The sequence below is a fragment of the Aequorivita sp. CRS11 genome (assembly GCF_059693805.1).
Map to the genome: position 1 here is coordinate 1 of NZ_JCATIG010000004.1, position 57671 is coordinate 57671.

General features: G+C 39.6%; 59 protein-coding genes (1 of these 59 running past the window's edge). 9 read left to right on the forward strand and 50 right to left on the reverse strand.

Annotated elements, in window-relative coordinates:
* The 5 genes from AC58DT_RS08575 to AC58DT_RS08595 all read right to left on the reverse strand — a co-directional run.
* Window positions 1-1736 (reverse strand): GEVED domain-containing protein (locus AC58DT_RS08575; protein ID WP_497216461.1); only part of this gene is annotated, 1736 nt, incomplete at its 3' end.
* Between the two features lie 302 nt (window positions 1737-2038).
* Window positions 2039-2698, reverse strand: coding sequence for a uracil-DNA glycosylase family protein (locus AC58DT_RS08580; RefSeq protein ID WP_497216462.1), 660 nt, complete (start codon window positions 2696-2698; stop codon window positions 2039-2041).
* A 62-nt stretch (window positions 2699-2760) separates the two neighbouring features.
* Window positions 2761-3522 (reverse strand): peroxide stress protein YaaA, encoded by a 762-nt coding sequence (gene yaaA / locus AC58DT_RS08585; protein WP_497216463.1) that lies wholly within the window; start codon window positions 3520-3522, stop codon window positions 2761-2763.
* A 147-nt stretch (window positions 3523-3669) separates the two neighbouring features.
* Entirely contained in the window at window positions 3670-4209 is a 540-nt protein-coding gene (locus tag AC58DT_RS08590; protein ID WP_497216464.1) for a DUF3124 domain-containing protein, read from the reverse strand.
* A 20-nt stretch (window positions 4210-4229) separates the two neighbouring features.
* Window positions 4230-5471, reverse strand: coding sequence for an alpha/beta hydrolase-fold protein (locus AC58DT_RS08595; RefSeq protein WP_497216465.1), 1242 nt, complete (start codon window positions 5469-5471; stop codon window positions 4230-4232).
* 130 nt (window positions 5472-5601) lie between these two features.
* Here AC58DT_RS08595 and AC58DT_RS08600 point away from each other — a divergent pair, with 130 nt between their 5' ends.
* Entirely contained in the window at window positions 5602-6459 is an 858-nt protein-coding gene (locus tag AC58DT_RS08600) for a hypothetical protein (protein WP_497216466.1), read from the forward strand.
* Here the strand turns inward: AC58DT_RS08600 and AC58DT_RS08605 are convergent.
* Entirely contained in the window at window positions 6448-7926 is a 1479-nt protein-coding gene (locus tag AC58DT_RS08605; protein ID WP_497216467.1) for a potassium/proton antiporter, read from the reverse strand. The two genes, AC58DT_RS08600 and AC58DT_RS08605, sit on opposite strands and share 12 nt — an antisense overlap.
* A gap of 144 nt (window positions 7927-8070) precedes the next feature.
* Between AC58DT_RS08605 and AC58DT_RS08610 the strand changes: the two genes are divergently transcribed.
* A complete protein-coding gene (locus AC58DT_RS08610; RefSeq protein WP_497216468.1) occupies window positions 8071-8868 on the forward strand; it encodes a HipA family kinase in 798 nt (265 codons plus the stop codon).
* Window positions 8846-9229, forward strand: a complete 384-nt coding sequence (locus tag AC58DT_RS08615; protein ID WP_497216469.1) for a DUF3037 domain-containing protein — start codon at window positions 8846-8848, stop codon at window positions 9227-9229. Before AC58DT_RS08610 ends, AC58DT_RS08615 begins: the two co-directional genes overlap by 23 nt.
* Here the strand turns inward: AC58DT_RS08615 and AC58DT_RS08620 are convergent.
* The 7 genes from AC58DT_RS08620 to AC58DT_RS08650 form a co-directional block, all read right to left on the reverse strand.
* Entirely contained in the window at window positions 9224-9601 is a 378-nt protein-coding gene (locus tag AC58DT_RS08620) for a PH domain-containing protein (protein WP_497216470.1), read from the reverse strand. The genes AC58DT_RS08615 and AC58DT_RS08620 overlap by 6 nt on opposite strands.
* A gap of 37 nt (window positions 9602-9638) precedes the next feature.
* The gene (locus AC58DT_RS08625) at window positions 9639-10118 is read right to left on the reverse strand and encodes a DUF4251 domain-containing protein (protein ID WP_497216471.1); all 480 of its coding nucleotides are present in this window, start codon (window positions 10116-10118) and stop codon (window positions 9639-9641) included.
* Window positions 10119-10198: 80 nt separating this feature from the next.
* On the reverse strand, window positions 10199-10951 hold the full coding sequence (locus AC58DT_RS08630) for a DJ-1/PfpI family protein (RefSeq protein WP_062622441.1): 753 nt from the start codon (window positions 10949-10951) through the stop codon (window positions 10199-10201).
* A 15-nt stretch (window positions 10952-10966) separates the two neighbouring features.
* Window positions 10967-11677, reverse strand: a complete 711-nt coding sequence (locus AC58DT_RS08635) for a flavodoxin family protein (RefSeq protein WP_497216472.1) — start codon at window positions 11675-11677, stop codon at window positions 10967-10969.
* A 72-nt stretch (window positions 11678-11749) separates the two neighbouring features.
* Window positions 11750-11908, reverse strand: a complete 159-nt coding sequence (locus tag AC58DT_RS08640) for a hypothetical protein (RefSeq protein WP_497216473.1) — start codon at window positions 11906-11908, stop codon at window positions 11750-11752.
* Window positions 11909-11937: 29 nt separating this feature from the next.
* The gene (locus AC58DT_RS08645) at window positions 11938-13890 is read right to left on the reverse strand and encodes a T9SS type A sorting domain-containing protein (protein ID WP_497216474.1); all 1953 of its coding nucleotides are present in this window, start codon (window positions 13888-13890) and stop codon (window positions 11938-11940) included.
* 93 nt (window positions 13891-13983) lie between these two features.
* Window positions 13984-15621 carry an ABC-F family ATP-binding cassette domain-containing protein gene (locus AC58DT_RS08650; RefSeq protein WP_497216475.1) on the reverse strand — a complete coding sequence of 546 codons (1638 nt, stop codon included), beginning with the start codon at window positions 15619-15621 and terminating at the stop codon, window positions 13984-13986.
* 231 nt (window positions 15622-15852) lie between these two features.
* Here AC58DT_RS08650 and AC58DT_RS08655 point away from each other — a divergent pair, with 231 nt between their 5' ends.
* On the forward strand, window positions 15853-16161 hold the full coding sequence (locus AC58DT_RS08655) for an STAS domain-containing protein (RefSeq protein ID WP_497216476.1): 309 nt from the start codon (window positions 15853-15855) through the stop codon (window positions 16159-16161).
* Between the two features lie 670 nt (window positions 16162-16831).
* Here AC58DT_RS08655 and AC58DT_RS08660 read toward each other — a convergent pair.
* The 7 genes from AC58DT_RS08660 to AC58DT_RS08690 all read right to left on the reverse strand — a co-directional run bounded on the left by AC58DT_RS08660 (window position 16832) and on the right by AC58DT_RS08690 (window position 27903).
* A complete protein-coding gene (locus AC58DT_RS08660) occupies window positions 16832-19234 on the reverse strand; it encodes a TonB-dependent receptor (protein ID WP_497216477.1) in 2403 nt (800 codons plus the stop codon).
* Between the two features lie 96 nt (window positions 19235-19330).
* Window positions 19331-19870 (reverse strand): hypothetical protein, encoded by a 540-nt coding sequence (locus AC58DT_RS08665; RefSeq protein ID WP_497216478.1) that lies wholly within the window; start codon window positions 19868-19870, stop codon window positions 19331-19333.
* Between the two features lie 154 nt (window positions 19871-20024).
* Window positions 20025-21422 (reverse strand): T9SS type A sorting domain-containing protein, encoded by a 1398-nt coding sequence (locus AC58DT_RS08670; protein ID WP_497216479.1) that lies wholly within the window; start codon window positions 21420-21422, stop codon window positions 20025-20027.
* Between the two features lie 111 nt (window positions 21423-21533).
* Complete coding sequence (locus AC58DT_RS08675) at window positions 21534-22424, reverse strand: DUF808 domain-containing protein (protein WP_497216480.1); 891 nt, start codon at window positions 22422-22424, stop codon at window positions 21534-21536.
* 256 nt (window positions 22425-22680) lie between these two features.
* Complete coding sequence (locus AC58DT_RS08680) at window positions 22681-24462, reverse strand: T9SS type A sorting domain-containing protein (protein WP_497216481.1); 1782 nt, start codon at window positions 24460-24462, stop codon at window positions 22681-22683.
* Window positions 24463-24765: 303 nt separating this feature from the next.
* Window positions 24766-26907 (reverse strand): S46 family peptidase, encoded by a 2142-nt coding sequence (locus AC58DT_RS08685; protein ID WP_497216482.1) that lies wholly within the window; start codon window positions 26905-26907, stop codon window positions 24766-24768.
* A gap of 258 nt (window positions 26908-27165) precedes the next feature.
* Window positions 27166-27903, reverse strand: a complete 738-nt coding sequence (locus tag AC58DT_RS08690) for a hypothetical protein (RefSeq protein WP_497216483.1) — start codon at window positions 27901-27903, stop codon at window positions 27166-27168.
* Window positions 27904-28218: 315 nt separating this feature from the next.
* Between AC58DT_RS08690 and AC58DT_RS08695 the strand changes: the two genes are divergently transcribed.
* Window positions 28219-29976 (forward strand): T9SS type A sorting domain-containing protein, encoded by a 1758-nt coding sequence (locus tag AC58DT_RS08695; protein ID WP_497216484.1) that lies wholly within the window; start codon window positions 28219-28221, stop codon window positions 29974-29976.
* Between the two features lie 89 nt (window positions 29977-30065).
* Here AC58DT_RS08695 and AC58DT_RS08700 read toward each other — a convergent pair whose 3' ends face one another.
* Window positions 30066-31112 carry an RluA family pseudouridine synthase gene (locus AC58DT_RS08700; protein ID WP_497216485.1) on the reverse strand — a complete coding sequence of 349 codons (1047 nt, stop codon included), beginning with the start codon at window positions 31110-31112 and terminating at the stop codon, window positions 30066-30068.
* Window positions 31099-31731, reverse strand: a complete 633-nt coding sequence (locus tag AC58DT_RS08705) for a PASTA domain-containing protein (protein ID WP_497216486.1) — start codon at window positions 31729-31731, stop codon at window positions 31099-31101. Before AC58DT_RS08705 ends, AC58DT_RS08700 begins: the two co-directional genes overlap by 14 nt.
* A 110-nt stretch (window positions 31732-31841) precedes the next feature.
* Between AC58DT_RS08705 and AC58DT_RS08710 the strand changes: the two genes are divergently transcribed.
* The 4 genes from AC58DT_RS08710 to AC58DT_RS08725 all read left to right on the forward strand — a co-directional run bounded on the left by AC58DT_RS08710 (window position 31842) and on the right by AC58DT_RS08725 (window position 36771).
* A complete protein-coding gene (locus AC58DT_RS08710; protein WP_497216487.1) occupies window positions 31842-32819 on the forward strand; it encodes a D-alanine--D-alanine ligase in 978 nt (325 codons plus the stop codon).
* Between the two features lie 74 nt (window positions 32820-32893).
* A complete protein-coding gene (gene lpxB, locus AC58DT_RS08715; RefSeq protein WP_497216488.1) occupies window positions 32894-34012 on the forward strand; it encodes a lipid-A-disaccharide synthase in 1119 nt (372 codons plus the stop codon).
* A gap of 44 nt (window positions 34013-34056) precedes the next feature.
* Window positions 34057-34647, forward strand: coding sequence for a C40 family peptidase (locus AC58DT_RS08720; RefSeq protein WP_497216489.1), 591 nt, complete (start codon window positions 34057-34059; stop codon window positions 34645-34647).
* Between the two features lie 99 nt (window positions 34648-34746).
* Window positions 34747-36771 (forward strand): ComEC/Rec2 family competence protein, encoded by a 2025-nt coding sequence (locus tag AC58DT_RS08725; protein WP_497216490.1) that lies wholly within the window; start codon window positions 34747-34749, stop codon window positions 36769-36771.
* Between the two features lie 27 nt (window positions 36772-36798).
* Here the strand turns inward: AC58DT_RS08725 and AC58DT_RS08730 are convergent, their stop codons facing one another.
* The 28 genes from AC58DT_RS08730 to rpmC all read right to left on the reverse strand — a co-directional run.
* The gene (locus tag AC58DT_RS08730; RefSeq protein WP_062622618.1) at window positions 36799-37332 is read right to left on the reverse strand and encodes a thioredoxin family protein; all 534 of its coding nucleotides are present in this window, start codon (window positions 37330-37332) and stop codon (window positions 36799-36801) included.
* An 84-nt stretch (window positions 37333-37416) separates the two neighbouring features.
* Entirely contained in the window at window positions 37417-39207 is a 1791-nt protein-coding gene (locus tag AC58DT_RS08735; RefSeq protein ID WP_497216491.1) for a peptide MFS transporter, read from the reverse strand.
* Window positions 39208-39241: 34 nt separating this feature from the next.
* Window positions 39242-40645 carry a peptide MFS transporter gene (locus AC58DT_RS08740; RefSeq protein ID WP_062622456.1) on the reverse strand — a complete coding sequence of 468 codons (1404 nt, stop codon included), beginning with the start codon at window positions 40643-40645 and terminating at the stop codon, window positions 39242-39244.
* Between the two features lie 28 nt (window positions 40646-40673).
* Window positions 40674-42854, reverse strand: a complete 2181-nt coding sequence (locus AC58DT_RS08745; protein WP_497216492.1) for a S9 family peptidase — start codon at window positions 42852-42854, stop codon at window positions 40674-40676.
* 176 nt (window positions 42855-43030) lie between these two features.
* Entirely contained in the window at window positions 43031-43945 is a 915-nt protein-coding gene (locus AC58DT_RS08750) for a dimethylarginine dimethylaminohydrolase family protein (protein ID WP_497216493.1), read from the reverse strand.
* 63 nt (window positions 43946-44008) lie between these two features.
* Window positions 44009-45295, reverse strand: coding sequence for a citrate synthase (locus AC58DT_RS08755; RefSeq protein ID WP_497216494.1), 1287 nt, complete (start codon window positions 45293-45295; stop codon window positions 44009-44011).
* A gap of 181 nt (window positions 45296-45476) precedes the next feature.
* The gene (gene eno, locus AC58DT_RS08760; protein WP_497216495.1) at window positions 45477-46763 is read right to left on the reverse strand and encodes a phosphopyruvate hydratase; all 1287 of its coding nucleotides are present in this window, start codon (window positions 46761-46763) and stop codon (window positions 45477-45479) included.
* Between the two features lie 81 nt (window positions 46764-46844).
* Window positions 46845-47966, reverse strand: a complete 1122-nt coding sequence (gene carA, locus AC58DT_RS08765; RefSeq protein ID WP_497216496.1) for a glutamine-hydrolyzing carbamoyl-phosphate synthase small subunit — start codon at window positions 47964-47966, stop codon at window positions 46845-46847.
* 166 nt (window positions 47967-48132) lie between these two features.
* Complete coding sequence (rplQ, locus tag AC58DT_RS08770; RefSeq protein ID WP_045079260.1) at window positions 48133-48633, reverse strand: 50S ribosomal protein L17; 501 nt, start codon at window positions 48631-48633, stop codon at window positions 48133-48135.
* 151 nt (window positions 48634-48784) lie between these two features.
* Window positions 48785-49777 carry a DNA-directed RNA polymerase subunit alpha gene (locus tag AC58DT_RS08775; protein WP_202335261.1) on the reverse strand — a complete coding sequence of 331 codons (993 nt, stop codon included), beginning with the start codon at window positions 49775-49777 and terminating at the stop codon, window positions 48785-48787.
* 94 nt (window positions 49778-49871) lie between these two features.
* Complete coding sequence (gene rpsD, locus AC58DT_RS08780; protein ID WP_497216497.1) at window positions 49872-50477, reverse strand: 30S ribosomal protein S4; 606 nt, start codon at window positions 50475-50477, stop codon at window positions 49872-49874.
* Between the two features lie 170 nt (window positions 50478-50647).
* Window positions 50648-51049 carry a 30S ribosomal protein S11 gene (gene rpsK, locus AC58DT_RS08785; RefSeq protein WP_068763108.1) on the reverse strand — a complete coding sequence of 134 codons (402 nt, stop codon included), beginning with the start codon at window positions 51047-51049 and terminating at the stop codon, window positions 50648-50650.
* Between the two features lie 11 nt (window positions 51050-51060).
* Entirely contained in the window at window positions 51061-51435 is a 375-nt protein-coding gene (gene rpsM, locus AC58DT_RS08790; protein ID WP_026452614.1) for a 30S ribosomal protein S13, read from the reverse strand.
* Window positions 51436-51438: 3 nt separating this feature from the next.
* Complete coding sequence (ykgO, locus tag AC58DT_RS08795; RefSeq protein WP_009779203.1) at window positions 51439-51555, reverse strand: type B 50S ribosomal protein L36; 117 nt, start codon at window positions 51553-51555, stop codon at window positions 51439-51441.
* A gap of 47 nt (window positions 51556-51602) precedes the next feature.
* The gene (infA, locus tag AC58DT_RS08800) at window positions 51603-51818 is read right to left on the reverse strand and encodes a translation initiation factor IF-1 (RefSeq protein WP_026452613.1); all 216 of its coding nucleotides are present in this window, start codon (window positions 51816-51818) and stop codon (window positions 51603-51605) included.
* Between the two features lie 2 nt (window positions 51819-51820).
* The gene (gene secY / locus AC58DT_RS08805; protein WP_497216498.1) at window positions 51821-53164 is read right to left on the reverse strand and encodes a preprotein translocase subunit SecY; all 1344 of its coding nucleotides are present in this window, start codon (window positions 53162-53164) and stop codon (window positions 51821-51823) included.
* A 12-nt stretch (window positions 53165-53176) separates the two neighbouring features.
* On the reverse strand, window positions 53177-53629 hold the full coding sequence (rplO, locus tag AC58DT_RS08810; protein WP_202335257.1) for a 50S ribosomal protein L15: 453 nt from the start codon (window positions 53627-53629) through the stop codon (window positions 53177-53179).
* Window positions 53630-53643: 14 nt separating this feature from the next.
* Window positions 53644-53823 (reverse strand): 50S ribosomal protein L30, encoded by a 180-nt coding sequence (gene rpmD, locus AC58DT_RS08815; protein WP_045079254.1) that lies wholly within the window; start codon window positions 53821-53823, stop codon window positions 53644-53646.
* Window positions 53824-53834: 11 nt separating this feature from the next.
* Window positions 53835-54359: a 30S ribosomal protein S5 gene (gene rpsE / locus AC58DT_RS08820; protein WP_497216499.1), complete on the reverse strand. Its 525-nt coding sequence runs from the start codon at window positions 54357-54359 to the stop codon at window positions 53835-53837.
* A gap of 8 nt (window positions 54360-54367) precedes the next feature.
* Window positions 54368-54724: a 50S ribosomal protein L18 gene (gene rplR, locus AC58DT_RS08825; protein ID WP_068763103.1), complete on the reverse strand. Its 357-nt coding sequence runs from the start codon at window positions 54722-54724 to the stop codon at window positions 54368-54370.
* An 11-nt stretch (window positions 54725-54735) separates the two neighbouring features.
* On the reverse strand, window positions 54736-55281 hold the full coding sequence (rplF, locus tag AC58DT_RS08830; RefSeq protein ID WP_497216500.1) for a 50S ribosomal protein L6: 546 nt from the start codon (window positions 55279-55281) through the stop codon (window positions 54736-54738).
* A gap of 15 nt (window positions 55282-55296) precedes the next feature.
* Window positions 55297-55695, reverse strand: a complete 399-nt coding sequence (gene rpsH, locus AC58DT_RS08835) for a 30S ribosomal protein S8 (RefSeq protein ID WP_062622467.1) — start codon at window positions 55693-55695, stop codon at window positions 55297-55299.
* 84 nt (window positions 55696-55779) lie between these two features.
* Window positions 55780-56049 (reverse strand): 30S ribosomal protein S14, encoded by a 270-nt coding sequence (gene rpsN, locus AC58DT_RS08840; RefSeq protein WP_497216501.1) that lies wholly within the window; start codon window positions 56047-56049, stop codon window positions 55780-55782.
* A 3-nt stretch (window positions 56050-56052) separates the two neighbouring features.
* Window positions 56053-56604 carry a 50S ribosomal protein L5 gene (gene rplE, locus AC58DT_RS08845; protein ID WP_497216502.1) on the reverse strand — a complete coding sequence of 184 codons (552 nt, stop codon included), beginning with the start codon at window positions 56602-56604 and terminating at the stop codon, window positions 56053-56055.
* A gap of 2 nt (window positions 56605-56606) precedes the next feature.
* The gene (rplX, locus tag AC58DT_RS08850; protein ID WP_045079358.1) at window positions 56607-56921 is read right to left on the reverse strand and encodes a 50S ribosomal protein L24; all 315 of its coding nucleotides are present in this window, start codon (window positions 56919-56921) and stop codon (window positions 56607-56609) included.
* Between the two features lie 13 nt (window positions 56922-56934).
* A complete protein-coding gene (gene rplN, locus AC58DT_RS08855; protein WP_045079247.1) occupies window positions 56935-57303 on the reverse strand; it encodes a 50S ribosomal protein L14 in 369 nt (122 codons plus the stop codon).
* 2 nt (window positions 57304-57305) lie between these two features.
* Window positions 57306-57569, reverse strand: coding sequence for a 30S ribosomal protein S17 (gene rpsQ / locus AC58DT_RS08860; protein WP_497216503.1), 264 nt, complete (start codon window positions 57567-57569; stop codon window positions 57306-57308).
* A 15-nt stretch (window positions 57570-57584) separates the two neighbouring features.
* Window positions 57585-57671, reverse strand: the final stretch of a protein-coding gene (gene rpmC / locus AC58DT_RS08865) for a 50S ribosomal protein L29 (RefSeq protein ID WP_202335251.1). It continues 105 nt past the right edge of the window; 87 of the gene's 192 nt are visible here — the last part of the coding sequence; the start codon falls outside the window, past its right edge — the gene reads right to left on this strand; the stop codon is at window positions 57585-57587.

Below are 57671 nucleotides of genomic sequence, written 5' to 3' on the forward strand. Positions count from 1 at the left end.
AAAGAATCAAGTGTAACATCGGTAACTGCGTTTACATCAAACATATTACCAAAGTTTCCATTACCGCCAGCGAAACCAGCGTTAAGAGTTTCCGAGGAACCTCCACCAACGCCACCAGCGGTAATGGTGTAGCCACAAGCTTCATTAACACTTGTAACAAGGTCGTTAGGGTCAATACTTGCCATACCGTTTGCATCAAGGAAAACGTCAAGTCCTCCACCAGAGGCAGCCTCATAGGTCAATAGGAAGTTGTCAACACCAGCTCCCCAGTTCCAACCACCATCTTCGTCATCATAAGTGAAACGAACCTGGAATGCTGCGTTTGCATAAGCTGAAACATCTATATCCCCAGTATTTACAGGGCTCACATCAACGTCATCAATAATAAATACTTGTTGCCAAGCGCTTCCGTCCCATACTTCTGCATAGAGCACGCCCGCCCCAACAAAATCTTGAAGGGCATAGTCAAAGGAAAGCTGTACGTTACTTCCACCTGTTAGGTCATATACAGGAGATAAAAGTCTTGCCATGTTTGCTGGACCAGATCCTGCTGCATCGTCATCAAAGATCGCTGCATTGGTAGGGAAATCACCGCCGGTTGGCATATCGCCACTTCCAAATGTCCAGTCCTGACTTCCAGATTCAATTACCGTTGTCCATCCTGTTGGGATTGTAGCACCCTCAAAGTCTTCAGACTCCGTAAAGATTCCAAATCCGCCCACGCAGAATACCTCAGGAGCTGTAACGTCCTGAACGGTTACGGTAGAAGTACAGGTAGAAATGTTTCCTGAGTTATCGGTAACTGTCATAACCACGGTGTTTGCACCGGTCATTGAGCAATCAAATGAGGAAACATCAAGGCTCATTGAGGCAATGCCGCAGTTGTCGGTAGAACCGTTGTCAACATCTGCAGCGGTAATGGTAGCCATTCCGGTAACAGGGTCAAGATCTACGGTAATATCCTGGCAAACCGCCACTGGCAGCTCGTTGTCTATTACGGTTACGGTAAAGTCGCAAGTAGAGGTGTTTCCGTCGCTGTCGGTAACCGAAAGGGTTACGGTAGTCACGCCAACAGGGAAGGTACTTCCGCTCGGGTGCGTAGAAACGATGTTTGCGGTTAGATCACCATCCTCGGTATCAATGGCAAGGGCCGAATAGTTGGCCACGGCGCCACAGGTTCCCGGAACGTTGTTCGCCGTAATGTCTGCAGGACACACGATAACTGGCGGGTCGCCGGTAACATTTGAAACATTTACGGTATAGTCTTCTACTTCTCCAAAAGTAGCTGTTCTACATGGGTTTGGCGTAGAGTTACCCCAATCTACCATTACACGCATACGTGTAGTACCTATTGCAGCACCTCCAGGAACAGTTATGTTCATCGTGTGTGGCCCAGCACTTGATGTACTAGTAGCTAAGGTATAAACCTCCCCAGCATCATTCAATATACCATTTTGATTCCAGTCAATAAAAGCATAGATATAATCACTGCTGTCTGGATCAATAGTAACAGACATTGTGTTTGAACCACCTGGGTTTACCGTAGCAACCATAGCGGTATAATCATTGCTCGGACCACTACCTGCGGTAGTATTATTTATCCCAGCATAATTTACATTAGTAACAAACTCCCAAGTTTGATTTGAGAACGTACTAACGCAGTACTGCGCATTGACCTGCCAACTGAATGTGGAAAGAATCAATGCCGATAAAATTAAAAATGTAATTTTTCTCATAAATTGATAATTTAAATTAAAAGTTAAAATGTCGTTAAAAGTACTCAAATTTGTAATAATCGCCAAATAATATTAAGACCGAAATTTTTAAATTTTAAATAAATCTAAAAATGTGTTCACCCCGCTTATAAGTGCCTGCAAGCAAGTTTAATACATTAAAATCACTTTAAAAAAACCACAGCTTATATGTTATATTAGGAAGAAATTCTCAACTGTTTTCAAATTTTGAATTTAAACTATTAGTATATTTTAAGAATATACCCTTAAAAAGAAATAAAAATCTATTTAATACGGACATTTTTTTAGAAAAAAGGTCGATACTGCTCCACCCGAAAATCTATGGTAGTTTTCTCAGGAAATTTTTCCTTCATCTTTTTATAGGCAGTCAGACTTCCTACAGCTCTGTTTGCTGCTCCCGACGGCGCTATCAATGAAACCGTTTTTACAGTTCTCCCGCTGTCTGGCAGTTGGAATGTATGGATTCGTGGAACTTTATTTGAAACCAATTTCAGGGAAATATTGTACTCTTTCAATTTTCTTCGGAAGAAATATTCCGGGCCGTTTTTGCTATTTCCGCCCGTGAAAAGCAAAGTATCAATCTTTTGATTTTGCTGGAGAATGGCAACCAAATCACGAAGTTCTACCTCCATCATCCCAATATCGGATGCATCTACTTTCCCCCGCTTTGCGGAAGCAACCATGTCGCAAATACCGATACCTCTTTTTTTGAGAAAAAACTCACGTTGCGCGATGGCCTGGGCAGTAGTTTCAAATTTTAAATCCAGGCCGAATATCTTATCCAAAATTGGCCACAGCTGTCCGTCGCGACTGCCATAGCAAAAATCCACATCACCTTCCTTTAATTCTCCAGTTGTAAAACGCGGAGGCGGCAGGGTTCCTACAATAAGCTTAGTGGCGTTTTCGGGAATAAAAGGTGGGTATGGATGTTTGTGGTGGAACAAAATGATTAACGATTGTTGATTTTTGATTGTTGTTTTTGAACTGTAAACTTTGAGTTTTAAACTTACCTTATAAAAACAGGCTCATGCTCCTTCTCTGTATATTGTTCACTAAATCCATATCCATCATAATCAAAGGCCTTTAATTCCTCTAATGTTTTCACATTTTTATCAATAGCAAAACGGGCCATACTGCCACGTGCTTTTTTTGCGAAGAAGGAAATAATTTTCAGTTTTCCATTTTTGAAATCCTTAAAAACAGGGGAAATAACGGGAACTTTCAATTTCTTTTCATCAATGGCATTGAAATATTCAACGCTGGCGAGATTGAGGAAAAGTTCCCCGTCTTCCAATTCGTTGTTCAAAGTTTCGGTAAGTGTTTTTTTCCAAAAGGAGTGCAGGTCCTTTTTTCGGTTTACAGGCAGTTTGGTGCCCATCTCCAAACGGTAAGGCTGAATTAAATCCAGCGGACGCAACATTCCGTACATCCCCGAAAGGATCCGTAGCGAATCCTGCAACATATCAATCTTTTCCGAAGGAATTGTGTAGGCGTCCAAACCTGTGTAAACATCGCCAGCAAAGGCATAGACTGCCGGGCGAGCGTTTTGTTTTGTGAAAGGCGTATTGAATTCCTTATATCGGTGGTAATTGAGGTCGGCAAGTTTGTCGCTGATGTCCATCAACTTGCCAATAGCCTTTTTGCTTTTGCGTTCCAACTTATTGTTTATCATTTCGGCTTCCTCCAAAAACTTGGGCTGTGTGGCGCGGGCAGTGGGAAGTTTTGATTCAAAATCCAGCGTTTTGGCCGGGGAGATTACTATTTTCATTCAATTCATTTTCTTCAAAAATAACGAAAACAATTTTGAATTCTGAATTCGGGATTCGTTGATTTGTGATTCGGAATTCTTACTTCGTATTTCTAATTTCTACTTTCGCAATTCGTCGCTCGTAATTCGTCGCTCGTAATTCATATTTCACTCAATCCTTCTGCCCTGTGTTGTAAAACTCAATCCCTGCGAACCCCGCAGCGAAGTCATAACTGCTTCAAAAATGGGTTCGGGAGTTGTTGCTTTTGTAGTCCATTCAAAAATAAAATTGGCGCCACTGCCTCCGTGCTCATCCGTTTCGTCTATAACAATTTCAACGGTTTCCACAGGTTTAAGTTGAATTGGCTTTTCAAAATAGCTACGTATCAATTCTCCTTTGGTATTGTAGTAATCTGCTTTTGAAATATAAATTGTATCGGTATCGCTTACATTTCTGAGGCTGACCATTGCAGTGAGATTTTGCGATTTTTCCAAAGTAAAACTATAAATATGCGAATAGATACTCAAATAGGTTTTTCCATTTTGCAGCGAATCCTTCAGTAGCCCCAATACTTCGGGGTCTGCATAATGGTCTTCCCAATGGTTTGGGTTAAAAGAGCTTATTTCCTTGGGGTCATCACAGCCCACAAGCATTCCGAAAAGAAATAGAACGACCGTTATTTGTGTTATTTTAAAAAGGATTCCCATTGTGTTTAATTCTTATAAAATTACGGCTTTTTATTGATTTCGGCTTTTGTTTCAAGTAGTTCGTTAATTTGCCACTGTCTTGCCTGTTGTTTGTTTGCCAAACCTAAAGCTTTATCAATGGTCTCGTTTGCTTCGGTAGTATTGCCGTTTGCCATTTTAATCCGCGCCAAAACATCGTAGCTGTCAAAATTGTTTGGATTGATAGCCAAGGCATCTTTCAAAAGCTGTTCAGCTTCAGCATAATCTTTGCTGTCCACAAGTTTTCCGGCCCTGTAAGTATTAAAAAGAACCAACGCATTCGGGTTCAGTTCCTTTAAAACGGCTTGCACTTTTGCACGTTCCTTTTCATTTTTTTGAAGCATATAATGTGTATTTCCCACAATGGTATATGGAATTTTGAAAATACTGCCGTATTGTTTCTTCACTTCGGAATAATGGTTTTTTAAAGCTTCCGCAGAACCGAAATACTCTTCCTTTACATACCATTTTTTGAAAATATCACCCAGTGCCCATTTATAGGTGGGAAGCCCAACAGAGTTGTGGATTTCATTGGGAAACTCTTGAAAATGTATGTTTTTCTCCATCATATTTTTAGGAATCTTTTTGATGAATTCATTCACGCCCATCCCCTGTTCATTGGCGAGTGAAATATACATACTAGCCGAAGTGCTTCCGGTTTTGCCCCACGTATTTTCCATTACATCTTCCATCGCATTTTTGCCCCACCAAAGCGCGGGACTTATGGCGATATAATCATTGAAAAGTTCGGGGTTGTTTATTGCCGTATTGATAACGAAAATACCGCCCACGGAATGGCCGCCAAGAATTTTATAATCGGCTGCTTTATAGTTTTTGTTTACATACGGAATCAATTCCTTTTCAATAAAACCTGCCATTTCCTCGGCATTACCGCTATCTTCCACACCCTCTATTTTCGGCTTGCAGTTTTTGCGGTACTCGTTGGTTCCTTTTCCTGAAATTGCCACTAATATCATTTCTGGGATAACTTCACTTATTCCGCCCTGCAATTCCAAAAAACCGGCTACATATTGAAAATTGTAATCACCGTCCAAAATATAGAGCACGGGATATTTTTGGTTAACCGCAATATTATAGGAAGGAGGAAAATATACAGAAAACTCCCTGTCTTGCTGAAGTATTTCAGAATAAACCTTGTCGCGTTTCCCGATGGAAATTTCCTGTGAAAACCCGCTCTGTAAAACAAAAAACAGAAGGAAAAGAATAAGTAGCCTTTTACCCATAATTAAATTTTTAAGTCAGTGATTTAAACCATTTTCAAAGTTAACCGAAAATATTTCTTTCACTTAAAATATTTTAATTGCTTTTGCTTTAGATTTTGTAGCTTCACTTTTTATAATTCGAAATAATAAAGTGCCTAAAACAGCATATTTCCCAAGCTACACGAAAGTAAGCGAAACGCCGGTTACAATCTTTGAAAAACTGCACCCGGAAGTTTTTGACCCGCCTTTTTTTAATGATGCGGTTTCTATATTTCGCGCAAAAGATTCCCTTCGGAAAGAACTCGATTTGACTGCGGAAACCATTTCAAAGAATAGAGGGTTATTACCGCTAAAAGGGTTTGTTTTTCACACTTCCCATTGCGGTTCAACGCTGCTTGCTAATATGTTTAGGGCAGCAAAAAAGACAAGAGTTGTGTCCGAAACGGAGGCCATAAACGGATTGTTGTTATCGGCGATATTTTACAATTTGGAAGAAAAAATACTTTTAAAAAGTTTAAAAACTATAGTTGAAAGCTATTTACAGCCGCTGGGCGAAGCGGAACAAGTTGTCTTCAAACTTACATCGTGGAATATTTTCTTTGTTGGGCTTTTCCAAAAAGCATATCCCGAAGTTCCTTCGATTTTTATAGATAGAAAAACGGAGGAAGTGGTTGCAAGCCTTTTAAAATCGGGCCGTGGGTTTGTGGAGTGGTTTTATCATCCCACCTATTTGCTCCAAAATCATTTGTTGGGCGAAGAAAAGCAGTTTGAATCATTGGAAAATTATCTATTCGCAATGGTTGAAGCGCATAAAAAAGCAATAGAAAAAATTCGGCTCGGAAACAATTTATTTTTGGAATACCCTTCGTTTCCCAATAAATTTGAAAGCGAAATTCTGCCCCATTTCAATTTAAATTATTCTGAAAAAGAATTGGAGAACGCTGAGGAAGCTAGAAAATACGATGCAAAAAGTATTTACAAAACCCCTTATTCAAATTTAGGCAGCTGAAAATTCTTGGATATTCAATGCCTTAAACACTTTTTTGATTCCCTTTTTTGATTCGGAAAGTACGATGAGCACATCATCTGCATTAATGACGGTGTTTCCGTTGGGCGTAATATATTTGTCGTCTCTTTTTATCATTGCAATAATTGCGGTTTTGGGGAATTCAATATCGACAATTTTTTTACCTACTATCTTGTTCCCGTTAGCAATACCAATTTCCCGCATTTCAGTTTTTGGATGTTCCTCAAGAAATTTTTCAGAGGGAGATATTTTTTTCTCTTCACTGGGAATACTCACCCTTAACCATTTCGCGACTACCGAAAGCGTAGTCCCCTGAATTAAAATGGAGGTTAGCGAAATAAAAAATACAATATTAAAAATCATATTCGCTTTATCGATTCCCGCCAATAACGGATAGGTTGCAAACACAATCGGCACTGCCCCGCGTAAACCCACCCAGGAAATATAGAAACGCCTTCGAAGTTTCATCTTAAACGGAATTAAACTTATAAAAACCGCTACGGGACGTGCCACAAAGATCAAAAACAACGATACTAAGAGTCCGATACCAATCACGGGAACAATCTGCGATGGAAATACCAAAAGCCCCAACGTCAAGAAAAGTACAATCTGCATCAACCACGCCAACCCATCATACATTTTAAGAATGGTTTTTTTGTGGATTAAGTACTGGTTTCCCAAAAAGACCGCACAAATATAAATGGCCAAAAAACCGTTGCCGCCCACAAAATCGGTTACGGAAAAGGTTATAAACATTAGTGCAATAACGAGCACGGGATACAAACCCTCAAAATCCAAGTTGATTTTATTGATTATAATCTTGCTCAACTTTCCAAAGCCAAACCCAGCTATGGTTCCTATAATCATTTGTTGAAAAAACAGTGGAATCATAGACACCAATCCTTTATCCTGATTGATTACCAAACCTAAAAAAGCGATTGTTAGCACATAGGCCATGGGGTCGTTACTTCCGCTTTCCATTTCCAGGGTGGGACGTAAATTGGTTCGAAGCGCAAGATTTTTGGAACGCAAAATGGAAAACACCGCAGCAGCATCTGTTGACGACACTATACTTCCCAAAAGCAAACTTTCATAAATGGTAAAATCGGTAACATAATAAACAAAAGTTCCCAAGCCAACAGCGGTAAGCAAAACCCCCAAAGTTGAAAGTGCAAAACCTTCTTTCATTATTGGTTTTACAGCTTTCCAATCGGTGTCCAGCCCCCCTGAAAAAAGAATAAAGTTCAATGAAATTATACCAACTAGCTGCGCGATTTGCGGATCGTCAAAACTGATGCCGCCTATGCCATCTTCACCGGCAAGCATCCCTATTCCCAGGAAAAGTACTAAAGTGGGTACGCCAAATTTATAAGAAGTTTTACCCGCTATTATACTTATAAAGAGCAGTAACGACCCAACAAGCAAAATGTTTTCAATGGTTAAATCCAATAACTTTTAGTTTAAGGTTTCATATTTCAGCAAAATACAAATTTAAACTTTCAAAAAAATATTGGATTCTATTTTTAAGGCATAAAAAAACATCTCTACAGAATGGTGCCGACATATTCACAAATAAACTTAATTTTGCAGGCAATGGCAACCGACAAAATAGAGCTCCGCACCGTAAACGTTACACGTTACATAACTCCTTTGCGTGAAGGCGGTTCGCTACCAGCCCTGGCCGAAGCGGATGATGATTTTAAATATGTTTTGAAGTTTCGCGGTGCGGGACACGGCGTGAAAGCGTTGATAGCAGAACTTTTGGGTGGTGAAATTGCACGAACTTTAGGCTTAAAAGTTCCCGAACTTGTTTTCGCAAATTTAGACGAAGCTTTTGGCAGAAGTGAAGGCGACGAGGAAATACAGGATCTATTAAAAGGCAGCCGCGGACTAAACCTGGCCTTGCATTTTCTTTCTGGGGCGCTCACATTTGACCCCGTAGTTACCCAAGTTGATGAAACTTTGGCTTCCAAAATTGTATGGTTGGATGCTTTTATAACAAACATAGATCGCACAGTTAAAAATACCAATATGCTCATTTGGCATAAGGAACTTTGGCTCATTGACCACGGCGCCACCTTTTATTTTCATCATTCATGGGGCGATTGGCAAAAAGCGGCTGTTACGTCATTTCCTTATATTAAAGATCACGTGCTTTTGCCACAAGCTTCCTTAATTGAAGAAATTAATGAAGAAATGATTGCCCTTTTGCCAGATAAAAAACTTCGGGAAATAACTGATGTTATTCCCGCAGATTGGCTAGATTGGGAAGGTATTGAAATGCCTTCGGAAGAAATCAGGAAAGTATATTACCAGTTTTTGGTAATGAGAAGAAACAACGCAAACAACTTTGTAAAACAAATTCAGGATGCCCGGGAAACACTTGTATGAATATGCGGTAATACGTTTGGTGCCCCGCGTGGAACGCGAGGAATTCCTGAATGTTGGGATAATTCTTTTCTGCAAAGGAGCCAACTATTTGAATTGCAAACACCAAATTGACACCGAAAAGCTAAAACTCTTTTCCTGCGACCTGGAAGTTGAAGAAATAGAAAACAATTTAAAGGCTTTTGAAAAAATATGTTCCGGCTCCAAAGACGGCGGCCCTGTGGCACAATGGGAAATTCCGGATAGATTTAGATGGCTTACCGCGCAGCGCAGTTCTTCCCTACAAACTTCACGTCCGCACAACGGCTTCAGTAATGATTTGGATACTACTTTGGAACGTCTTTTTGGAGAATTGGTGCTATAAAACCTTTGCCGCCAAATATTTCTGCACTTCGTAAATATCTATGCTCTTGTTGAACCTTTTGCTCACCGTTGGCAAGTCTTCGCTGCTAATCCAAATCTTCAGTTCGGCATCCAGATCAAAAGTGCCGGCAGTTTCCAAAGAGAACCGCGAAATATGTTTGTAAGGAAGACATTTGTACTCTACCTTACTTCCCGTTATGCCTTGTACGTCAATTAGTATTAAGCGTTTGTTGGTAAACATAAACACATCGCGGAACAGGGAAAACCCAAGCTCCACTACTTCGCCTTCAATTAAAAGACGTCCGTATTTTTCGTTTAGTTTTTCTGAGGAAACTTCGCTGGCATTTCCCAATATTTTATTAAATAGACTCATTTTAGATTTTTGGATTGTTGGATTTTAAGAATAATAATTAGTCTCGAACGCTTACTACTTCGCCTTGAAAATCTATGGCTTGGCGATCATTTGTAGTGATGGAAAGTGTGGCATAGCCAGAATTACCAACTATTAACAAAAGGGAATATGTATCGTTTTCATTTTTCACTTTAGTTCTAACTTCATAGTTCTTGCCACGCTTTTCAACAATAAAATCCTCGGGAACACCTTTAAATCGCAGGCCTTTGTCCTTACCAATTATTGTGGCGTACGAACGTCCATAAAACGGCATATTGCTTATAACCATCTCTGGTGAAAATGTTATTGAATAATTACTACCAACCAAGTTTTTTGGGGGCTGCCCGAGCGGTAAAGCTGTGTTTGCTATAAACTCAAAGTTTTTGGAATTCAGTAATGTTTCAATGGAAGTATGGGTTTTTTCAGTTTTATTCTGCGCAGTGGTGCTTCCGAAAATAAATAGAACAACTAATGTATATAAAATTCTAAGTGCTTTCATGTTTACTCTTTTTAATCAAACCAAGTGCAAGTTTTGTGCCCAAAATTTCAATCAATTACCGTCCACTGCAACTGAATACTTTATTGTTTCCAGTCCTGCAATTCCTTCACATACAGATACGATTCCACAAAATCAACCTGCTCCTGCCCAGCCATTTTTTTCAATAAGTTCAATGCGGATACATAACTGATTAGATTTCCGTTTGAGGATAAAAACTTTCCATCTTCCACATATCTCACAACGCTGTCATTCTGCACTTTTAAGTTCGGATAGGCTTTTTGAAGCTCTTCTCCCCCACCAATCCAAGTCACAATTTTTTTACCATCAGCAATTCCCGATTCCCCAATTAAATGTGCCCCGGCACAATTGCTTACGGTGTATTTGGTGCTATTGTTTTGTTCCTTTATGAAGTTTACAATTTTTGGATTGTGTATTTGTGCATACATATCATATGCACTTGGAACGAAAAGCACATCCAGTTTTGGACAATTTTCAAAAGTGTAATCTGGGACTATCTTTAAACCTTCTTCACTAACAATCGGGTCAGAAGTTTCCGCAATTGTAATTACATTGAAAAGTTTTTTGCCGTCTGGGGTTGGCTTTGTAAAAACGTCAGCGGTGGCAGTAACTTCGGTAGTCAAAACACCGTTGTACATCAACAGTCCGATGATTGGCAGGCTGTCGCTTATTGGTTTTAACAGTTCCTTTTCAGCGTACGCCACAACTTCTGGGTCTGCTGGACTTGGCTCAGGACCTGTAGATTTATCTGTGGTAAGATTGCAGCTTACAAACGAAGTGGAAAGTGCAACAAATAAAACAATTAATCTCTTCATATTATAAAAATGGATTTAGCGATATTCTGGATTTTCAAAATTCCAACGGGTGCCATCGTCCCAATCTTTTCGGGAATTGCCGTATTTTGGATACCCTCCCTGCTCTTTCAGCATCTTTGCCAAATGAAGCAAATTATACGTCATAAAAGTAGTATTCCTATTCGTAAAATCATTATTTTTTGCGCCACTTTCCTCATCCCGATAACTTGGCCCAGGACCCGCCTCACCTATCCAACCACAATCTGCCTGTGGCGGAATGCTGTAGCCTACGTGCTGTAAGGCATAGAGAATGCCCATAGCACAATGCTTTATTCCATCTTCATTTCCGGTAACGATGCAACCACCTACTTTTCCGTAGAAATAATACTGCCCCTTTTCATTCTGAAGACTGCTCATTGCATACAGCCTTTCAATCAATTTACTGGCCACAGAGGATTTTTCGCCCAGCCATATAGGAGTTCCGATAATCAGAATATCGGCAGTATCTACCTTCTTCCAAATTTCCGGCCAGGCATCTTCACTTGCGCCGTGCTCGGTCATATCTGGATATACGCCGTAAGCCACTGGATGATCCACAAGACGAATATTTTCAAAGGAAACCCCTTCGGCTTTCATTATATTTTGTGAAACATCCATCAGGCCCTGTGTATGACTCATCCGCGGGGACTGCTTTAGGGTACAATTGATATAGAGTGCTTTGAGTTTTGAGAAATCTGGTTTTTGCATAATTGATTTTAGTTTTAAAGGTAAATAATATTCACCAGAACCGCTAAAAACCTAATCCCATAAACTTTTGAACTAAACCTTCAAATCAATCTCTTTCAAATTTTCAATTCTATTGCGAAGAAGGAAATCGTCTATTGTTTCAAAATGTTCGATTACGCGTTTATCCTTAAATTCGAAAACTTTTTCTGAAAGTCCCTGTAGAAAATCGCGGTCGTGTGAAACCAAAATCATTGAATATTAAGATTAAAGCAGGGTGGAAATTATTCCACTATAACCTTTTTAACTCCAATATTTCCTTTTACATCTTCTACTTTTACAAAGTACAATCCTGTTTTCAAAATTGAAATATTTAATTCGGAAGAATTCTTTATAGATAAAACCAACTGACCTAATTTATTAAACACCTCAACATTTTGAATAGCGAAATTTGAAGAGATTTTAAAAATTCCTGAAGTGGGATTAGGATATAAAGAAAACTCAGGAACTGACTCAAAGGAATCAGTGGATAAAACAGCTCTTCCAAGGGCTACTTGACAGTTTTGCTGTTTAATTAAAACACCGTAATCTTCGTAATCCGTTCCAGAAGTGATTTCAATAAAATTTTCTGTAGCATTGGCAATCGGCTCATCCAAATAAAACCATTTATAAACGAAAAGTGGGTTGTATGTTGCTGTAAGAATTGGATCATCAAAAGTCAATTCAGCTGTGTCCAATTCAGAAATGTTAACAATTACTTCTTTTGGCCAACTGGTAATATTATTTACAGTTTGGGTTACATATAATTTTAAAGATTCATCGGTTTGAAAAGAATATGAACTACCTTGAGAAATTAAGTTATTCAGTTCGGGATCACTATACCATTTTATATTGCTTCCTGTAGCGTTCAATGTGATATTAATACCTAATTCACAAACTGTATGCATTCTTTCAATTTGGGGACGGGGTGTTTTTTTGTAGGTTGAAGAAAAGGTATTTAATTGCGCTACACCAAGTGTACTAGTGGGCGATAATAGATTCTCATCGATAAAAGTTTCAGAATTATTATAACCTACGTAATAAGCAAAGCCTTGATTATCTATGTCCAAAGCATTAGTACTACAGCTACCATCCATTATTGAAAATTCCTTTCGCCACAAATGGCTTCCGTCCGAATCATACTCTTCCAAATAAACAGCACCATCATCGTAATAGGAATACGCACCAGTTAAATACAAATTTCCCGCATAATTTACCTTAATATCCGTGGTAGTTCCTCTTTCACCAGCAGTTGTAAAAGCTCCCTTAGCCCAGATTACATTTCCTTCTACATCATATTTTGCCATATATGGTTTTGGATTTTGGCAACAAATACCTGGGATTAAAATACCATCGAACGTTATATCCCCAAAAAAAGATCCGCTTAAGTAAAGATGCCCATCTGAAGTTAATGCTATTTGTGGATTATCATTAGTTCTACCATCAGAAGAATTTATCCAAATAAAATTTCCATTAGTATCCATTTTACCCCATAAGGCATCTTGGCCCCAGCTTCCATTGTGTTCCAGCACAAAATTATCCAATACGAGAGTTTCAATATTAAAAACCCCAACAAAATAAATATTCCCTAATCTATCAACATTAATATCGGTAATGTGTACAGCATCAGAGCTATTAAACGGAATATCACGAATCCATACTACTTCACCCTCATAATTTAATTTCGCCATAAAAAAATTCCAACCAGCACCTCCTGAAACATAAACGTTATCAAACTGATCCAAAGCAATTGAAAGCCCGTAACCGTATTGTTCTCCATTAAAATCATTATGCCAAATTTCATTTCCATCTGGGTCAAATTTTGTAACATAAATCCTTTCGTCAAAATTCCCTGTCAGGTATATATTCTCATCATCATCTATTAAAACAGTAACATTATCTCCATAACACCAATCCGTCTCAAACGTTTTTATCCATAAAACTTCTTTATTGGCATTTATCTTAGTTAGATATAAATCTGCAAAATAATCATCAGGAGTATATATCGAGAAATTGCCTAAACTTAGGTTTTCCTGAAAATATCCTGCTACCACCATATTTCCCTGTGTATCTACAGCCATATCAACCGCCATGTATCTTTGATCGTCACCCGTAGCTTTAATGGCCCAACTCCAATCTTGTGAGTATGAATTATAACAAATCGAAAAAATGGTAAGAATAAGTAATGCTTTTTTCATAGAACAAATTTTAAAACTAAGTATTAAATTGGCCGTAAATATTACTATTATTTTTAACTATTCAAAAAAGTTTTTGGGTAACATTTTAAAACATTAAGCCTTCAAATCAATCTCCTTCAAATTCTCTATTCTATTTCTCTGAAGGAAATCGTCGATGGTTTCAAAATGCTCAATTACGCGCTTATCCTTAAATTCGAAAACTTTTTCTGAAAGTCCCTGTAGAAAATCGCGGTCGTGGGAAACCAAAATCAACGTGCCGTCAAACTGAAGCAACGCTTCTTTTAAAACATCTTTCGATTTTAAATCCAAATGGTTCGTAGGCTCATCGAGAATGAGAACGTTTACGGGTTCCAGCAATAGTTTCACCATTGCCAAACGCGTTTTTTCACCTCCGGAAAGCAGCCCCACCTTTTTATCGATATCATCACCGCTGAACATAAAGCGACCGAGAATATTTTTTATTTGGGTTCGGATTTCGCCTTTGGCCACCTCATCCACCGTTTGAAAAACGGTGAGTTCCTTATCCAAAAGCGCGGCTTGGTTTTGTGCAAAATAGCCCACCTTGGCATTGTGGCCCAAGGCGCAGGTTCCCTCAAAATCAATTTCGCCCATAATAGCTTTGATCATAGTGGATTTCCCTTCGCCATTTCTACCCACAAAACTCACTTTTTGACCACGGGCAATACTCATACTTGCATCCTTAAAAACTACATGATCTCCATATTTTTTAGTCATTCCCTCTACAAGTACAGGATAATCCCCACTGCGCTGGGCAGGCGGAAAACGAAGTGCCAAAGCCGAAGTATCTATTTCGTCAATTTCAATAATTTGAAGTTTTTCAAGCATCCGCTCGCGGCTATTCACTTGATTGGTTTTGGAGTAAGTACCCTTAAAACGCTCTATAAACTGTTGCGTCTCTGCAATAAATTTTTGTTGCTCCTCGTAAGCTTTTATTTGGTGCGCCCTTCTATCGGCACGCAGCTGTAAGTAGTGGCTATAATTTGCTTTATAATCGTAAATGCGCCCCATTGTAACTTCAATAGTGCGGTTGGTAATGTTATCTATAAATTTTCTGTCGTGAGAAATAACGATAACCGCTTTTGCTTTGTTCAGCAAAAAATCCTCAAGCCAGATTACCGATTCTATATCTACGTGGTTGGTAGGCTCATCAAGCAAAATAAGATCGGGCTTTTGAAGCAAGAGTTTTGCCAGTTCAATACGCATACGCCATCCGCCACTAAATTCTGAAGTGGGACGGTGCAGATCGCTGCGCTTAAAACCTAAGCCCCGAAGCGCTTTTTCTACTTCGGCTTCGTAATTTATTTCTTCCAAAGCATAATATTTTTCACCCAATTCAGCCACTTTGGTAATGATGTTCATATACGCATCGCTCTCGTAATCGGTACGGGTTTCCAGCTCTTTGTTCAAGCTGTCCATTTCGTCCCGCATTTCAAAAATCTGTTTAAAGGCTTTGGACGCTTCCTCAAAAACGGTACAACTGTCATCGGTCAATAAATGTTGCGGCAAATATGCAATTACCGCATCTTTTGGGGCGCGGACGTTTCCACGGGTGGGTTTTTGCACCCCGGCAATAATCTTCATCATTGTGCTTTTTCCCGCACCGTTTTTCCCCATCAGTGCTATCTTATCGTTTTCGTTCACTACAAAAGAAACATCGCTGAAAAGTGTTTCTCCGCTAAACTCAACTGCTAAACCATCTATTGAAATCATATCAAAATTTTGAGGTTGCAAAACTATTAAAAAGAAGTGGATTACTATTACTTATAATCATTTGGTTACATAGAAGAAAAAAATGCATCAGGTAGCTATCTTCGCACATCATTCACACCTCCCAATTAAAAATCATTTTGTAAATTCACACATCAAAATTTCTGCCCTAAATCGCAATCGCCCTTAAATTCCTACGCAAACCTATGTGATCATTAATTTTAATCACTTGGCATGATATTGCATAGTTTTTTAACCAACCGTTTTTTAAGCTTGGAAGGCAGATTATACAGCGGCAACCTCTCTGAAGTACAATTTAAAATTGAAGCCGCATTGGACAAAACCCAGTCGTTGATCATTGATTTGGATTCTCTGGAAAGATTTGACGAAGCAGGGGCCTACATGCTGTATATTGCCTCGGAAAAGGCACGGGAGAACGATAAGGAAATTATTCTGTTCTGCAAAAAAAACCAAATTGTAAAACGTGTTTTTAATTTTGTAGGCATCCAGTATTCCAGCAATTTACCAATACCTAGTTTTTAGGGCATTTTTATTTGCTTTTCATACTATAATTGGATATGTTTACCCAACAATCAAAAACTTTCGTTATGCTTGGTTTTTATTCATTTAGTAAGAGCAATTGTAACCTGAACAAGTTGCGGAAATCTTTGGTTGCACTTCTTAAACCGAAAATCATCTTCCCGAATTAAGGCGCACCCGCGAGTGTGCCGTTACGGTTTCCTTTTTTACGCAAAATAACCCATCCATTAAAAGTATCAGCACTGCTGGTAAAACCGACTCGCTATATATCCTTTTTAGAAAAGGAAGTCGGGATGTTATAATTTCAAAACTTTAAAAATTTATATCATGGCAAAGGGAAGAAACCTTAGAGCCTCCAATAAAGATGCTAAGGCATTGAAACAGGAGAAAATATTGAAAAAACTGGAAGAAAAAAAGATGAAGAAACGCAAATCGCGCGTTTAGGTTTTTTTTAATAGTTGGTTTGATGATTGAGAAAGGTCGGGATCAGTGTCAAAATTTACCCGGCCTTTTTCTTTTAGGTGAATCATAAAAAGTCAAAAACCCGCACTGTTATGGTGCGGGTTTTCTCAAATTAATTGGGGAGAAATAAGCCATAAGGCTCAATCCAAATATATAAAAAATGTGAATACAAACCCACATATATTTTTGTCCCCAACCTTGGTAAATTAAACTAAAAATGTGCCGTAATTGAAAGAATAAAATTTCTTCCAGCTCCCGAAATTCCAGAGCTATAGGGTCTATAACGCTGATCGGTAAGATTTTCAATTCCGCCGCTTACATCAAAGGTGTCCGTTAACTTATAAAGGGCCTTAAAGTTAAGGGTGTACCAAGCGGGTGCATACGGATCTCCATTTTCATCAAGCGCATAGATTTCCGTCTTCTCCTTTTCTCCTTCGGGTAGCTTGTCAAAATCATATTTCCCTTGATAGTTCACGTTCAATTCCATACGCAACTTATTCGCTTTATAATTTAAGCGCGAAACACCGAAAAATGGTGAGGCGTGGCGCGAAGTACTAATATCTCCATTGTCCAATTCCTCTTCACCCTTCTGAAAGTTTACATCTGTTGAAAAGCCAAAACCCTTGGGCAATTTCACCTCCACGCCTGCCTGCACACCATATACATGTGCCACGGCTGCATTTTGAATAGCTTGCACTTGGCTCAATTCACCTTGATAGAGTATGCTGTCCTGCCCATTTAGTTTAAAATCCCTGCGCACCAAGGCATCTTTCAGTGACGTGTAATACCCAGTAACATCTACTTTTATAATGTCATCAAAAACCTTTGCAATTCCTAAGTCTGCATTGTAGGCATATTCAGGCTTCAAATCTGGATTGGGAACAACAACGCTACCAGGTTCCGAATCAAAAACTTTTCCCACATCATCTACATTTGGTGCTCTAAACGCGCTTCCCAAGTTGGCACTTATCACCCACGAATCGTCCGGACGATATACTCCGCCAATGCTTCCGGTAAGCGCGCCGTTCTTCAAATTGGCTTCCGTGAAGGGAATTGGATAAAAGTTAGTATCAAATTCAGAGTCCAGCAACACGTAGTTGTAACGCGCGCCAGCACTTAATGTGAAATTATCGGCTACTTTAAACTCGTCGGTTACATACACAGCCATGGACTGCCAGGTGGATTTTGGATACCGAGCCGGTCCCGTCACGGAAACTTCTGTTGAAATATCTGTTACTTCTCCATTGGAAGTTACATCGTTCAGCACATATTCCACTCCATAAAAAAGGGTATTCTTTTCTCCCGTACCCTTTATAAAATCCAGGTTTGCAGAGTAAGCCCCCACTTCTTCACTTTGTGTATTGCGTTCATTACTGTTAAACGATCGGTCTATCCTGCTCTCCTCAAACCACTGGTGCGCCAAGCGAAGGCTCAATTGGTCAAAAACCGAATTGTTTGCGGAATGGTTTACACTTAAATTGTTCATCATCCAAATCTGCGGGCCATAATCCCATTCGGCATAACGGGCCGTACCATTGCGAACGCGCATATGCCTGTCATATCTTCCGTAAGGTGAAGTTTCCGAAAAATGGAACCCATATTGAAAATCCCATCGGTCATTTGGTTGAAAACGTATTTTCTGCATCATATTTATCTGCGAATAGGCCGAGGGAATCTGCAATAGCTTATCATCCTGCGCAATTACCACATCGGTACTGTCCTGTCTTTGCACATAATAATCCTTTATGTAATCTTTGGGCCCGTGGCTTCCTTGGCGTAAATGGTCATAATCCCACGAAGTGATGCTGGTTACAAATGCCCAATTCTTGAACCCCAGATTCACATCAAAATGTCCTGTTTTTTCATTGTTGGCAGAAGAATAGCGCACATTGGCTTTCCCCGTAACCAAAGGCAAATCGGTTAATGAAAACCGTGGTGTCAAGGTTTGAAAACTCATTACCCCACCAATGGCGTCGCTGCCGTAAATTACTGATCCCGGACCAAAAAGCACTTCCGTGCCCTCAATGGCAAAAGGATCTAGGTTGATTACATTTTGAAGGTTTCCGGAACGGAAAATAGCCGTATTCATCCTAACCCCATCAACCGAATACAACAAACGGCTTGTTGCAAAACCGCGAATCATGGGACTTCCCCCACCCTGCTGACTCTTCTGTACAAATACTTTCCCAGAAATACTCAATAGATCGGCTGCGGTTTGTGGGTTTTGAAGGGCCACATCCTTTGCGGAAATGGAAATAATCTTTGAGGGAACATCATCACTGCTCTGCCTCCATCGAGACCCGGAGATAACTACCTCGTCAAGATTTAAGTTTGAAATTTCAAGCGAAAGCGAGAACCCCTCTGCCTCCAGCTCGCTATAACTCTTTACAACCGTTTTATAGCCAAGACTGCGTATTTCAACCTTTTCGGCATTCTTAAATGCTGAAATATCAGCCTTGCCTTTGGCATTTGTGGTAACATATAATTTTGAATTTGCGCTAAGGGTAACTAACTCCACCGGTTCGTTGTTCTGCGCATCAGTTATGGTAATGGTTTGGCCGTAGGCAGTTCCCACAATAGCCAACAATAACCATAGCATGTATAGTCTTTTCATTTTATAATTGATTTGTTTAATTGTTAAGGTGTCAATAAATAACACAATAAGATACACTTTCAATATATTGAAAGCTACTGATTAAAATCTAGGACACTAACTATACTGTGGAGGTGGTGTGGGAGGACTTAAACGTATCGTACTAAAATTGTCCTCATATACTATGGTCTGATAAATTTCAACTAAGTCTTCTGGGACAGTGGCCTGCCACTCAAAAAGCGTTGAACAGAAAAAAGATTGGAAATAATTGGTTAGTTGCTTTTGGGTTCTTTGCTTGTCCTTGTCTTTATCAAACGTCTGGGCAACCAGTTCTTGCAACTTTTTATTAAGGGCAGTTTCCTCGTGGTCCCACCAGCATCTGTAGTAAATGGTATCTCCTTTTATTTCTTTTGAAACCACATCATACATTTGCCCCTCATATTCAAATTCCTTGGAATGTTCCCACCGCAGTTGTTTCTCTGCCTCTTCTTTTGAAAATTTCAGAAGTACCAATTCATTTTGGTCTATTCCTGCAACCATTTTCCATTTAATTTCCCGTTTCAGCGCAGCTTTCTCAAAATGAAGATAGAGAAACATAGTCGCCACTGGAGCGAACAATATAAACAGAAATGCTATGGCAAAAAGTCTTTGTTTCAACCTAAGGAATTATTTCGTATTCAAATGTCGCAAAATTGAAAGTATTTGCGCAATCATTTCTTACATTTTATTGTTCATTTAAGTCTAAATAAATACAATAAAAAAACCACCCGTAAGTAACGGATGGTTTTTCTATCTTATTCAATATAATAGCTTACTGAACGCTCAACTGCTTAACCGCTGTACCTTCGGCAGTAGTAATTTTCACTAAATATATACCATTAGCCAGTGAAGAAACATCAAAGTTATTGCTGCTAGTTTCCATTAGCTTTTGACCAGCTACACTGTAAACCACAATATTTTCAACAGTGGTATTGATGGTTACTGTTGATTTTGCTGGATTGGGATACAATGTAATTTGCGAAAGAGCAATATCATTCACACCCAAAAATGGTTCGACCACGACGTCAAAATTGCAGCCCGCAGTGTTTCCGGCATCGTCTGTGGCTTCAATGATTACATTGGTAGTACCTACTCCCACCATCGTTCCCGCAGCTGGAATCTGTAGTGTTGTAAAAGTAGTAGCACAGTTGTCGGTAATTGTAACCAAACCATTGGCAACGTAATCTGGAATTTCATACATATCATTGGAATCTGCCATTACGGTTTGTGTTGGAGGACAAACAACTTCTGGAGTTTCTGCATCAACAACAGTAATTGTAAACGTACAAGTACTGGAGTTACCTGCAGCATCTGTAGCTGTAAATTCTATAGTCGTAACTCCCACAGGAAACTCTGAACCACTAGCAAGGCCTGCAGTTTGAACCACAACCGGGTTAGGGTCTGTGTCATCAGTGGCAGTTGCAGGATCAAAAGTTACAATAGCACCACAAACACCAGCATCGTTGTCTTGTTCAATAACCGCAGGACAAGTAATTACTGGAGCAGTAGTATCAGTTCCAGTTCCGGTAATCACAAATGTGTCAACAGCAAAGTCCTCATCACCGGAATCCACAGAAACGGTCAAACGTAGGTCAAGCACAGCACCAGTTCCAGTTATAGTCTTTGTAAATACTTGTGCGGCATCGGTCAACAACGCTCCGTCTCCCTCGCCATCAAAATCGGTATCTTCTCTAAAATTTCCGTTGGCAGTTCCACCACCACCGGTAAAGTCAGCTCCTTCAAACCAGATAAGGTTTTGGTAGCCCCCGCCGTCAATTTGATAATCTATACGGATGAAGTCTAAATCATCAATGTCTCCAGGAGTATCGAAAAATTCAGCAAATTCACCGCTAAACATCAAATCCGTTAGTCCATCTATATCAAGTCCTGTCCAATCAATTATTATAGGTAAGGCAGCACCTTCCCCATCTAAATCCATTCCTGTTAAAAAACCATCTGTAAAACCAGTGTAAGCCTTAAGCTGTGTCGGAACTGGTTCCCCGTTAAAATCCTCAACCACGGCAAGTCCGAAAAAATCTCCAGCGCCATCAGAAAAGAAAGGTGTTGAGGTAACAAAGCCACTATTATCGTCAAAGGTTTCGTTTAAAACCTGAGCAGATGAAACAGTAGCAATAAGTAAAGCAAAAAATAATGTGTAAAATTTATTCATAATAATTTTTATAGGTTAATACTTTTTCGGCGGCAAATATAGTATTGTATTTGTAGGAAATAAAATGATATTAATCAATTTATCGCTACCGAATAGTTAAGAAATTAATTGCTAAGCAGATGCTTTTCTTCCTTTTACCATGCGCCAGAGTTTTTGGAAGACAACTACAACCCCTAAACAGATAAAACCTACAACCAGCCCCACGGCAAATTCCAAAAGAAAGGATGGCCATGAAGGTAAAAAATGATGGAAGAAATCTACATTGTGTACAAAAATGCCGCCCGAAACCAAGATTAAGGCAATAGTACCAATAACACTTAGGCTTTTAATAACTTTTGGAAGTGCTTGTACTAAAAAATTTCCAAGCCTACGTGAAAAACTAGTTTCTGTCTTACTGCGTTTTATCAATTTAAAACCTGCTTCATCCATACGCACAATAAGTGCTACAATGCCGTAAACACCTACGGTGGCCAGTATAGCAATAACGCTCACTACCATAATTTGGGTACCAATGGGTTCTTCCACAACAGTGCCCAGGGCTATAATCACAATTTCTAGCGACAGGATAAAATCGGTTACAATTGCTGATTTTACACGTTCCTTTTCAATGGCTAAAATTTCACTCTCGGTAAGGCCTTCTTCTACAAACGACTCGTTTGCGTGGGCGTGGGGAAAAAAGAACTCATATATTTTCTCAGCCCCTTCATATGCCAAATACAAACCCCCTAAAATTAAGATGATAGTCACCGCCCACGGTAAAAAAGCGCTTAATAAAAATGCAATGGGTAGAATAATCAATTTATTGAGAAAAGAACCTTTGGTAATCGCCCAGAGTACAGGAATTTCCCGGGAAGAGGCAAATCCGGATGCCTTTTCGGCATTCACCGCCAAGTCATCCCCCAATATACCCGCTGTCTTTTTGGCCGCCACTTTACTCATCATCGCCACATCATCCAACAGCGCAGCTATATCATCCAATATTGCAAAAATCCCTGATGCCATAAAATCGTATTATTTATTAAAATTGAAGGTGCAATTTAATTGATTTTAAAAAAAACTCATTACTATTTTAAATAAATGAACAAAAGCCTACTTCTGCTAAAAAAAACACTCTTATTTTAAAAGTAAATTTTACAAGCGGAAGGAACTCATACTATACAGAAATTTACATAAAACGCGCTCCCCACCCTGAAAGGGAGGGGAGCGCGAAGGGCGGGGTGGGTAGACACAACACTAATCCCCGCCAAACAATTGTCCATTATTTAATAACAACCCGCAAAACCCCACTCTCACTCCCAACAACAACCCTCACAAAATAATTTCCCGCGCTAAGCCCAGATATATCCATTTGTTCATGGGTACTGTTCCCCTTAGAAGTAAGCAACATTTGCCCAAGAACATTCATAATTTCTATTGAAGAAATAGAACTTTCAGCTTGAATATTAAGAATACCATCTGAAGGGTTTGGATAGAGATTGACATCAAGAGATTCAAAATTATTCACTGCAAGTAAGCAATCCTCAATAAATGTAGCCGTGGATGAAACGTTTGTGAAATTACTTATTGCAAAATTCACGTTATCCACACAAACAAATTCAAGATTTGGATTGTTAGAAAGATTAAGCCCAGAATCAATCAATTCGCCATTATAACAATTAGCATTGATTAATTCAATATTGTTCCCATTCTTAATATTTACATAGTGCAGCCAATCAATATCATTACCTTCTACAGCACACAACGATGGATTATTGCTCAAATCCATTGCATATATATTTGTGTTAGAAAAATCTATCCCTTGTAAATTAGGGTTTGCTGCTACATCCAATGAAGTTAATGGATTATTATTAACTCCCAGAACACGTAAAACGGGATTTTGCGAAAGATCAATGATTGAAATTTGATTATTCCTTATATAAAGTTGTTCAATAAGCGGATTATTAGTTACGTCTATTTCGCTTAAATTATTATCGTTTAAAATTAAAAAAGAAATCAATGGGTTTTGTGATAAGTCTAGATTGGATAAATTCATATTATCACAACGCACGCTATTCAATTCAGGGTTATTAGTAAAATCTACAGAAGAAACATGGTTGTTTGATCCATAAAATTGCCGAAGCTTTACACTTTGAGTTACATCTATTTGTGTTATCTGGTTGTTAGTAAAATTAAAAAGTTCCATATTCACGTTTTGTGAAAGGTCTAATGAAGTCAGTAAATTATCGTCGCAAATCAAATATCTTATTTGAGGATTATTTGTTACATCCAACGAACTTATTGAATTCTCTTTACATGTTAAATATCCTAAATTGGGATTATTTGAAACATCCAAAGAAGTCAATAAATTGTTACTACATTTAATATCAAACAGGACCGGGTTCGTCGAGAAATCCAAATTTGGGATACTATTGTTACTGCAATTAAACCACAATAAACCTGGACTTTGAGAAAGATCTATGCTAGTAAAAAGATTATTTTGAATATCTAACTGCCGCAATCCTGGTTGGTTTGAAATATCCAGTTCAGTAATATTATTTTCATAGCACTGTATTGAGGTCAATTCATGATTATTTGTAACATCCAGTTCTGTAAGTTCATTATAGGCACACTCTATATGGTCCAATTCGGTAAGAAGCGAAATATCAAGACTAGTCAATTCATTAGCTGTTAAAGATAAATCAACCAAAAAAAGATTATGTGAAAGATCTATGCTAGTAAGACGATTGGAATTTAGATCCAAATTCTGCAATAAGATATTATTTGAAAGATCTACTTCATCTATTTGATTGAAATAGCACACAAGGGTCTGCAAATTCACAAAAGCTTCAATACCTGTTATGTCCTGTATTGATTTGGCAGTTACATCTATCTCATAGGTCATCATCGCCTCACTAACCTGTATCTCCCCGTCTCCATTAGTATCAATAACAGGGATATGGTTTAGCAACGCATTCTTAAAATTGGCATCGGGTATATTTACTATCTGCGCACTGGCAAAAAAAGAGGTAAGTAAGGTTACGGTGAGTAGTAGGTGTTTCATAAAAAAAATTGGGTTAAGGCTTAACTATAAAAACAAGAACTACAGACCCTTGTTTCAAGGGCACAATTTATACACACACAAGCAAATAAAAAAATAAATTAAAAAAAATGATTCCCCGCCTTACCAGGGAGAGTCTGCCCCAAACTTATTTCAGAAGGAGTCCACTTTAGTGGAAGAAGCGAGTATGCTCCCCGCCCTGAAAGGGAGGGATTTTCTTGTTTTAAATTATATATTTAAAAACCCACAAATCCAATATTTATGGACTTGTGGGTTAAAAAATAAATGTGGTCTTTTCTAAAAATCTTACTTCACTATCGTCAATTCATCAATAATATGGCTTGCTCCCGCAAACTTGTCTATTAAAAACAGTACATAGCGAATATCCACATTAATGGTGCGCTGCAGTTGATCGTCAAAAATAACATCACCTGCCATTGCCTCGATGTTTCCATCAAAAGCCAAGCCGATCAATTCACCTTTGCCATTCAATACTGGCGACCCGGAATTTCCTCCTGTAATATCGTTATCAGTCAAAAAGTTTACGGGCAAATAACCGTCATTATCCGCATATTGACCAAAATCCTTATTCTCATAAAGGTCTATCAATTTCTGCGGCATATCAAACTCATCATCTCCAGGTTGGTATTTTGCAATAGTCCCCTTCAATGTTGTGTAGTAATTTTTCACAGCATCATTGCGCTTATCTTCCGGCAATGCAATTACCTTTCCATACGTTAAGCGTAGTGTGCTGTTTGCATCGGGATAGTATTTGGCATCTGGATTCATCTCTCGCATACCTTGAACCATCAAACGGTATGCCCGCTCAAAATCGTTGTTCAATTGCTTTTCTTCTTCAGATTCATAACGGTAGCGCTTCAGCAAATCTGTAGATAGCTGAAACAATGGATCATTTTTTAAAACCTCAGCATCTGGATTTGCCATAAAGGCCTCCACCTTTTCTTTTGATTGAAAAATACTGTTCTCAAATGCAGTGTTCAAATAATCATTCCATCCTGCCTCGCTTTTATTATTGGCAGTGGCAATGCGCGCTACCATAGGCGCAATATTTTCAGCTTTTGTAGAATAAAGTTTCAACTGGGCAGCCAGTACATCCTTTTCCAAAGGCATATAAATACCCTCATACAGATCGTTTATTTCAGCTTCCAATTGTGGCTTAACCTCAGCCTGTTTCGCTTTATTCTGTTGTAAATAATAATCCATTGCATTGCCCAAACGGTACGGAATGGTCGCCATTCGGGTACGCAACAACAAGCCCAAATAGTTATCGTGGGCACTGGCTTTATTGGTGTTTTTATAATAATTGTTTATAACGGGTATCACCTCCTCAAACCTATCATTGCCCTTTTTGGAGGCCCATTTCTGAAATGCCTTCTCCTCATTCCGCTTGCTTTCTGCAGTTTTATGCTGCGTAAGCGCATCTATCATTCCTTGGCGGTTTTTCCAATAATTAGCAATAGAGGCATAACTGGAAGCATAATCAAGTTTTACTTGCTGATCCTTGTCCATATATTTCTTCATTACGTCCATAGACGTTTTGGAAGCCTCTACCCAAGCGGGATAAGCATATTCCACATTCTGTTGAATACCGCCTGCTGGCATCCATCGGTTTGTCCTTCCCGGATATCCCAGGATCATGGCAAAATCGTTTTCCTCAAAGCCTTTCAAGCTTGTGGTTAAGTGGTATTTCGGCTTAAGCGGCACATTGTTGGGTGAATACTCCGCAGGGTTGCCGTCCTTATCGGCATACACTCTAAAAAGTGAAAAATCGCCTGTATGTCTTGGCCATTCCCAATTGTCAGTATCGCCACCAAATTTTCCAACGCTCGCTGGTGGTGTTCCTACCAAGCGAACATCGTTATAATCTTGGTAAACGAAGTAATAAAACTCATTGCCCTGATAAAAGGATTTTACAGAAACAGTATATTTACCACCCTCGTTGTTTTCCTGCTCAATCTTTGCGATTTCACGGTTTATGGCAGCTTCGCGTTCGGCTTCAGTCATTTTATCATTCACCTGCCCCAAAATGCGTTTTGAAACATCATCCATACGTACAAAAAAGCGAACGGAAAGTTTCTTTGGCTTTAATTCCTCAGCGTGATTTCCCGCCCAAAACCCATTGGTCAAATAATCGTTTTCCGCAGTGGAAAGTTCTGCAATTTGGCTGTAGCCACAATGGTGGTTGGTAAGCACCAAACCGCTATTCGATATAATTTCTGCAGTGCACCCACGGTTAAATTGCACTATGGCATCCTTAAGGCTGGAATTGTTTATGCTATAAATTTCTTCGGGCGTAAGCTGTAGCCCCATTTTTTGCATATCGCGGTAGTTCAATCGCTCAATGTGCATTAAAAACCACATACCTTCATTGGCCTGAACAGGCAATACAAAGGCAGCAAGTAAAAAACAAAGAATAACTTTTTTCATTAGTAAAGGGAGTTTTATTAGTAATAACTAGACAAACAAGTGGCAGTATGCACTAAATTTATCAGTTGGTAAATATAGAATGATATGTCTTTTATACGGCGCGAACGTTACCGAAAAGAATAATTTTAACTTTTTGTTAAGACAGATAAACACTCCCCACCCAGAAAGGAAGAGCCTGCCCCAAACTTGATTCGGGAGGTACCAGACAGGCGGGGTAGATATAATACACAACTGAGAACTGAGAACTGAGAACAGAAACTAAACAATCCCAATCCCCACAGCCCCCTTAGCAAACGATTTATAATACCTATCTGGCAATTTCTGATAAAACTGTACCTTCACAACTCCAAAAACCTCTCGATTAGCAACCGGGTTTTCGGCACAGGTAAGCTCCAACTCCCTAGCAACCTCTTCCGCAGCAACCACAACCTCATCCCCAGCCAAAAAACGAAAAGCATTGGTTTTCAAGTCATATTCCAAAACCCCATATTGCATAAAAAAGTGCGTACTCCCTTTAGGAAATTTCAATCGTTTGGGGTCAAAAGCAACAGCTTTCAAAGCTCCTGTTTCTGCATTAAAATCGGTAATTGGCCCCAATATATCCCTAGTTTGTGGGCCATTGGTAAACTTAAACTCCCTTAAAAGCTTCCGTCCCATATCACAACAAAGTCCTTTCCCTACTGTCCGTTGCCCTGCAGGCGCCTCAACCAGCGTTTTGATCTGCATAAAAAGTTTCATCAACCGCTGGTGCAAAGTCCCATCCTGTAAATCATTTATAAGAGGAAACAAAGCTTCCTTAAAATGTTTGTTGAATTTACTGCACAATGCAAGTTCCTGATTACTATCACGAACCCCTTGCATCTTTGGATTATTTTTTATACTTTCGGTAGTAAATCCACCACCCGCTTTCCGTTGGCGCTGCTTGCCATCCTGAAAGTAATAGTTAATACCGTTGTACGTTCCTTTTATCGGTGGAAACTTATTATCTGAAGCCATAACCAATTAATTTATAGTTGGTATTTCAGAAGAAAATTAAAACATTCCCCTCATTTTTCCAAATCCGTATGCCGACTATATACCGACACTATGTTGACTATATGCCGATCTTATACCGTATTTGCTCCCAGTTTCCTTCTACTTTCCCTTTACTTTCCTCCCACTTTACTAGTATCTGTCTGCTATACTTGCCCTACCGTACTTCAAAAAAATGCGGCTCTTTCCGAACAAAACTCGCACTCAACCAAAGCAACACCCTTGCAAACCCAATATTTATCTATAACTTTATAAATACGAAACTCAAAAACGAAGCTCATGAAAAAAACAATTACCTTTCTATCGTTACTCTTCATTGGAACAGCTACCATTGCCACCGCCCAGCAGCAAGGCAAGAAAGCAAGTCTTAATGAGGATGGCACTATTTCCGTTCAAACGGTTAGCCTTCCAGAAAATTACTACAACCAGGAAAAAACCCAAGTATTTGACCAACTCTGGCGCTTTGGCGAACCTGCGCATCCCAATTTCAAAAACAGTCGCGGCACCACCTTGGCAGATATTGATAACGATGGCGTGGACGAAATACTCTACGGTATCTGGAACACCCTTTATGCCCTTGAAGGAGACGGCACTGTTCTTTTCGAAAAACCCGTTAGCGGCACCATTCTTCTTCCCCCTTCGGTTGCAGATTTAAACAATGACGGCACTCTGGAGATTGTACTAAATACTGGAGGTGTTCCCAATGCGGGTCGTGTTTATCTTCTTGATCCCACAGGGGCAGACTTACCGGGTTGGCCTTTAAACTTTGATGACCACTGGATGATTAACGCCCCAGCAATTGCTGACGTGGACGGAGATGGAATGTTAGATATTATTACCGGTGAACGCGTAGGGAGTGCACAAGGCTTTGTGCATGCCATTAAAATGGACGGTACTCCAATTAATGCCAATTGGCCCGTAGAGGTAGCAGCTACCCCTGCATTTACCCCTTCCATTGCTGATGTTGATAATGACGGCAGCAATGACGTGGTAATAGCGGCCTCTTCCGCAGGCATGTATATCTTTGATAACCAAGGGCAGCTATTCCCCAACTTCCCTGTTGTTGACCCCAATGTGAAATATTCCTATCAATCTCCTATGCTTGCAGACCTAGATAACGATGACGACCTTGAAATTATAGGAAGCAACCACGGCGATGCTCCTGGCTTTTACGTTATGGAGCACGACGGCACTTACAAAGCAGGTTGGCCTATTGCTACCAGCGAGTGGACCTACTCCCCCTCCACTGTTTGGGATGTAGATAATGACGGTATCTTTGATATCTTTATGTCAGACCGTAATACAAGTGGAACCCAAGGTGAAGAACTTCCCGTTGTTTATGGTTTAGACCCAGATGGATTAAACCTTCCTAATTTCCCAATAGAAAAATACGGCGGTACCGAAGGGGTTATCTCCCTCGCAGATGTTAATAATGATGGTGCTTTAGATGTTGTATTCCCGAGTGTTATAACCGATGCTGACGGCTATGGTTACATCCACGCTTACAATATGGATGGCAGTGGCGAAATTGATGGTTTCCCCCTGCGCCCCCGTGGCTTTACATTTCTAAATGGCGCAGTATTGGGCGATGTGGATAACGACGGTATGCTGGACCTTACAGCCAATAGCTACACCCTAACGTTTGGCACCGGGGTTGACTCCACTTTTGTAAGTGTGTACAACCTCAACGTACCCTACAATCCAGACCGTATAAAGCGGAACGGCTACAAAGGCAATAATACCCGAGAAGGTTTTGTTGAAATAGAAGAAATTGTAGGTGTTACAGATTTTAGTGCCAGCTCCGTAATAAGTATTTTCCCAAACCCTTCAGAAGGCATCTTAACCTTTAAGCTTCCTCAGGCTATTGTAAATGCTAATCTGAAAGTTTACAGTGTGGATGGAAAAGTAGTCTTTTCTGAAGAAGGCAATCTGCAAACTACAAGCAGTTACAATTTAAAGCATTTAAATAACGGATTGTATTTTGTTTCCATCTCTGATGGAAAGAAAACGTTTACAGCTAAGTGGATTAAGAATTAAAAACATAGAAAACTTGATTGTCTGGTCGAGCGTTGGCCTGTCTCGAGCGTAGTCGAGAGGTCGAGATCTCTGTTCCACCAGACAATCATTTATTCAATCACATGCTGCGAATAATTTCGCCATTTATCCAAACAAGCCTCCATATCCTCTGGAATGGGGCATTCAAAACGCATAAACGCTCCCGTAGTTGGGTGTACAAACCCTAAAGTGCGGGCGTGCAATGCCTGACGCGGCAGCACTTTAAAACAGTTTTCAACGAACTGTTTGTATTTGCTAAAAGTAGTTCCTTTTAAAATCTTTTCACCCCCGTAACGTTCATCGTTAAATAAGGTGTGGCCTATGTATTTCATATGCACCCTTATTTGATGCGTTCGTCCAGTTTCCAACTTACACGAAACAAGGGTCACATAACCCAAACGCTCCAATACTTTATAATGGGTAACCGCGGGTTTGCCCTTTTCCTCTTCATCGTTTTCGTAAACGGTGTTTTGTAAGCGGTTTTTGGGATGGCGGCCGATATTTCCTTCAATGGTACCTTCCTCTTCTTCCACATTCCCCCACACAAGGGCAACATATTCGCGCTCGGTGCTTTTGTCAAAAAACTGTTTGGCAAGGTGAGTCATTGCTTCCTCCGTTTTTGCAATCACCAACAAGCCACTGGTGTCTTTATCTATTCTATGAACCAAACCAGGTCTGTTACTCGAATTATTGGGAAGGTTTTCGAAATGATACGTTAACGCATTTATAAGTGTACCACTGTAATTCCCATGTCCGGGATGTACAACCATTCCTGCGGGTTTGTTTACCACAAGTACAGCGTCATCTTCATATACAATATCCAAGGGAATATTTTCGGGCACCAAAAGAAACTCATAGGGCGGATGCTCAAAAAGTACCGTAACCACATCATTGCCCTTCACTTTGTAATTACTCTTAACGGGAAGCCCATTAACGTAGATATTTCCAGCGGTTGCTGCTTTTTGTATTTTATTGCGGGTCGCTTTTTCAATCAGGTTCATCAGGTATTTATCTACTCTAAGCGCCCTCTGCCCTTTATCTGCCTTAAAGCGGTAATGCTCGTAAAGATCATCACTGCCATCAGTATCATCAATTTCTTCTTCGCTAAAATTCGTCATTGTTTTCTTCTTCATTTTCAGTTGGAGCCTCTAGATTTTCTTCGGAAGAATCGTCTTCTGTTTGAATTCTATTGAGCGATTCATCCCCAACAATCAAATCTATTACCGAAGTTTTCTGCAGCGGTGTGCCCACCTCAAGTTTTTCACCTTTGTAGCGCATTTCCAAAACGTTGTCGCTAATATGCGGACGGTAACTTATCTTTCCTATTTTGAAACCCATGGCCAGTAGTGTAGGCTCTGCCTGTCGGCGCGTACGCCCCAACACATCGGGCACTTCAATTTTACGGTAGCCCGAAGGATTCAGCGTTAAATATAATTTTCGGTCTTCCTTTACAAATTTTCCCGGTTTTGGTATTTGCTCAATCACGGAATATTTTGGAAAATCAGGGTTGTAATTTGCAGAATCCAAAATTTCATACCGAAGATCCATCTCGTCCAATTTCTCCTCTACTTTATCCAAGGACATTTTGGCAAGGTTAGGTACTTCTATCGTTTCATTATGGTTTGTACTAAAGCGCAACCACCATAATATCAAAAAAGCCAAAACAAGCAAGACCACGATAGCCAAGAGCAACTGCTTTAAAAATGCCTTGGAAAATACAAACTGGATAAAAGTCATACGTTTCTTTGTTAATGCACAAAAATATAAAACCCAAAGTTAGTATCTTTCTATGGATAAGTGATATTTTTGTTTTACCAGTTATTTAACGCAGGTTTTAATTATTTGTTATGGGCAAAAAACGTATTGCCGTTGCTATGGGCGGCTATTCCAGCGAGTTCGAGATTTCGATAAACAGTGGCGGTGTGGTTTGCAACGCCCTCGATAAAAACAAATATGAAGTATATCCGGTACATATTTTGGAAGAAGGATGGTACTTTGTAGCCAATAACGGCACAAAACACCCCGTAAACAGAGCCGATTTCAGTTTTGACAATGGCACGGAAACCATCAGGCCCGATGCTATTTTCAACACAATCCACGGCACGCCTGGCGAAGATGGCTATCTGCAGGCCTATTGGGAATTGTTGAAAATTCCACACACGAGCACCGATTATTATTCCGCCGCACTCAGTTTTAATAAACGGGACTGCCTTTCGGTATTGAAGAATTTTGGCATTCGCGCAGCAAATTCGTATTACATAAATAATGGCGGTGAGATTAATGTTGAAGAAATAGTAAAGAAAACCGGCCTGCCCTGTTTTGTAAAGCCCAACCGCTCCGGTTCCAGTTTTGGCATCAGCAAAGTGAACGAAATGGACGGAATGATGCCCGCAATAGAAAAAGCATTTACTGAAGACACCGAAATAATTATTGAGACCGCCTTGGTAGGCACCGAAGTTTCCGTAGGGGTTTATAACAAAGGCGAAGAGATAATCGCACTTCCAATAACCGAAATTGTATCGGAAAATGAATTCTTTGATTATGAGGCAAAGTACCTTGGAAAATCACAGGAAATCACTCCTGCAAGAATTTCAGAAGAAGAAACCGAAATGGTTCAAAAAGAAGCCGTCCGTATTTATAAATTATTAAATATGAAAGGTATTACCCGCAGTGAATTCATTCTTGAAAAGGGAAAGCCTTATTTTTTGGAGATAAATACCAATCCGGGCCTTTCAACCGAAAGCATCGTGCCCAAACAAGCCCGTGAGGCAGGAATGACGCTTACGGAGTTTTTTGATATTTTAATACAGAATGTATTAAAGTAGTTTCAGGTTTCAAGTTTCAGGTTTCAGGTTTAAAAACTTAACAACTCATAACCCATAACTCATAACTTTTTAAAATGAAATATTACCTCATAGCAGGCGAAGCGTCCGGCGATTTGCACGGAGCCAATTTAATGAAAGCCCTAAAAAAGGAAGATTCTGAAGCAGATTTTCGCTTTTGGGGTGGCGATTTGATGCGTGAGGTTGGCGGCACCGAGGTAAAACATTATCGGGAACTTGCCTTTATGGGCTTTGCAGAAGTAATACTGAATTTGCGGACTATTTTTAAAAACATCAAATTCTGCAAAAAGGATATTGAAAGTTTCAACCCTGATGTAATTATTTTTATAGATTATCCAGGGTTCAATTTCAGAATTATGAAATGGGCGCGGCAAAAAGGGTACCGAACGCATTATTACATTTCACCGCAAATATGGGCGTGGAAGGAAGGGCGTATAAAAGATATAAAGCGCGATGTGGATGAGATGTATGTTATTCTTCCCTTTGAAAAGGAGTTTTACGAAGAGAAACACAATTATCCCGTGCATTTTGTGGGGCATCCGTTAATCGATGCCATTTACAACCGAAAACAAGTTGACCCCAAAATCTTCAGCAAAGAAAATGGTTTGGACGATAGACCAGTAATAGCATTGCTTCCCGGCAGCCGAAAGCAGGAAATTAAAAAAATGCTGGAAATAATGATTTCCGTTGCCAAGGATTTTAAGGAATACCAATTCGTAATTGCCGGAGCACCGAGCCAGGAAAAGTCATTTTATGAAAGTTTTCTCAGTACGAAAAACGTACATTTTGTAGCAAATAAAACTTATGACCTTTTAAGTATTTCAGAAGCGGCGTTGGTTACCTCAGGCACCGCCACCCTGGAAACCGCTCTTTTCAAAGTACCACAGGTGGTTTGTTATAAAGGTGGCAGGATTAGTTATGAAATAGCAAAACGCGTTATAAAACTGGATTATATTTCCTTGGTGAATTTAATTTTGAACAAAACAGTTGTAACCGAACTTATTCAAGCCGATTTCAACAAAAAAAGATTGAAAGAAGAATTGACCAAAATTCTGGATCCGTACAACCGTGCAGCAATGTTTTTGGATTATTACGATCTTGAAAAAGCGCTCGGCGGAAGGGGCGCAAGTGAAAACACGGCCAAACTAATTTATGCTGCCCTAAAAGAAAATTAAAGAATATTTTATATTTTTAACTATTCATCCCCTATACCCTATCGATGCGAAAACTACTCTTCCTTTCCTTTTTTGCTTTATTCCTAATTTCTTGCGGAAGTACCAAAAACACCGGTAAAATTCCCGAAGCCATAATAGGAAAAAATGAGGTAAAGACGAAAACTACTCGTAAGGTAAGTCCGCACAAAAACAATAAAATTACAGCAAAAAGAGATGATGAAAACACTTCGGAAGACTCTGAAGAAAGCCCTAAAGAAATTAAGAAGGGAATTATAGATTACGCCAAAACCTTTCAGGGCACCCGTTATAAATTTGGTGGAACTACAGATGCTGGAATGGATTGTTCTGGCTTAGTCTATACCGCATTTCAAAAGGAAAACATTACACTTCCCAGAATTTCGCGTGATATGGCTACAAAAGGAATTCTTATTTCGTTTAAGGACATTGAAGAAGGCGATTTGGTATTTTTCAAAACCAGCAGCAGAAACACTATAAACCACGTAGGTTTGGTAGTGGAGGCCAAACACGGCGAAGTAAAATTTATACACTCCACAACCCGTGCCGGGGTTATCATTTCATCGCTAGACGAGGATTACTGGAAAAAAGCTTTTGTGGAAGTACGCCGGGTTATTTAATTTTCGGTTTCAGCAATTTTGTATTTCCAAAATATATTTTTTAATTTTAATTCAATTCTCCCCAATAAATTTTAAGTAGTACGCTTAAAAGATTGGGGCATGAAATTCATCAACTTTGCAATAGTAAAGTTTTCGGCTTTCCTTGTGCTGGGTATTCTCGCAGCACAATACTTTCCTTTTAATTTTTTTTCACTTCATTATCTTTTAATAATCCTAGCGATAGTTACGGGCCTATGGCTTTGGTCCCGGAAGCAATTGATTCAGCACGTTTACTTCGGAATAGCTACATATCTCTGTTTTTTTGCCATTGGTTATTTTACGCATCAAATTCGGCTTCCACAATTTCAACCCAAACATTATTCGCACTTTATTTCGGAAAACAAAACAGATTTAGTACAGCTGAAAATAACCCAGATCTTAAAGCCCGATAAATACTATCTCAAGTATTTTGCAACGGTAAGTGCAATAAACAACAAATCTGCAACGGGGAAAATCTTGCTGAATCTTTCTAAAGATTCTATAACAAAATCTTTTTCACCCGATGAGAGTGTGCTTGTATATGCCCCAATTACCGACATTCCGAAACCGCTGAACCCGCACCAATTTGATTATTCAAAATATATAAAATCATTAGGTGTTTATGGACAGTTACGCTTTTCATCAACAGCAATTCTAAAAACACAAACAGGTTCCAAAACCTTAATGGGCATTGCGCAAAACTTACGCGCATATATAGTTGCTAAACTTCAAAATACAAACCTGGAAACTGATGAACGCGCAATTCTGCAAGCGCTAGTTTTAGGTGAAAAGAAAGACATTGACAAAAGCCTGTACAATGAATACGCCGCTGCGGGAGCTGTGCATATTTTGGCGGTTTCGGGGCTCCACGTGGGTATATTATATATTATTCTGGCATTTGTTTTTAAACCCTTTTTACGATGGAAATATGGCGTCTTCTTTCAAGCTATATTAATTGTTATACTTTTATGGTGTTTTGCATTACTTTCTGGACTATCGCCATCAGTTACACGGGCGGTAACGATGTTCAGTTTCTTTGCAATAGCCAAACTTTTTGACCGAGAGACAAATTCCATAAACACATTATTCCTTTCGTTTTTCACGCTTTTGGCCATCAATCCGCTGTGGTTGTTTCAGGTTGGTTTTCAACTTAGCTATTTGGCAGTTTTCTTTATTGTTTGGTTACAGCCCCTTTTCTATAAAATAGGTTATTCAAAATATTGGATTGTCCGGAAAACTTGGGGAATCGTGTCCGTTACTATTTGTGCGCAAATTGGGGTTTTACCTTTGAGTTTATACTATTTCCACCAATTCCCGGGATTGTTTTTACTCACCAATATTGTAGTGCTTCCATTTTTAACCATCTTAATGTGCGGCGGAATATTGATTGTGTTTTTGGCGAGTTTTGACAGCTTGCCCAATTGGTTGGCAGAGAGCTATAATTTTTTGATTGAAAACCTTAATGGGTTTATCCACTGGGTTGCAGTGCAGGACGAATTTCTTTTTAAGGAAATCCATTTCTCTCCATTAAAAGTCTTGGGAACCTATTTTTTTATTATTGCCCTAGCATTACTTCTGAAAAAGATAAACTATCATAGGTTGGTACTTTCACTTGTGGCAATTGCAACAATAATTTCAATTTATACCTATGATGAATTTAGGTATTCTGGTAATCAAATGATAATATTTCAAAAAAGCAAACAAACGTTGATTGGTTATAAAAACGGAAAACATTTGACGATTTTTAAAAGTGATAGTATTTTAAATACTTCTGAAATATTTCCTCTTAAATCATTCAAAACTGCCGCAAACATTAATTCCTATTCAGAAAAAAAAATTCCAGGGTTCTTTAGCTATAATAATAGAAGCATGCTCGTTTTAGATAGTTTGGGGGTCTTTCCCAAAATAACGAAGGTGCATACAATTCTGCTCACGAACAGTCCAAAAATAAACCTCAATCGACTAATCGACAGCTTACAGCCCAACCAAATTATTGCCGATGACAGTAATTATTATTCCTATGTAAAACGCTGGGAAAAAACTTGTAAATTAAAAAAGCTCCTGTTCTGTCATACCGCAAAACAAGGAGCTTTCCCAATAGAATAGCCCGAATATGAAACCGAAATGGCTATACTAAAATGTAGATTTAAAATTCTTTTGATATTCTTCCCAGGCTTCGGTAGTTGTTATTTTTAAATAATCGTCCGTATGTATCATTTTTAGGAAAATCTCAAGTTGGGGAGGTGTTCTGTAACCTGGTACCGCTTGGATTAGCTTGCCTTCTTCCGTAAAAAAAACAACACTGGGATAGGCGTTAACTTTTAGGGCATGTGCAAATAAATGCTGTGAGTTTCTACCTTTTCTCGCTGGATCATAATTGGGGTTTGTGTAGGTAAAATCATTAAAGGTTACCTCTTCGGTCCCTTCAGCATTAAACTTAACCGCATAATAGTTTTTGTTTAAATATTCAATTACATCCGCATCGCTGAAAGTATTTTTATCGAGCATTTTGCAGGGGCCGCACCAAGTGGTATAAACGTCCATAAAAATCTTTTTTGGTTCTTTCTTTTGGGCGGCAAGCGCTTCATTCATAGTCATCCAATTAATTTTTTGTGAATGGACTGTACCTGCGGAAATAATAAGAAAAAAGAGTAATAAATATTTCATTATAAATGCTTTAGTAATTTTAAATATTTGAAACAAAAAGCGTTCCATAAAAAGGAACGCTTTTATATTATAAAGTATTGTGTATTAACGAATGCCGTGCATTAATTTTTTTAGAACAGGGTTCAGCAACATCGAAATAACGCCAACACTAATAGGTATTAAGGTGAATATCAAGAAGAACGTTCCCATAGAATATTCTGCAGAAATCTTATCAATCATCCCTCCCATAGTATTGGCGGCTTTTTGGCCCACAGCAATGGCAAGGTACCATACTCCAAACATAAATCCAATCATGCGCGCGGGCACCAATTTACTTAAATAGGACAAGCCCAAAGGCGACAGACACAACTCGCCCATTGTGTGCATCAAATACGCCAAAATAAGGAATACCATACTCACTTTTGCGGTCATTGCCCCCGGGGGAATATCTGAAGCACCATATGAAAGTATTGCAAAGCCCAAGCCCAGCATAATAAGACCAATACCATACTTTACGGCTGCGCTAGGGTTATATTTGCTCTCCCACCATTTTGAAAATATAGGTGCAAGCGTAATTATAAAGAATGAATTTAAAATCCCGAACCATGTGGCATCCACCTGTAATTCTGTTTGATTAAACTTATCGTACAGTCTATAAATTACCAAGCCCCAAATACCAATAAAAGCAATAACCAATGCTATATTGGACATTGCAATTCTATTATGCGTTTTCTTGACCAACAAATAAATAACCCAAGAAATAATAATTAAAGGAACGGTCGTTAATAACGCATCTATTATTTTGAAAATCATAGCAGAATTCCCAGTTAGGTCCCTATCGGTATAATCCTGTGCAAAAAGCGTCATAGAACCCAATGACTGTTCAAAAAATGCAAAAAAGAAAACCGTGAACAGCCCGAAAATGGAAACGGCAATCAATCTATCTCGAACGATTGGCAAATAACGAGCAATACGCGTCACCAATAAAATCAGGAACATTGCCAATGCTGCAAGAACAACTATGTTTGTTCCGCTCATTCCACCAATCTCAAAAGGCACCAGAGAAGTATCGTATATTTTTTCTAAAGGATCATTGAAAAGATATAGCAAACCACCAACGGATGACAATACGATCAAAACATAATCAAACATTGTGAACGGGTTCAATTTAATAGGTGCTTCCTCTACTTCATCACTTCTCAGTTCAGGTCTTTCCTCATTTATATTTTGAGGTATTTCTACTTCATGTACTTTGGAAGGTTTTGCACCAATACCTCCAAATATTTTATTCGCCAATAAAAACTGAAGCATTCCAAAAAACATAAAGATTCCTGCAAGCCCAAAGCCCCAAGACCATCCATAATTTTCAGCCAAATACCCACATAGCATCATTCCGAAGAAAGCTCCGGCATTCACTCCCATATAAAAGATTGTATAAGCACCGTCTTTTTTAGATTCCTTGCCTTTGTACATTTCAGAAATAATGGAGGTAATATTCGGCTTAAAAAAACCTGTACCAATTACCAAAAGAGCAAGGCCCATGTAAAATGAAGCAGTGGTTTCCAGCGCCATGGAGGCGTGGCCAAGCGTCATAATAACGCAACCCAACACCACTGCCATACGGTACCCCGTAATTTTATCTGCTATCCAACCTCCAATGATAGGGGTTAAATATAAAAGCGAAGCATAGGTTCCAATAAGTGCCAACGCATGCTCGCGTGGCCATTCCCAACCGGGATTGTCACTCAAAATTGGAGCGGTTAAAAACAACACCAAAAGGATACGCATTCCGTAAAAGGAAAAACGCTCCCACATTTCAGTAAAAAAGAGTATAAATAATCCCGCGGGATGCCCTAAAACTTTGTCTTTAAACAGATTTTCTATATCAGTGTTCATCGGTATTTGTTTTGGTTAAATTATTTCTGAAAAATTAGTGAGGCTTGTTGATATCTGGATCTGCAAGTTCAAAAGGCTCGTTGTCGTGAAGTTCACGCTCATTATCCTCAGCACCATGCGTAAGTTTTTCCAGTTTCTTTCTTATCAATAAAACCAATAATCCAAAGGCAACACAGAACACTGCAATTCCCGTAAATACAGTATATTCACCTAAATTAGAGGCTGATTCTCCTAAAAGTCCGGCTACTTTATTTCCAAAACCAGTCATCGCAAAGTATACCCCCATCATTAAAGAAGCATATTTTAGTGGTGCCAATTTCGTAATATATGAAAGCGCAACTGGCGACAAACATAATTCTCCTACGGTATGAAACAAATAAGCCAGTACCAACCAGTACATAGCTGATGCACCATCACTGTTAAACTGTGCAGCGGCTGCGGTCATAAAGAAGAAACCCATTCCCATAATTATCAAGCCCAGACACATTTTGAAAAGTGAAGTGGAAACTTTTCCTTTTAGTTTTCTCTTTGCCCAATATGCAGCAACTGTTGTACCCAAAATAATAATAAACATAGCATTAAGCGATTGAAACCATGAAGCTGGCACTTCCCAGCCCATCAACATTCTATCGGTTTTTTCAGAAGCGTAAATATTCATTAAACCCCCAGCTTGTTCAAAGGCTCCCCAAAAAACTATAACCAGTATAAAAGAGATGAACAGCACAACCATTCTGTCCTTTTCAACTTTAGAAAGCGGTCTTTTCATTGCCGCTTTTTCTTCAGGATCAATAGATTTGTTGGTATTATTTCCAACATATTTTAAATGTTTCTGACCCACTAAATATTGAAGTAATCCCAAAGCCATACCTATAGCAGCAAGTCCGAAACCGTAGTGCCAGCCATAAACTTCACCTACATACCCCACAATTAAGCTGGATAGAAAAGCGCCTATATTAATACCAATATAAAAAATAGTGAAACCCTTATCTCTTCTAATGTCACCAGTTTTATACAAACCACCAACCATAGTTGAAATATTTGGCTTTAACATCCCCACACCCGCTATAATCAAGCCAAGACCACTGTAGAATGCCCACATTTCTTCTATGGAAAGAACGCCATGTCCTGCTACCAAAAGAATACCACCTACAAGTACGGATTGCTTCTGCCCCATAAATTTATCGGCAATCCATCCTCCTGGAATGGAAGCAACGTAAACAAGCATGGTATAAGTTCCGTATAATGAAAGTGCTTCGGCGTTTGTCCACCCTAATCCTGGATTATCGCTGGTTGCCTCTGCAACCAAATAAAGTACCAAAATGGCGCGCATTCCGTAATAGGAGAAACGTTCCCACATTTCGGTAAAGAACAAGATATAAAGACCTACTGGATGGCCAAATAATTCCTTTTGCTTTTGATATTGAAGAGCTTCTGACATAAGATTAATTATTAGTTAGTGTTGATTTTTATAAGTTGTTTTTGATGTAATTGGTCATTAAAGTATAAAGATGCAATCGTGTATTGCCACCGTAAATACCGTGGTTTTTATCGGGATATATACGCCAATCGAATTGCTTATTGGCCTGCACTAAGGCTTCTATCAAACGCATACTGTTTTGAACGTGTACGTTGTCATCAGCACTACCATGTACCAACAGGAATTTTCCTTTCAAACCCTCAACATGCGACAATGGAGAATTTTCATCATAACCCGAAGCGTTTTCCTGCGGGGTTTGCATATAGCGCTCTGTATAGATACTATCATAAAATCGCCAGCTGGTTACCGGGGCTACTGCAATGGCCACCTCAAAAGTGTCCGGCGCCTGAAACAACGCGTTTGATGACATAAAGCCACCATAGCTCCAACCCCAAATTCCCGTACGCGAGGCATCGATATATGGAAGTTCACCCAACTTTTTAGCGACCGCTATTTGGTCTTCCACTTCGTATTTCCCCAATTCCTTTTGGGTCATTTTTTTGAAATCCCTTCCCTTAAATCCTGTGCCGCGACCGTCCACGCAGGCAATGATAATATCTTGCTCATTGGCTAGCATTTCGTGCCAATAATCATTTGTTCCCATCCAACTGTTTGATACATTCTGGGAGCCGGGACCGGAATATTGATATAAAAACAAAGGATACTGCTTGTTTTCATCAAAATTCAGAGGTTTTATCATATACATATTCAAATTTTCACCATTGATGTTTATGGTTGAAAACTCTTTAGGTGAAATTTTATAGGAAGACAAACGCTCCTTCAAATCATTATTATTTTTTATTTCACGAAGCAGTTTGCCAGTCTTAGCCTCGCGAAGCGTGAACACATAGGGTGTTGTTGCGTCTGAAAATGTATTTATAAAATAGGTATAATCTGCGCTGAAGTCGGCATCGTTGGTTCCTGTTTGCTGTGTTAGGCGGACTTTGTTTTTGCCAGAAGGAAGTATGGAGTACACATCGCGATTGATGCTTCCGTTTTCGGTACTTTGGTAATACACGCGGCCCGTGTTCTGATCAAAACCGTAATAGGCAGTTACTTCCCAAGCGCCCTTTGTTACTTGGTTTAGTAGTTTACCATCTTTATCGTATTGGTAAATGTGGTTCCAACCGTCCCTTTCACTGGTCCAGAAAAAACTATTGTTGTTCAAAAAGGTTAGATTGTCTGTAACATCTACGTAGGCATCATCTTTTTCGGCCAAAATTAGTTTTGAAGTGTTGTTGGAAACATCTACAAAAACCAAATCAATCACATTCTGGTGGCGGTTGGTAAGCTGCACACTCAGCAGTTTATTATCTTGTGTCCACAATAAACGCGGAATGTAGTAGCTATTATATTGCGAAAGGTTTACTTCAGAAGTATTGCCGTTCCCAAGATCATATATATGTAGTGAAACCTTGGAATTTGCCTCTCCCGCCTTTGGATATTTAAAAGTATCTGCTGAAGGATAGAGTTCGTTACCGTAAAGATCCATATTGAATTGCGGCACCTCGGTTTCGTCAAATTTTATATAGGCTAACCTGTCACCATCCTTACTCCACTCAAAAGCCCGCACAAAGGCGAATTCTTCCTCATAAACCCAATCGGTAATCCCGTTTATGATACTGTTTTTCTTACCGTCATCGGTAATCTGTTTGGTTTCTCCAGTTTTCAAATCTTTTACGTAAAGATTGTTTTGATATCCGTAAGCTACTTTACTGCCGTCATTGCTGAAGGTGGGCTCCTGAATTTTATTGGTAGAAACCAAACTGAACTCTTTAGAAGCAATATCATAAACATAATAAGTACCAAGTGATGAACGTCGGTAAATTTGCTGCAACTCTGTAGTAAAAAGAATTTTTGACTCGTCTTTGCTAAACTCGTAGGATATCACGTAGTTTATGCCTTTTAAATCTGCACTGTTCAACAGGGTTCGTACTTTTTCGCCGCTTTTGTAGTCATAAACATCAACAGTAGAAGCTTTGTTTTGTCGGTCATAATTGAGCACCGCATATTCCTTTCCGTTGTTCATGGAGTGAAGGGCATCCAGACCTTGGGTTCTGTAGGCACCACCCCAAATTTCTTCGAGGCTTATGTTTTTTTGCTGTGCGGTAAGTGCAGTAATAGCTGTTAAAAACAGCAATAAAAAAGGTAGGGAGTGTAATCTTTTCAAAGTGTTAAAATTTTGTAACGCCAAGTTTACTAATTTTTTGCGAAAGAGGGGGCGGTTTTTTTGTTAAATAAGGCGTTGTAACAAATATTAATAGCAATAACAATTAGTTACAACAACTTACAAATTGTATACTTTTGATAAATAAAAACAACTAATAAAGAACAAGAAATTTTCTATTAATCGCGAACCAAAGGCATGGTTGTACATCGAAGCAATCCTTCCTGTTTTGATATTTCAGCATACGGCACCTCTTCCACAGTAAAACCTTGTTCGCGCAGCCACGAATTCAATCGGGTAAAGTTTTTTTCTGAAATCACCACATCGGGCGAGATACTGAAGATGTTGCTGTTCATATCATACATCTCGCGCTTGGTAATATGGAAGCAATTTTCCTTTCCGAAGAAATCAACAAGCCAATTATATTCCTCCTCAATCAAAAAACCTTCCTTATGGATAATCGCCTTCCCGCGTCCCAAGGGCTGAAAACAGCAATCCAGGTGCAGTGCGTTTTCATCGGCCACGGTGTTGCTCTTTCTTAGGTTAAAGGATTTCACCTTTTTATGCGGAAATAGTTTCTGCAGGTGTTTTACGGCGTTCAGATTTGTGCGGGCAGTAATGTAATTCGGGTAATCTTCGCCATAATAGGCGCCTACAAAAATATAGTCACCCCAGGGCATAACATCGCCGCCCTCTATATGGGCATTTTCGGGAAATTCAATAATCTTTGAAGGATCAATCTGGTTGATTACGTGCTCAATGGCCTCAATTTCCATAGAACGGTCCTCCAGAATGTTTGCGATAATGAATTTATCTTCAATCACAAAGGCAATGTCGCGCGAAAATATCTGGTTATAGTCCTTAATGGAATGGGGGCGATACACCTTTACATCGTACTTTTTGAAAACTTCGGCTACGGCCTCCATTTCCTTTACCATGTCTTCATCTTTGGGGTACGTCCCGGCCTTTATATGCTCCGCAGATTTGGGATCGTAGGCATCTTCCAGCTTTGGCACGGGGCCATTGCTATCTGCGCGGCCCAGCACTACGGCGCGCAGTCTTGATATTTCGTCATTGATGTGTAGGTTGATCATATAGCAAATATAGAAAAAGCACCTCATAATGGAAGTGCTTTTAAAGGTATTAAAAATAAGTCTTTATCGTTTCTCGATCGGTACAAAGGAGCGCAGGTTCTCTCCCACATAAATCTGTCTTGGGCGACCAATAGGCTCTTTTTGTAACCTCATTTCTCTCCACTGCGCTATCCAGCCCGGCAAGCGCCCTAGCGCAAACATAGGGGTGAACATTTCTACCGGAATGCCCAAGGCACGGTAAATAATGCCCGAATAGAAATCTACGTTCGGATATAATTTTCTTTCAACAAAGTATGGGTCTTCAAGGGCTTCTTTTTCCAAAGCCTTGGCAATGCTCAGCACGTCATCTTCTATCCCTAGACTGTCCAAAACATCATCGGCAGCTTTTTTAATGATCTTGGCACGGGGGTCGAAGTTCTTGTACACCCTATGGCCAAAGCCCATCAAACGGAATGGATCATTTTTATCCTTTGCCTTTGCCATAAATTTTTTGGTGTCGCCACCATCTGCCTTAATGGCCTCCAACATTTCAATAACCGCTTGGTTTGCTCCGCCGTGGAGTGGCCCCCAAAGGGCAGCAATACCGGCAGAAATAGAAACAAACAGACCTGCGTGCGAGGAGCCCACAATACGTACGGTGGAAGTGGAACAATTTTGCTCGTGATCTGCGTGCAATATCAAAAGCTTGTTCAAGGCCTCAACAACCAGTGGGTTTGATGTGTATTCACCACTTGGTTTTTTGAACATCATTTTTACGAAATTTTCCACATATCTTAAATTGTCGTCCCCATAATCGAGTGGAAGACCCAAGCGTTTTCTATATGTCCAGGCTGTAAGGACGGGAAATTTCGCCAAAATCTTTACGATGGCCTTATACATATCCTCCTCACTATCCACATTTACCGAGGAAGGATTGAAAGCAACCAAAGCAGAGGTTAACGATGAAAGTACGCCCATTGGGTGAGCAGATTTCGGAAAACCGTCCAAGATGCGCTTCACATCCTCATCTACGTGCGATTGTGATTTTATATCATTGTGAAATTTCTCTAGCTGTTCTTCGGTGGGCAATTCACCAAAAATCAATAAATAACAAACCTCTAGAAAGCGCGCCTTTTCCGCCAACTCCTCAATGGAATATCCTCTATAACGAAGAATTCCCTTTTCGCCATCCAAAAAAGTAATTGCACTTTCGCAGGAACCGGTATTCTTATACCCGGGATCCAGTGTAACCACGCCGTCGGTATCTGTGCGAAGGCTCTTTATATCTATTCCTAATTCATTTTCAGTTCCCTCTACAATGGGAAACTCGTATTTTTTACCATCTATCTCTAGGGTCGCCATCTTTGCCATAAAATATCGTGTGTTTTTTTAATTTATTCAGAAACGCTAAAGTACAAAATCTATGTTTAATTTTTTAACATTTCCAACTAATCTTAGGTTAAAATATCCTTAAATCATCGGCAGTACGGCCTATTTCCTAAAAATAAAAAAACCCCGCTAGTTGCGAGGTTTTTCTAAGCTTGTACTACGTTTAAATTTTGAACGCATTTTGTTGCGGAAAATAGGCAACTTCGCCCAATTGCTCTTCAATTCGCAGCAATTGATTGTACTTTGCCATTCTATCACTTCGCGAAGCGGAACCCGTTTTTATCTGGCCACAGTTTAAGGCGACCGCTAAATCGGCAATGGTGTTGTCCTCGGTTTCGCCGCTTCGGTGGCTCATTACGGAAGTATAACCAGCGTTGTGCGCCATATTTACGGCAGCGATGGTTTCGGTGAGTGTTCCTATTTGGTTCACTTTTATAAGAATGGAATTGGCTATTTTTTCTGAAATACCTTTTGAAAGCCTTTCCACATTTGTTACAAACAAATCGTCACCCACCAATTGCACTTTATCGCCAATTTTTTCGGTCAGGTATTTCCAGCCTTCCCAATCGTTTTCGTCCATGCCATCCTCGATTGAAATGATGGGATATTTTTTACACAATTCAGCCAAATAATCGGCCTGTTCCTTTGAAGTGCGTACTTTTCCCTTTTCGCCTTCAAATTTTGTGTAATCGTATTTCTTCTTCACATAAAATTCTGCGGCGGCGCAATCCAGGGCAATCATTACATCATCGCCCAATTTGTAACCAGCTTTTTTGGTTGCTTTCGCAATAGTATCCAAAGCATCCTCCGTTCCATCCAAAGTTGGGGCAAAACCGCCTTCGTCGCCAACCGCCGTACTTAATCCGCGGTCGTGCAATACCTTTTTAAGGTTGTGAAAAATTTCGGAACCCATTTGCATGGCATGGGTAAAATTTTTCGCCTTTACGGGCATCACCATAAACTCCTGAAATGCGATGGGCGCATCGCTGTGTGAACCACCGTTTATAATGTTCATCATAGGCACGGGAAGCGTTTTGGCACTCACCCCGCCCACGTAGCGGTACAACGGCATTCCCAATTCGGCAGCGGCGGCCTTTGCAGCAGCCAAGGAAACACCGAGAATGGTATTGGCACCGAGTTTTGATTTATTCTTCGTGCCGTCCAAATCAATCATAGTTTTATCGATCAACTCCTGTTCAAAAACAGAAATGCCCAAAAGAGTTCCGGCAATTTTGCCGTGAACGTTTTCAACGGCTTTCATAACTCCTTTGCCCATATACGCTTTTCCGCCATCACGAAGCTCCACGGCTTCGTGCTCGCCCGTCGAAGCTCCCGAAGGAACGGCGGCGCGGCCCATAAAACCGTTTTCTGTAATTACGTCCACTTCGATTGTTGGGTTTCCTCTGGAATCAAAAATTTGTCTGGCGTTGATGTCGATGATGATGCTCATTGGTAAAAGTTAATAGTTATTGGTTAATAGTTAATTGTAAAGACCCCAAAGGTTTCAAAAACCTTTGGGGTCTGGAAATTTTTAAGCGGTTTGTAGTTTATGTTTTTCAATACTTTCGATGAATTCATCAAAAAGATACGAAGCGTCATGCGGTCCGGGGCTTGCCTCGGGGTGATATTGCACTGAGAAAGCAGGTTTGTTTTTCAATCGAATTCCAGCAGCCGTGTGATCGTTCAGATGTTCGTGCGTAATTTCAATATTGGAATTTGCCTCAGCCTCTTCCCTATTTATTGCAAAACCGTGATTTTGAGAAGTGATTTCTCCTTTACCACTAATCAAATTCATTACAGGGTGGTTTATTCCGCGGTGGCCGTTGTGCATTTTATAGGTAGAAATTCCGTTTGCCAAAGCCAACATTTGGTGCCCAAGACAGATACCGAACATTGGCACTTCTTTATCCAAAATTGTTTTCACAACTTCTATGGCACTATGAAGTGGCTCAGGATCGCCGGGGCCGTTAGATATAAAGTAACCATCGGGACTAAAAGCTTCCATTTCTGAAAAAGAGGCGTTGTATGGAAATACTTTTATGTAACAGTCCCTTTCAGCAAGATTGCGAAGTATGTTTTTCTTTATTCCCAGATCCAAGGCAGACACTTTATATTTTGCGTTTTCATGTCCGAAGAAATAAGGTTCTTTTGTAGAAACTTTTGAAGCTAGCTCCAAACCGTTCATGTCGGGTACAGCTGCCAACTGCTTTTTCAATCCATCAATATTGTCAACTTCCGTAGAAATAACGGCGTTCATAGCGCCATTATCGCGAATGTAACTTACAAGAGCGCGGGTGTCCACATCACTTATTGCCAATAAGTTATTTCTGTTTAAGAATTCTTCCAAGGAGTCATCTGCCGCGGGACGCGAATAATGGTAGCTGAAATTGCGCACCACCAGACCTGCAATTTTTATTCCTTCAGATTCTACTTCTTCCCTATTTGTTCCGTAATTCCCAATGTGGGCGTTTGTGGCGACCATTATCTGTCCAAAATAGGAAGGGTCTGTAAAAATCTCTTGATACCCGGTCATTCCGGTGTTGAAACAAACTTCGCCAAAGGCAGAGCCTTCTTTACCACCAACTGCTTTTCCGTAGAAAATGGTTCCGTCTGCCAATAAAATAAGTGCTTTTTTTCGTGTTTGGTATTTCATGCTATTATTTCTGTGGATACTATTGAATCTGTGGTTTCTTATGTTTTAAATGTTGTGTTTCAAACTTCTAAATTTCCAATTCGTAAAATCTTTGCAAAAATAGTATAAAAAAAAGGGATAAACGAAAACGCTTATCCCTTTGTTATTTATTGAATTGGAATTCATTCTATTCCTCTTCCTTTTTAGCTTCTTTCTCGGCTTTTGCTGGTGCGGCTTTCGCAGCAGGGGCAGCAGCGGCTGAAGATCCGCTTCCACGACGACTTCTACGTGTAGATTTCTTCTTGGTAGCTTTGCCGGCATTGTAAAGTTCGTTGAAATCAACAAGCTCTATCATTGCCATATCAGCGTTATCACCTAGACGGTTACCCAATTTAATGATTCGGGTGTATCCTCCCGGACGGTCACCAACTTTTGGCGCAACAGTTCTGAAAAGTTCTGCAACCGCATCTTTTTGACGCAATTTTGCAAATACCAAACGACGGTTGTGCGTGGTGTCTTCTTTAGACTTTGTTACCAATGGTTCAACGAACTGCTTCAGCGCTTTTGCTTTTGCAACAGTAGTGTTGATGCGTTTGTGCTCCACAAGTGAGCAAGCCATATTGGCCAACATGGAGTGTCTGTGGGCGGTTTTTCTACCTAAGTGATTTATTTTTTTTCCGTGTCTCATGACGTTTTTGTTATCATCATCTTGCTACAAGATCCGTTCTTCGGAGAGCAAATTATGATGGGTTATTGATTAACGATTGTCGATTGATGATTGTTGATTTCAGATTTAAAACTTCAGCAATCTGAAATCAAAAATCTGAAATCGTTAATCACTAGTCTTTATCTAACTTATATTTTGCAAGATCCATCCCGAAGTTTAGGCCTTTCACGTTTACAAGCTCTTCAAGCTCTGTAAGCGATTTTTTACCGAAATTACGGAACTTCATCAAGTCATTTTTGTTGTAAGATACTAGGTCGCCCAAAGTATCAACCTCTGCAGCTTTCAAACAGTTTAGCGCACGAACCGAAAGATCCATATCTACCAATTTTGTTTTAAGCAACTGACGCATGTGAAGGGACTCTTCATCATAAGTTTCAGTTTGTGCAATTTCATCTGCCTCCAAAGTAATACGCTCATCGCTGAACAACATAAAGTGGTGGATCAAAGTTTTTGCAGCTTCGGTCAAAGCATCTTTTGGGTGAATTGATCCGTCTGTTACGATTTCGAAAACCAATTTCTCGTAATCGGTTTTTTGCTCTACACGGAAGTTTTCAATGCTGTACTTCACATTTTTTATAGGAGTGTAGATAGAATCTGTAAAGATGGTGCCCAAAGGAGCATTTGCTTTTTTGTTCTCTTCAGCTGGAACGTAACCGCGACCTTTTTCGATAGTGATTTCGAAATTAAGGTTCACTTTTTTATCCATATTACAAAGAACCAATTCTGGGTTCAATACTTGGAAACCTGAAATGAATTTTTGGAAATCACCTGCCTTCAACTGCTCGTTGCCAGAAACGGAAATAGTAACGGTTTCGTTGTCTATCTCGTCAATCTGTCTTTTGAAACGAACTTGTTTAAGGTTCAAAATAATTTCGGTAACATCTTCCACTACTCCTGCGATGGTAGAAAATTCGTGATCCACGCCTTCGATGCGAACCGAAGTTATGGCGAATCCTTCCAATGAGGAAAGCAAAACGCGTCTTAATGCGTTACCAACGGTAAGTCCGTAACCTGGTTCCAAAGGACGAAACTCAAATTTCCCTTCGAAATCGGTAGAGTTTACCATTATAACTTTATCAGGCTTCTGAAAACTAAATACTGCCATTTTTTTCTTCGTTTTAATTGTTATTTAGTTGCGCGGTTTAAAAGTTTGAAGAACACTATAAACCCTTTGGCCAAATACCAATATGATTATTTTATTATTTAGAATATAATTCGACGATAAACTGCTCGTTGATGTTTTCTGGGATTTGGATACGCTCAGGTACGGAAACGAAAGTTCCTTCCTTTTTGTCGTTGTTCCAAGTAATCCACTCGTAAACATGATTTGCATTTGCCAACGAATCGTTGATTGCGCTAAGAGATTTTGACTTCTCTCTAACGGCTACTACATCTCCAGGCTTTAACTGGTATGATGGAATGTTTACTTTTTCACCGTTAACGGTAATGTGACGGTGAGACACCAATTGTCTAGCACCAGAGCGACTTGGGGAAATCCCCATACGGTAGACTACATTGTCTAAACGTGATTCAGCCAATTGAAGCAATACTTGACCTGTAATTCCAGGAGCTGCAGTTGCTTTTTTGAACATATTTCTGAATTGACGCTCCAAAATACCGTAGGTATATTTCGCTTTTTGCTTTTCAGCAAGTTGGATTGCATATTCAGATTTTTTTCCACGGCGACGTGCGTTCCCGTGTTGCCCAGGAGGGTAGTTTCTTTTTTCGAAAGACTTATCGTCTCCGAAGATTGCTTCCCCGAACTTACGGGCGATTTTAGTTTTTGGACCAGTATATCTTGCCATTTCTAATTTAAGGTTATGAAGAAAAACTAAATTAAGGTCTTACGTTAATCCTTTAGTTTTTGGTTCCTTCAGATTGATATTTGTTATTAATTATTGTTTATTATTATTTTTTATTTTTTTCTAAATAAAAATAGAAAATGAATTGCCCGAAGGCAATTCAATAAAAAATATTATACTCTTCTTCTTTTAGGAGGACGGCATCCGTTGTGCGGCATTGGGGTAACGTCGATGATTTCGGTTACTTCAATTCCAGCATTGTGGATAGAACGTATTGCAGATTCTCTACCGTTTCCTGGCCCTTTTACGTAAACTTTTACTTTGCGCAAACCGGCGTCGTGTGCAACTTTTGCGCAATCTTCTGATGCTAACTGAGCTGCATAAGGAGTGTTTTTCTTAGATCCACGGAAGCCCATTTTACCGGCTGAGGACCAAGAGATAACATCTCCGTTCTTATTTGTCAACGAAACGATAATGTTGTTGAAAGAAGCATTGATATGCGCCTCTCCAGTTGATTCAACATTAACCTTGCGTTTTTTAACTGTTTTTGTAGTTTTTTGACTTGTCTTTGCCATAACGTTAGGTTTTATTTAGTTGCTTTTTTCTTGTTAGCAACAGTTTTACGTTTTCCTTTTCTTGTACGAGAGTTATTCTTAGTACGTTGTCCTCTTAATGGAAGACCCGATCTGTGACGAATACCTCTGTAACAACCAATATCCATTAAGCGTTTTATGCTTAATTGAACTTCACTACGTAATTCACCTTCGATTTTGAAAGACCCTACAGCGTCACGAATAGCCCCGATTTCATCATCGTTCCATTCACTTACTTTTTTGTCTTCGTCAACTCCGGCTTTGTTCAGAATATCTTGTGCACGGCTCTTACCGATACCGAAGATATACGTTAACGCGATTACACCCCTTTTGTGCTTCGGGATATCTACACCTGCGATTCTTGCCATAACTTATCCTTGTCTTTGTTTGAACTTTGGGTTCTTTTTGTTAATTACATATAATCTGCCCTTTCTGCGAACAATCTTGCAGTCGGCACTTCTCTTCTTTACGGATGCTCTTACTTTCATCTCTTTTTTATTTATTTATTATTCAATGAACCGTGAGGTCCGTTGTATTAATATCTGTATGTTATTCTTGCTTTCGTTAAATCGTACGGGCTCATTTCCAGTTTCACTTTATCACCTGGCAATAATTTTATATAGTGCATTCGCATTTTACCAGAAATATGTGCGGTTACAATGTGACCGTTTTCCAGTTCCACACGGAACATTGCGTTTGATAGTGCTTCCACTATACTTCCATCTTGTTCTATTGCGCTTTGTTTTGCCATAATTATGCTACTGCTTTTCTATTTTTGCCGCTTTTCATCAAACCATCGTAATGGCGGTTCAATAAGTACGAGTTTACTTGTTGCATGGTATCGATAGCTACACCTACCATAATTAGGAGTGATGTACCACCGTAGAATAATGCCCAACCTTGCTGTATGCCCATCAACTTAACTACGAAGGCGGGGAAAATCGCGATCAGCGCTAAAAAGATAGAACCTGGTAAGGTTATTTGAGACATAATTCGATCTAAATATTCAGCGGTTTGTGAACCTGGTTTAATTCCAGGAATGAAACCTCCACTACGTTTAAGGTCGTCAGCCATTTTATTGGTTGGAACCGTAATAGCAGTATAGAAATATGTGAATATAATAATCAACACTGCGAATACCAAGTTGTACCAAAATCCAAAGATATCACTGAACGTTGCTTGGATGCTTTGTGAAAAATCACTTTCAGAAAGACTAGCTACCGCAGAGGGCACAAACATAATTGCCTGGGCAAAAATGATTGGCATTACCCCAGAAGCGTTCAACTTCAATGGAATAAATTGTCGAGCTCCAAAAATATTCTTTTCGAAACCACCAGTTGCGGTTCTTCTTGCATATTGTACTGGAATCTTTCGCACAGCCATCACTAACATTACAGATAGCAATATGATAACAAACCAGATAACTAATTCAATAAGAATCATAATCAGTCCACCATTTGACTCCATTACTCTGGAAACAAATTCCTGAGCGAATGCCTGTGGAAGATTAGCAATAATACCAACCATAATTAATATAGAGATACCATTTCCAATACCTTTATCAGTAATCTTTTCACCCAGCCACATTGCAAATATTGTTCCTGTTACTAAAATTATAACAGATGAAACATAGAACATTAAGCTCTGACCCATCACAAAAGCTTCTGCCGGAACTCCCATAGCAGGAAGACCTGCAAGGTAACTTGGTGCCTGAACCAAACAGATACCGATGGTTAACCAACGGGTAATCTGATTAATTTTTTTACGACCACTTTCTCCCTCTTTCTGCAATTTTTGAAGGTATGGCACAGCAATTTGCATCAACTGTACAACAATAGAGGCAGAAATGTAAGGCATGATACCCAATGCAAAAACAGAAGCGTTGGCAAAAGCCCCTCCCGTAAATGCGTTTAGCAATCCGCCGATACCGCCTGAATCAAACTTACCTGCAAATTGAGCAAGCATATCTGCATCAATGCCCGGAAGTACTACCTGTGCACCAAAACGGTACACCAATAGCATTCCCAAGGTTAGAATGATGCGGTTACGCAACTCTTCTATTTTCCAAACATTTTTTAAGGTTTCGATAAATTTCATCCTTAGCTGTTGTTACAATGTTACTACTTCACCTCCGGCAGCTTCAATAGCTTCCTTTGCCGAGGCAGTGAACTTGTGTGCAGATACTTTTAGTTTTGCCTTAATCTCTCCTCTTCCTAAAATCTTAACCATTTCATTCTTTCCGGCAAGACCCAACCCTACTAGGGTTTCAAAGTCAACGGCATCATTTATTTTCTTGTCGTCAACCAACTGCTGAAGAGTATCTATATTGATTCCCTTATATTCTTTACGGTTGATGTTTGTAAAACCAAACTTAGGAACACGACGCTGTAGGGGCATCTGTCCACCTTCAAATCCAATTTTCTTGGAATAACCTGAACGTGATTTTGCTCCTTTGTGTCCGCGGGTGGCAGTACCACCTTTACCGGAACCTTGTCCGCGACCTACTCGCTTGCCTTTGTTTTTCGCCGATCCTGCGGCGGGTTGTAAGTTACTTAAATCCATTTTTTCGTGTTTCCTTATTTGGTTTCAACAGAAACCAAGTGATTAACTTTATTGATCATACCAAGAATGTTTGGCGTATCTTCATGCTCAACCGTTTGGTTCATCTTGTGAAGCCCTAACGATTCCATGATTCTCTTTTGGTTTTTTGGGCGCTTTATAACGCTCTTTACCTTTGTTACTTTAATTTTTGCCATCGCTCTGATATTTATCCTTTGAATACTTTTTCAAGTGAAATTCCTCTTTGGTCAGCTACAGTTTGTGCACTTCGCATTTGCAAAAGAGCGTCAAAAGTTGCCTTTACCACGTTGTGTGGGTTAGAAGATCCCTGTGATTTTGACAATACATCGTGAACCCCTACTGCTTCCAATACGGCACGTACGGCACCACCAGCAATTACTCCGGTACCAGGCGCAGCTGGAAGAAGGTTAACACGGGCTCCGCCGTATTTTCCTTTTTGTTCGTGTGGAAGTGTCACTTTGTTAAGTGGAATGCGAACCAAGTTTTTCTTGGCATCCTCAATAGCTTTTGCTATCGCGCTTGCTACATCCTTGGATTTCCCAAGACCGTGGCCTACCACTCCTTTTTCGTCTCCAACAACTACAATAGCTGAAAATCCAAAGGCACGACCACCTTTGGTCACCTTGGTTACACGTTGTACACCTACCAAACGGTCTTTCAATTCAAGACCTCCTGGCTTTACTAATTCTGCGTTTTTATAATCTTGATACATAATGCTACTTAGAATTTAAGGCCACCTTCGCGTGCACCTTCAGCTAATGATTTTACTCTTCCGTGGTATAGGTAACCGCCTCTGTCAAAAGCGATGGTTTCAACACCTGCTTTAACAGCTTTTTCTGCGATTGCTTTTCCTACCAATTTTGCAGCTTCAACTTTGTTTACTTTTGAAGCGTCAATGTCTTTATCTCTTGAAGATGCAGCGGTAATGGTCTTTCCATTTACATCGTCAATAATTTGAGCGTATATTTCTTTATTGCTGCGGAAAACAGCCAAACGTGGGCGACTTTCGGTCCCCTCAACCGTTTTTCTGATTCGCATGCGCAAGCGCTCTCTTCTTTCGTACTTTGATAATGCCATAACTCTATTTGTTATGCAGATTTACCTGCTTTTCTTCTTAATTGTTCACCAACAAACTTGATACCTTTTCCTTTGTAAGGTTCTGGCTTACGGAAGCCGCGGATTTTTGCCGCTACTTGTCCTACCAATTGTTTGTCGTGAGACGTTAATTTTACGATTGGGTTTTTACCTTTATCAGATACTGTTTCCACTTTTACCTCCGGAGCGATGTCCAAAACGATATTGTGTGAAAATCCTAAAGCCAAATCCAATTTTTGTCCTTGGTTGCTGGCGCGGTAACCCACACCTACCAATTCAAGTTCCTTGGTCCATCCGTTGCTCACACCTTCAATCATGTTATTGATCAATGATCTGTAAAGACCGTGCTTTGCAGTGTGGTCTTTAGAATCTGAAGGGCGCTCAACCAATACGTTTCCGTCCTCTACTTTTACGGTTAGATCAGAATCAAATTCCTGAGTTAACTCGCCTAATTTTCCTTTTACGGTAATTACGTTGTCTTTTACATCAACTGTAACTCCTTGTGGGATTACTACCGGGTTTTTACCTATTCTTGACATTTCTTTGTCTATTTTTTAGTAAACGTAACACAATACTTCACCACCAACATTTTGTGCTTTTGCTTGTTTGCCAGTCATAACTCCAGAAGAAGTTGAAACAATGGCAATACCAAGACCATTAAGCACGCGAGGAAGTTCTGATGAACCTGCATATTTACGTAAACCTGGTTTACTGATTCTTTGAATTTTCTTGATTACCGATTCTTTGGTAAGCTTGTCGTATTTCAACGCAATTTTGATGGTTCCCTGTGCGGTACTGTCATCAAACTTGTAGCTTAGAATGTAACCTTGGTCAAAAAGGATTTTTGTAATCTCCTTTTTAAGATTTGATGCTGGAATCTCTACTACGCGATGCCCAGCTTTTACAGCATTTCTAATCCTTGTTAGATAATCTGAAATTGGATCTGTATTCATTTATTTGAATTTGCGGATGTGGTTTTCAGACTATTCTGAACCTTCAACCAGTTTATACTTTTTCTTTTAAACAAAAATCTGTTCTTACCAAGATGCTTTGCGCACACCTGGAATTAACCCTGAATTTGCCATTTCACGGAACAATACACGTGAAATTCCAAAAGTTCTCATATACCCTCTTGGTCTTCCAGTAAGTTTGCAACGATTGTGCAAACGAACTGGTGAGGCATTTTTTGGTAGTTTTTGTAAACCTTCCCAATCGCCAGCTTCTTTTAAAGCTTTACGCTTGGCGGCATATTTAGCTACCATTTTTTGTCTCTTAACCTCGCGGGCTTTCATTGATTCTTTAGCCATCTCTTAGTTCTTTTTAAAGGGTAATCCCAATTCTTGTAATAATGATTTCGCTTCTTTATCGGTGTTGGCCGAAGTGATGAACGTAATGTTCATTCCTTCAATTTTCTTCACTTTATCGATGTCGATTTCTGGGAAGATAATTTGCTCGGTGATTCCCAAAGAGTAATTCCCTCTTCCGTCAAAACCGGTTGCTTTAATTCCGTTAAAGTCACGTACCCTAGGCAAGGCCGAGGTTACCAATCTATCCAAAAACTCGTACATACGCTCTCCACGCAACGTAACCTTCACACCAATTGGCATGCCTTTACGAAGTTTGAAGTTAGCAACGTCTTTTTTGGACATAGTAGCTACTGCTTTTTGCCCGGTTATCTTTGTAAACTCATCAACCGAATAGTCAATAAGTTTCTTGTCAGCTACTGCCGCACCCACTCCACGGGAAACAACAATACGCTCCAATTTTGGTACCTGCATGACGTTTTTGTAACCAAATTCGTCAGTAAGTGCATTGATCACTTTGCTTTTGTACTCTTCCTTAAGTCTTGGTGTATATGCCATAACTATATTGCTTGATTCGATTGTTTTGAAAATCGTACTTTTTTACCATTCTCCATTTTGTAACCAACACGTGTGGCTTTTCCAGATTTTGGATCAACCAATGAAAGGTTTGAAATATGGATAGGAGCTTCTTTTTTTGCAATTCCACCTTGTGGGTTCTTCGCACTGGGTTTCTCATGTTTTGAAACCATGTTCACTCCTTCTACGATTGCTTTGTTTTTGTCAAGGAATATTTTCATTACTTTACCTTCAGAACCTTTGTGGTCTCCGGCAGTAACTACTACTGTATCGCCTGATTTTATTTTAAGCTTTGTCATCTTAGTTTTCATATTAAAGCACCTCTGGTGCCAATGATACTATTTTCATAAATTGCTTGTCGCGAAGCTCTCTTGCTACCGGGCCAAAAACACGTGTTCCTCTCATTTCACCCTGTGGGTTCAAAAGTACACAAGCGTTATCATCGAAACGGATGTAAGAACCATCAGGTCTTCTTATTTCCTTCACGGTACGTACTACAACTGCTGTAGAAACTGCTCCTTTCTTAATGTTTCCATTTGGTGTAGCTTCTTTTACAGAAACTACAATTTTATCACCAATAGAAGCATACCTTCTTTTTGTTCCGCCCAATACACGGATGCAAAGCACTTCTTTGGCTCCGGTATTATCTGCGACTTTGAGTCTTGATTCTTGTTGTAACATAATTACTTCGCTCTTTCAATTATTTCTACTAATCTCCAACATTTGGTTTTACTCAAAGGTCTTGTTTCCATGATCTTTACGGTATCACCTTCGTTGCAGTTGTTTGTCTCGTCGTGCGCTACGTATTTTTTCGTTTTTAACACGAACTTTCCGTACATCGGGTGTTTTACTTTTTTAACCTCGCTAACAACAATGGATTTATCCATTTTATTGCTGGTTACTACCCCTATACGTTCTTTTCTTAAGTTTCTTTTAATTTCTTCCATCTTTCAGCTGTACAATTATTGCACTTCTCTATTAGTTAGTTCAGTCGCTATTCTTGCTATCACCCTTCTCTGGGATCTTAGTTGAATTGGATTTTCCAACGG

Excerpts from the sequence above, each read along its gene's own strand:
- rplR (WP_068763103.1), bottom strand. The coding sequence starts at position 54,724 with ATGGCATTATCAAAGTACGAAAGAAGAGAGCGCTTGCGCATGCGAATC.
- AC58DT_RS08690 (WP_497216483.1), bottom strand. The coding sequence starts at position 27,903 with ATGGCTTCAGATAATAAGTTTCCACCGATAAAAGGAACGTACAACGGT.
- AC58DT_RS08675 (WP_497216480.1), bottom strand. The coding sequence starts at position 22,424 with ATGGCATCAGGGATTTTTGCAATATTGGATGATATAGCTGCGCTGTTG.
- rplF (WP_497216500.1), bottom strand. The coding sequence starts at position 55,281 with ATGTCAAGAATAGGTAAAAACCCGGTAGTAATCCCACAAGGAGTTACA.
- AC58DT_RS08755 (WP_497216494.1), bottom strand. The coding sequence starts at position 45,295 with ATGGCAAAGATGGCGACCCTAGAGATAGATGGTAAAAAATACGAGTTT.
- AC58DT_RS08775 (WP_202335261.1), bottom strand. The coding sequence starts at position 49,777 with ATGGCAGTATTTAGTTTTCAGAAGCCTGATAAAGTTATAATGGTAAAC.
- AC58DT_RS08610 (WP_497216468.1), top strand. The coding sequence starts at position 8,071 with ATGGCAACCGACAAAATAGAGCTCCGCACCGTAAACGTTACACGTTAC.
- AC58DT_RS08705 (WP_497216486.1), bottom strand. The coding sequence starts at position 31,731 with ATGACTTTTATCCAGTTTGTATTTTCCAAGGCATTTTTAAAGCAGTTG.
- rplN (WP_045079247.1), bottom strand. The coding sequence starts at position 57,303 with ATGTTACAACAAGAATCAAGACTCAAAGTCGCAGATAATACCGGAGCC.
- AC58DT_RS08750 (WP_497216493.1), bottom strand. The coding sequence starts at position 43,945 with ATGATCAACCTACACATCAATGACGAAATATCAAGACTGCGCGCCGTA.
- rplE (WP_497216502.1), bottom strand. The coding sequence starts at position 56,604 with ATGGCATATACACCAAGACTTAAGGAAGAGTACAAAAGCAAAGTGATC.
- AC58DT_RS08725 (WP_497216490.1), top strand. The coding sequence starts at position 34,747 with ATGAAATTCATCAACTTTGCAATAGTAAAGTTTTCGGCTTTCCTTGTG.
- secY (WP_497216498.1), bottom strand. The coding sequence starts at position 53,164 with ATGAAATTTATCGAAACCTTAAAAAATGTTTGGAAAATAGAAGAGTTG.
- rpsD (WP_497216497.1), bottom strand. The coding sequence starts at position 50,477 with ATGGCAAGATATACTGGTCCAAAAACTAAAATCGCCCGTAAGTTCGGG.
- AC58DT_RS08700 (WP_497216485.1), bottom strand. The coding sequence starts at position 31,112 with ATGACGAATTTTAGCGAAGAAGAAATTGATGATACTGATGGCAGTGAT.
- AC58DT_RS08710 (WP_497216487.1), top strand. The coding sequence starts at position 31,842 with ATGGGCAAAAAACGTATTGCCGTTGCTATGGGCGGCTATTCCAGCGAG.
- rpsH (WP_062622467.1), bottom strand. The coding sequence starts at position 55,695 with ATGAATACAGATCCAATTTCAGATTATCTAACAAGGATTAGAAATGCT.
- AC58DT_RS08720 (WP_497216489.1), top strand. The coding sequence starts at position 34,057 with ATGCGAAAACTACTCTTCCTTTCCTTTTTTGCTTTATTCCTAATTTCT.
- lpxB (WP_497216488.1), top strand. The coding sequence starts at position 32,894 with ATGAAATATTACCTCATAGCAGGCGAAGCGTCCGGCGATTTGCACGGA.
- AC58DT_RS08735 (WP_497216491.1), bottom strand. The coding sequence starts at position 39,207 with ATGAACACTGATATAGAAAATCTGTTTAAAGACAAAGTTTTAGGGCAT.
- AC58DT_RS08640 (WP_497216473.1), bottom strand. The coding sequence starts at position 11,908 with ATGATTTTGGTTTCACACGACCGCGATTTTCTACAGGGACTTTCAGAA.
- AC58DT_RS08685 (WP_497216482.1), bottom strand. The coding sequence starts at position 26,907 with ATGAAAAAAGTTATTCTTTGTTTTTTACTTGCTGCCTTTGTATTGCCT.
- AC58DT_RS08695 (WP_497216484.1), top strand. The coding sequence starts at position 28,219 with ATGAAAAAAACAATTACCTTTCTATCGTTACTCTTCATTGGAACAGCT.
- rplQ (WP_045079260.1), bottom strand. The coding sequence starts at position 48,633 with ATGAGACACGGAAAAAAAATAAATCACTTAGGTAGAAAAACCGCCCAC.
- eno (WP_497216495.1), bottom strand. The coding sequence starts at position 46,763 with ATGAGCATCATCATCGACATCAACGCCAGACAAATTTTTGATTCCAGA.
- AC58DT_RS08590 (WP_497216464.1), bottom strand. The coding sequence starts at position 4,209 with ATGGGAATCCTTTTTAAAATAACACAAATAACGGTCGTTCTATTTCTT.
- rpsK (WP_068763108.1), bottom strand. The coding sequence starts at position 51,049 with ATGGCAAAGACAAGTCAAAAAACTACAAAAACAGTTAAAAAACGCAAG.
- AC58DT_RS08655 (WP_497216476.1), top strand. The coding sequence starts at position 15,853 with ATGATATTGCATAGTTTTTTAACCAACCGTTTTTTAAGCTTGGAAGGC.
- rpsM (WP_026452614.1), bottom strand. The coding sequence starts at position 51,435 with ATGGCAAGAATCGCAGGTGTAGATATCCCGAAGCACAAAAGGGGTGTA.
- AC58DT_RS08660 (WP_497216477.1), bottom strand. The coding sequence starts at position 19,234 with ATGAAAAGACTATACATGCTATGGTTATTGTTGGCTATTGTGGGAACT.
- AC58DT_RS08635 (WP_497216472.1), bottom strand. The coding sequence starts at position 11,677 with ATGCAAAAACCAGATTTCTCAAAACTCAAAGCACTCTATATCAATTGT.
- rplO (WP_202335257.1), bottom strand. The coding sequence starts at position 53,629 with ATGGATTTAAGTAACTTACAACCCGCCGCAGGATCGGCGAAAAACAAA.
- rpsQ (WP_497216503.1), bottom strand. The coding sequence starts at position 57,569 with ATGGAAGAAATTAAAAGAAACTTAAGAAAAGAACGTATAGGGGTAGTA.
- infA (WP_026452613.1), bottom strand. The coding sequence starts at position 51,818 with ATGGCAAAACAAAGCGCAATAGAACAAGATGGAAGTATAGTGGAAGCA.
- rpsE (WP_497216499.1), bottom strand. The coding sequence starts at position 54,359 with ATGTATCAAGATTATAAAAACGCAGAATTAGTAAAGCCAGGAGGTCTT.
- carA (WP_497216496.1), bottom strand. The coding sequence starts at position 47,966 with ATGAAATACCAAACACGAAAAAAAGCACTTATTTTATTGGCAGACGGA.
- AC58DT_RS08670 (WP_497216479.1), bottom strand. The coding sequence starts at position 21,422 with ATGAATAAATTTTACACATTATTTTTTGCTTTACTTATTGCTACTGTT.
- AC58DT_RS08620 (WP_497216470.1), bottom strand. The coding sequence starts at position 9,601 with ATGAGTCTATTTAATAAAATATTGGGAAATGCCAGCGAAGTTTCCTCA.
- AC58DT_RS08595 (WP_497216465.1), bottom strand. The coding sequence starts at position 5,471 with ATGGGTAAAAGGCTACTTATTCTTTTCCTTCTGTTTTTTGTTTTACAG.
- AC58DT_RS08730 (WP_062622618.1), bottom strand. The coding sequence starts at position 37,332 with ATGAAATATTTATTACTCTTTTTTCTTATTATTTCCGCAGGTACAGTC.
- rpsN (WP_497216501.1), bottom strand. The coding sequence starts at position 56,049 with ATGGCTAAAGAATCAATGAAAGCCCGCGAGGTTAAGAGACAAAAAATG.
- AC58DT_RS08740 (WP_062622456.1), bottom strand. The coding sequence starts at position 40,645 with ATGTCAGAAGCTCTTCAATATCAAAAGCAAAAGGAATTATTTGGCCAT.
- AC58DT_RS08680 (WP_497216481.1), bottom strand. The coding sequence starts at position 24,462 with ATGAAACACCTACTACTCACCGTAACCTTACTTACCTCTTTTTTTGCC.
- yaaA (WP_497216463.1), bottom strand. The coding sequence starts at position 3,522 with ATGAAAATAGTAATCTCCCCGGCCAAAACGCTGGATTTTGAATCAAAA.
- AC58DT_RS08615 (WP_497216469.1), top strand. The coding sequence starts at position 8,846 with ATGCCCGGGAAACACTTGTATGAATATGCGGTAATACGTTTGGTGCCC.
- AC58DT_RS08645 (WP_497216474.1), bottom strand. The coding sequence starts at position 13,890 with ATGAAAAAAGCATTACTTATTCTTACCATTTTTTCGATTTGTTATAAT.
- AC58DT_RS08650 (WP_497216475.1), bottom strand. The coding sequence starts at position 15,621 with ATGATTTCAATAGATGGTTTAGCAGTTGAGTTTAGCGGAGAAACACTT.
- AC58DT_RS08625 (WP_497216471.1), bottom strand. The coding sequence starts at position 10,118 with ATGAAAGCACTTAGAATTTTATATACATTAGTTGTTCTATTTATTTTC.
- rplX (WP_045079358.1), bottom strand. The coding sequence starts at position 56,921 with ATGACAAAGCTTAAAATAAAATCAGGCGATACAGTAGTAGTTACTGCC.
- ykgO (WP_009779203.1), bottom strand. The coding sequence starts at position 51,555 with ATGAAAGTAAGAGCATCCGTAAAGAAGAGAAGTGCCGACTGCAAGATT.
- AC58DT_RS08630 (WP_062622441.1), bottom strand. The coding sequence starts at position 10,951 with ATGAAGAGATTAATTGTTTTATTTGTTGCACTTTCCACTTCGTTTGTA.
- rpmD (WP_045079254.1), bottom strand. The coding sequence starts at position 53,823 with ATGGCAAAAATTAAAGTAACAAAGGTAAAGAGCGTTATAAAGCGCCCA.